At 73.6% G+C, this 57671-nt stretch carries 46 protein-coding genes and 2 pseudogenes (1 of these 48 running past the window's edge); 22 read left to right on the top strand and 26 right to left on the bottom strand.

Annotation, left to right across the window (positions count from 1 at the left end):
- Nucleotides 1–299 precede the first annotated feature (299 nt).
- Nucleotides 300–1385, top strand: a complete 1086-nt coding sequence (locus tag ACZ60B_RS04125) for a sporulation protein (RefSeq protein WP_469383970.1) — start codon at nt 300–302, stop codon at nt 1383–1385.
- Nucleotides 1386–1403: 18 nt separating this feature from the next.
- On the opposite strand, the gene ACZ60B_RS04120 is transcribed toward ACZ60B_RS04125, so the two are convergent.
- Nucleotides 1404–2390: a M48 family metalloprotease gene (locus tag ACZ60B_RS04120; protein WP_469383968.1), complete on the bottom strand. Its 987-nt coding sequence runs from the start codon at nt 2388–2390 to the stop codon at nt 1404–1406.
- 3 nt (nt 2391–2393) lie between these two features.
- Nucleotides 2394–2828, bottom strand: coding sequence for a BlaI/MecI/CopY family transcriptional regulator (locus ACZ60B_RS04115; RefSeq protein WP_469383965.1), 435 nt, complete (start codon nt 2826–2828; stop codon nt 2394–2396).
- Between the two features lie 204 nt (nt 2829–3032).
- On the opposite strand from ACZ60B_RS04115, the gene ACZ60B_RS04110 reads away from it, so the two are divergent.
- A complete protein-coding gene (locus tag ACZ60B_RS04110; RefSeq protein WP_469383963.1) occupies nt 3033–3608 on the top strand; it encodes a TerD family protein in 576 nt (191 codons plus the stop codon).
- A gap of 61 nt (nt 3609–3669) precedes the next feature.
- Here ACZ60B_RS04110 and pstB read toward each other — a convergent pair whose 3' ends face one another.
- The 10 genes from pstB to ACZ60B_RS04060 all read right to left on the bottom strand — a co-directional run bounded on the left by pstB (nt 3670) and on the right by ACZ60B_RS04060 (nt 22780).
- Nucleotides 3670–4476 (bottom strand): phosphate ABC transporter ATP-binding protein PstB, encoded by an 807-nt coding sequence (pstB, locus tag ACZ60B_RS04105; protein ID WP_469384096.1) that lies wholly within the window; start codon nt 4474–4476, stop codon nt 3670–3672.
- A gap of 89 nt (nt 4477–4565) precedes the next feature.
- Nucleotides 4566–5474, bottom strand: coding sequence for a sortase (locus ACZ60B_RS04100; protein ID WP_469383961.1), 909 nt, complete (start codon nt 5472–5474; stop codon nt 4566–4568).
- Nucleotides 5475–5653: 179 nt separating this feature from the next.
- Nucleotides 5654–7645 (bottom strand): Ig-like domain repeat protein, encoded by a 1992-nt coding sequence (locus ACZ60B_RS04095; protein ID WP_469383959.1) that lies wholly within the window; start codon nt 7643–7645, stop codon nt 5654–5656.
- Nucleotides 7646–7767: 122 nt separating this feature from the next.
- Nucleotides 7768–10404 (bottom strand): hypothetical protein, encoded by a 2637-nt coding sequence (locus ACZ60B_RS04090; protein WP_469383957.1) that lies wholly within the window; start codon nt 10402–10404, stop codon nt 7768–7770.
- Nucleotides 10401–12170, bottom strand: coding sequence for a substrate-binding domain-containing protein (locus tag ACZ60B_RS04085; RefSeq protein ID WP_469383955.1), 1770 nt, complete (start codon nt 12168–12170; stop codon nt 10401–10403). The genes ACZ60B_RS04090 and ACZ60B_RS04085 overlap by 4 nt, the downstream gene beginning before the upstream one ends.
- A complete protein-coding gene (pstA, locus tag ACZ60B_RS04080; RefSeq protein WP_469383953.1) occupies nt 12170–13657 on the bottom strand; it encodes a phosphate ABC transporter permease PstA in 1488 nt (495 codons plus the stop codon). Before pstA ends, ACZ60B_RS04085 begins: the two co-directional genes overlap by 1 nt.
- A gap of 10 nt (nt 13658–13667) precedes the next feature.
- The gene (pstC, locus tag ACZ60B_RS04075) at nt 13668–14672 is read right to left on the bottom strand and encodes a phosphate ABC transporter permease subunit PstC (RefSeq protein ID WP_469383951.1); all 1005 of its coding nucleotides are present in this window, start codon (nt 14670–14672) and stop codon (nt 13668–13670) included.
- 303 nt (nt 14673–14975) lie between these two features.
- A complete protein-coding gene (locus ACZ60B_RS04070; RefSeq protein WP_469383950.1) occupies nt 14976–19916 on the bottom strand; it encodes a DNA repair ATPase in 4941 nt (1646 codons plus the stop codon).
- Nucleotides 19917–19998: 82 nt separating this feature from the next.
- Entirely contained in the window at nt 19999–22080 is a 2082-nt protein-coding gene (locus ACZ60B_RS04065; protein ID WP_469383948.1) for a flotillin family protein, read from the bottom strand.
- Nucleotides 22081–22159: 79 nt separating this feature from the next.
- The gene (locus ACZ60B_RS04060) at nt 22160–22780 is read right to left on the bottom strand and encodes a hypothetical protein (protein ID WP_469383946.1); all 621 of its coding nucleotides are present in this window, start codon (nt 22778–22780) and stop codon (nt 22160–22162) included.
- Nucleotides 22781–23016: 236 nt separating this feature from the next.
- On the opposite strand from ACZ60B_RS04060, the gene ACZ60B_RS04055 reads away from it, so the two are divergent.
- A complete protein-coding gene (locus ACZ60B_RS04055) occupies nt 23017–24075 on the top strand; it encodes a PucR family transcriptional regulator (protein WP_469383944.1) in 1059 nt (352 codons plus the stop codon).
- Between the two features lie 15 nt (nt 24076–24090).
- Here the strand turns inward: ACZ60B_RS04055 and ACZ60B_RS04050 are convergent.
- A pseudogene (locus ACZ60B_RS04050) lies at nt 24091–24778 on the bottom strand (flavodoxin family protein).
- A 286-nt stretch (nt 24779–25064) separates the two neighbouring features.
- Here ACZ60B_RS04050 and ACZ60B_RS04045 point away from each other — a divergent pair.
- The gene (locus tag ACZ60B_RS04045) at nt 25065–26072 is read left to right on the top strand and encodes an NAD-dependent epimerase/dehydratase family protein (protein WP_469383942.1); all 1008 of its coding nucleotides are present in this window, start codon (nt 25065–25067) and stop codon (nt 26070–26072) included.
- A 122-nt stretch (nt 26073–26194) separates the two neighbouring features.
- On the opposite strand, the gene ACZ60B_RS04040 is transcribed toward ACZ60B_RS04045, so the two are convergent.
- Both ACZ60B_RS04040 and ACZ60B_RS04035 read right to left on the bottom strand, forming a co-directional pair.
- Nucleotides 26195–27307, bottom strand: coding sequence for a sensor histidine kinase (locus tag ACZ60B_RS04040; protein WP_469383940.1), 1113 nt, complete (start codon nt 27305–27307; stop codon nt 26195–26197).
- Nucleotides 27308–27310: 3 nt separating this feature from the next.
- Nucleotides 27311–28156: a response regulator transcription factor gene (locus ACZ60B_RS04035; protein WP_469383938.1), complete on the bottom strand. Its 846-nt coding sequence runs from the start codon at nt 28154–28156 to the stop codon at nt 27311–27313.
- 103 nt (nt 28157–28259) lie between these two features.
- Between ACZ60B_RS04035 and ACZ60B_RS04030 the strand changes: the two genes are divergently transcribed.
- The 3 genes from ACZ60B_RS04030 to ACZ60B_RS04020 are packed head-to-tail and all read left to right on the top strand — an operon-like array spanning nt 28260 to nt 30465.
- Complete coding sequence (locus tag ACZ60B_RS04030) at nt 28260–29027, top strand: glycosyltransferase family 2 protein (protein ID WP_469383936.1); 768 nt, start codon at nt 28260–28262, stop codon at nt 29025–29027.
- Nucleotides 29024–29641 (top strand): TIGR04282 family arsenosugar biosynthesis glycosyltransferase, encoded by a 618-nt coding sequence (locus ACZ60B_RS04025; protein WP_469383935.1) that lies wholly within the window; start codon nt 29024–29026, stop codon nt 29639–29641. Before ACZ60B_RS04030 ends, ACZ60B_RS04025 begins: the two co-directional genes overlap by 4 nt.
- Entirely contained in the window at nt 29638–30465 is an 828-nt protein-coding gene (locus ACZ60B_RS04020; protein ID WP_469383933.1) for a class I SAM-dependent methyltransferase, read from the top strand. Before ACZ60B_RS04025 ends, ACZ60B_RS04020 begins: the two co-directional genes overlap by 4 nt.
- Before the next feature lie 328 nt (nt 30466–30793).
- Here ACZ60B_RS04020 and ACZ60B_RS04015 read toward each other — a convergent pair whose 3' ends face one another.
- Nucleotides 30794–32065 (bottom strand): molybdopterin-dependent oxidoreductase, encoded by a 1272-nt coding sequence (locus tag ACZ60B_RS04015; RefSeq protein ID WP_469383931.1) that lies wholly within the window; start codon nt 32063–32065, stop codon nt 30794–30796.
- Nucleotides 32066–32139: 74 nt separating this feature from the next.
- Between ACZ60B_RS04015 and ACZ60B_RS04010 the strand changes: the two genes are divergently transcribed.
- The gene (locus ACZ60B_RS04010; protein WP_469384094.1) at nt 32140–33576 is read left to right on the top strand and encodes a hypothetical protein; all 1437 of its coding nucleotides are present in this window, start codon (nt 32140–32142) and stop codon (nt 33574–33576) included.
- 87 nt (nt 33577–33663) lie between these two features.
- On the opposite strand, the gene ACZ60B_RS04005 is transcribed toward ACZ60B_RS04010, so the two are convergent.
- Nucleotides 33664–33867, bottom strand: a complete 204-nt coding sequence (locus tag ACZ60B_RS04005) for a cold-shock protein (RefSeq protein ID WP_030379203.1) — start codon at nt 33865–33867, stop codon at nt 33664–33666.
- Between the two features lie 625 nt (nt 33868–34492).
- Here ACZ60B_RS04005 and ACZ60B_RS04000 point away from each other — a divergent pair.
- From ACZ60B_RS04000 to ACZ60B_RS03990, 3 genes are all read left to right on the top strand, one after another.
- Nucleotides 34493–34696, top strand: coding sequence for a cold-shock protein (locus ACZ60B_RS04000; RefSeq protein ID WP_030379203.1), 204 nt, complete (start codon nt 34493–34495; stop codon nt 34694–34696).
- 152 nt (nt 34697–34848) lie between these two features.
- Nucleotides 34849–36552 carry a DEAD/DEAH box helicase gene (locus ACZ60B_RS03995; protein ID WP_469383928.1) on the top strand — a complete coding sequence of 568 codons (1704 nt, stop codon included), beginning with the start codon at nt 34849–34851 and terminating at the stop codon, nt 36550–36552.
- Between the two features lie 114 nt (nt 36553–36666).
- A complete protein-coding gene (locus ACZ60B_RS03990; RefSeq protein ID WP_469383926.1) occupies nt 36667–37050 on the top strand; it encodes a hypothetical protein in 384 nt (127 codons plus the stop codon).
- Between the two features lie 107 nt (nt 37051–37157).
- Here ACZ60B_RS03990 and ACZ60B_RS03985 read toward each other — a convergent pair whose 3' ends face one another.
- On the bottom strand, nt 37158–37361 hold the full coding sequence (locus ACZ60B_RS03985; protein WP_152891085.1) for a cold-shock protein: 204 nt from the start codon (nt 37359–37361) through the stop codon (nt 37158–37160).
- A gap of 470 nt (nt 37362–37831) precedes the next feature.
- Here ACZ60B_RS03985 and ACZ60B_RS03980 point away from each other — a divergent pair, with 470 nt between their 5' ends.
- On the top strand, nt 37832–38827 hold the full coding sequence (locus ACZ60B_RS03980) for a glycoside hydrolase family 26 protein (protein WP_469384092.1): 996 nt from the start codon (nt 37832–37834) through the stop codon (nt 38825–38827).
- 12 nt (nt 38828–38839) lie between these two features.
- Here ACZ60B_RS03980 and ACZ60B_RS03975 read toward each other — a convergent pair whose 3' ends face one another.
- Together ACZ60B_RS03975 and ACZ60B_RS03970 are read right to left on the bottom strand one after the other, a co-directional pair.
- A complete protein-coding gene (locus tag ACZ60B_RS03975; protein WP_469383924.1) occupies nt 38840–40039 on the bottom strand; it encodes a M23 family metallopeptidase in 1200 nt (399 codons plus the stop codon).
- A 145-nt stretch (nt 40040–40184) separates the two neighbouring features.
- Nucleotides 40185–40640 carry a DUF7144 family membrane protein gene (locus tag ACZ60B_RS03970; RefSeq protein ID WP_469383922.1) on the bottom strand — a complete coding sequence of 152 codons (456 nt, stop codon included), beginning with the start codon at nt 40638–40640 and terminating at the stop codon, nt 40185–40187.
- Between the two features lie 186 nt (nt 40641–40826).
- Between ACZ60B_RS03970 and ACZ60B_RS03965 the strand changes: the two genes are divergently transcribed.
- Entirely contained in the window at nt 40827–41345 is a 519-nt protein-coding gene (locus tag ACZ60B_RS03965) for an FxLYD domain-containing protein (protein WP_469383920.1), read from the top strand.
- Nucleotides 41346–41611: 266 nt separating this feature from the next.
- Nucleotides 41612–42325 carry a DUF4142 domain-containing protein gene (locus ACZ60B_RS03960; RefSeq protein WP_469384091.1) on the top strand — a complete coding sequence of 238 codons (714 nt, stop codon included), beginning with the start codon at nt 41612–41614 and terminating at the stop codon, nt 42323–42325.
- 34 nt (nt 42326–42359) lie between these two features.
- Here ACZ60B_RS03960 and ACZ60B_RS03955 read toward each other — a convergent pair whose 3' ends face one another.
- Nucleotides 42360–44006 (bottom strand): glycoside hydrolase family 13 protein, encoded by a 1647-nt coding sequence (locus ACZ60B_RS03955; RefSeq protein ID WP_469384090.1) that lies wholly within the window; start codon nt 44004–44006, stop codon nt 42360–42362.
- A gap of 301 nt (nt 44007–44307) precedes the next feature.
- Here ACZ60B_RS03955 and ACZ60B_RS03950 point away from each other — a divergent pair, with 301 nt between their 5' ends.
- Nucleotides 44308–45255 (top strand): LAETG motif-containing sortase-dependent surface protein, encoded by a 948-nt coding sequence (locus tag ACZ60B_RS03950; protein ID WP_469383918.1) that lies wholly within the window; start codon nt 44308–44310, stop codon nt 45253–45255.
- A 185-nt stretch (nt 45256–45440) separates the two neighbouring features.
- A complete protein-coding gene (locus ACZ60B_RS03945; protein ID WP_469383916.1) occupies nt 45441–46232 on the top strand; it encodes a hypothetical protein in 792 nt (263 codons plus the stop codon).
- 40 nt (nt 46233–46272) lie between these two features.
- Here ACZ60B_RS03945 and ACZ60B_RS03940 read toward each other — a convergent pair whose 3' ends face one another.
- Nucleotides 46273–47616, bottom strand: a complete 1344-nt coding sequence (locus ACZ60B_RS03940) for a helix-turn-helix domain-containing protein (RefSeq protein WP_469383914.1) — start codon at nt 47614–47616, stop codon at nt 46273–46275.
- A 114-nt stretch (nt 47617–47730) separates the two neighbouring features.
- Between ACZ60B_RS03940 and ACZ60B_RS03935 the strand changes: the two genes are divergently transcribed.
- Together ACZ60B_RS03935 and ACZ60B_RS03930 are read left to right on the top strand one after the other, a co-directional pair.
- Nucleotides 47731–47919, top strand: coding sequence for a hypothetical protein (locus ACZ60B_RS03935; RefSeq protein WP_469383912.1), 189 nt, complete (start codon nt 47731–47733; stop codon nt 47917–47919).
- 129 nt (nt 47920–48048) lie between these two features.
- Complete coding sequence (locus ACZ60B_RS03930) at nt 48049–50322, top strand: Ig-like domain repeat protein (RefSeq protein WP_469383911.1); 2274 nt, start codon at nt 48049–48051, stop codon at nt 50320–50322.
- Between the two features lie 33 nt (nt 50323–50355).
- On the opposite strand, the gene ACZ60B_RS03925 is transcribed toward ACZ60B_RS03930, so the two are convergent.
- The gene (locus tag ACZ60B_RS03925) at nt 50356–51417 is read right to left on the bottom strand and encodes a hypothetical protein (RefSeq protein ID WP_469383910.1); all 1062 of its coding nucleotides are present in this window, start codon (nt 51415–51417) and stop codon (nt 50356–50358) included.
- 63 nt (nt 51418–51480) lie between these two features.
- The gene (locus ACZ60B_RS03920) at nt 51481–52698 is read right to left on the bottom strand and encodes a PP2C family protein-serine/threonine phosphatase (RefSeq protein ID WP_469383909.1); all 1218 of its coding nucleotides are present in this window, start codon (nt 52696–52698) and stop codon (nt 51481–51483) included.
- Between the two features lie 108 nt (nt 52699–52806).
- Here ACZ60B_RS03920 and ACZ60B_RS03915 point away from each other — a divergent pair, with 108 nt between their 5' ends.
- Complete coding sequence (locus ACZ60B_RS03915; RefSeq protein ID WP_469383907.1) at nt 52807–53244, top strand: hypothetical protein; 438 nt, start codon at nt 52807–52809, stop codon at nt 53242–53244.
- A 126-nt stretch (nt 53245–53370) separates the two neighbouring features.
- Here ACZ60B_RS03915 and ACZ60B_RS03910 read toward each other — a convergent pair whose 3' ends face one another.
- Entirely contained in the window at nt 53371–53751 is a 381-nt protein-coding gene (locus ACZ60B_RS03910; RefSeq protein WP_469383906.1) for an SH3 domain-containing protein, read from the bottom strand.
- Between the two features lie 166 nt (nt 53752–53917).
- Here ACZ60B_RS03910 and ACZ60B_RS03905 point away from each other — a divergent pair, with 166 nt between their 5' ends.
- Entirely contained in the window at nt 53918–54832 is a 915-nt protein-coding gene (locus ACZ60B_RS03905; protein ID WP_469383905.1) for a hypothetical protein, read from the top strand.
- Nucleotides 54833–54973: 141 nt separating this feature from the next.
- Here the strand turns inward: ACZ60B_RS03905 and ACZ60B_RS03900 are convergent, their stop codons facing one another.
- On the bottom strand, nt 54974–56317 hold the full coding sequence (locus tag ACZ60B_RS03900) for an aminotransferase-like domain-containing protein (protein WP_469383904.1): 1344 nt from the start codon (nt 56315–56317) through the stop codon (nt 54974–54976).
- Between the two features lie 76 nt (nt 56318–56393).
- On the opposite strand from ACZ60B_RS03900, the pseudogene ACZ60B_RS03895 reads away from it, so the two are divergent.
- Both ACZ60B_RS03895 and ACZ60B_RS03890 read left to right on the top strand, forming a co-directional pair.
- Nucleotides 56394–57221 (top strand): annotated as a pseudogene (locus tag ACZ60B_RS03895) (alpha/beta fold hydrolase); the annotation flags it as partial.
- A 152-nt stretch (nt 57222–57373) separates the two neighbouring features.
- Nucleotides 57374–57671, top strand: partial view of an FUSC family protein gene (locus tag ACZ60B_RS03890; protein ID WP_469383903.1) — the start only. The gene runs 1694 nt beyond the window's last position; the window shows 298 of its 1992 coding nt (coding positions 1–298); the start codon lies at nt 57374–57376; its stop codon lies off the right edge, out of view.

Raw genomic sequence — 57671 nt, 5'->3', positions numbered from 1 at the left:
GCCCGGCCGGCCGGGGGTGATCCGGGACGACGTCCCGCGCCGCCGTTCCCCGCGGGCGGGTGGGGCGGACGGTGACGACCACGGCGATCAGGCTAGGCGGGGTCCGCCGTCCGGCGCTTCTCGAAAACTGCCTGTCCCGGTCGTCCGGCACGTGACGGCGCGCGGACGGTGCGGGCGTCACCCGTACGGACGCCTTGGGAACTTCTTTACCTGGTGCGGCAGTTCTGGTGGCGACGGCCCGTCGCGACCCGCGCCGGGCCGTGGAGCGACGCGGCGATCAGTGAAGGAGCGACACCGGCATGGTGTTCAAACGGCTGCTCGGGGCCATCGGTGTGGACGGCCCCTCGGTGGACACGGTTCTGGACCACGGCGCGGTGGCGCCCGGCGGGGTGCTGTCCGGGCAGGTGCACCTGCGGGGCGGCGGATCGGCCGTCGACGTCGAGCACATCGCCCTGGAGCTCGTCGCCCGGGTCGAGGCCGAGCACGAGGAGGGCGGGAGCGAGGGCTTCGTCGTCTTCGAACGGTTCGTGGTGGGCGGTGCGTTCCGGCTCGGCGAGGAGGCGCGGTACAGCGTTCCGTTCCAGGTGACGCTGCCGTGGGAGACACCGGTCAGCGAGCTGTACGGGCAGCAGCTCGGGATCGTGCTCGGGGTGCGCACCGAGCTCGCGGTGTCCGGGGCGCGGGACAAGGGCGACCTGGACCCGCTCGCCGTGCGGCCGCTGCCCGCCCAGGAGGCGATCCTCGAGGCGCTCGGGCAGCTCGGCTTCGGCTTCAGGTCCGCGGACCTCGAATACGGCCGGATCGGCGGCACGGACCAGCGGCTGCCCTTCTACCAGGAGATCGAGCTGACCCCGGCGCCGCAGTACGCGCATGCCGTCGATGAGATCGAGGTGACCTTCCTGGCCGGCTTCGACCGGCTGGAGGTGATCCTGGAGGCCGACCGGCGCGGCGGCCCCTTCTCCGAAGGACACGACGCGCTGGTCCGCTTCACCGTCGGCCACGACGACGTGCCCGGACGGGACTGGAACACCGAGGTCGACGGCTGGATCCGGCAGCTCGTCGAGCACCGGTCGGCCCACGGCTCCGGCGCGGGGTACGGGCACGCGGCCGCGTACGGGGCTCCGTACGGGCACGGGGATCCGTACGCAGGCGGGTACAAGGACGACTCGTACGGGGGCGGGCACGGCTACGGCGAGCACGGCCGTCACGACCGTCATCACGACGAGCACCACCGTTCCGGTCCCGGCCCGGGCACCGCCGTCGCGGCCGGTGCGGCGGGGCTGGCGGTCGGCGTCGTCGGCGGGCTGGTGGCGGCCGAGGTCGTCGACGAGATCGGTGACTTCTTCGAGGGGGACGAGGACGACGAGGGCGGGGACGAGGACTGAGTCGCGGCGGGCGGCGCGCTACAACGGGGTGGCCGCCTTGAGGATCATGAACATCGTGACCGCCGAGTTCGCCGAGGACATGGCGGACAGGGCGGCTCCGCCGGCCGCGGTCCAGGCGGCCATGCCCGCGCTCGTGAACAGGGGCGGCCAGGCGCGGGCGGCCGGCGGCGGACCGAGCAGCGCGGCCACGCGGCGCGGCACGGGTCCCGGTGCCGCGGCGAGGGCGGCCAGGGTCGGGGCGGGCGCCGGGCGGGAGACGAGGGCCGCCTTGGCGACCGCCCGGGCCGCCACCCGGCGGTCGCCGACCGCCCCGGCCGCCTCCTCGTCCGCCCAGCGCTCGGCGGTGTAGCCGACGGCGGTGCCCAGCGGGCGCAGGAAAGGGTTCGCGCGGGCCGCCAGACCCGCCAGCAGCAGCCAGCGGTGGTGGCGGCCGGCCAGGTGGGCGCGTTCGTGGGCGAACAGCACGCGTCGCTCCCGGGAGGTCAGCGCGGCGAGCATGCCGGTGGAGACCACGACCCGGCCCGGCCGTCCGGGACGGCGTCCGTACGGGTGCGTACGCCCGTGCCCGCGTCCGTACCCGCGTCCGGGCAGTGCGTAGGCGTAGGGGAGGGCGTCCGGGAGGACGGCGACCTCGGTGGGCGGCAGCCCGCGCAGGGCGCGTACGGCACGGCGCCGCACGCGGTGATGTCGCAGCAGCAGACCCACGCAGGCGGTGCACGCCAGGGCGAGCGCGCCCACCGCGGCCTTGCCCACCACCTCGTCGTGCGGCACCGCCGCGCGGACCTCCGGATCGGCCCAGCCGTCCGGCAGCGGGTTGCCGGGGAGCTGGGCGGTGCCGACGATCGCGAGCAGGCCCAGGCACAGGGTGCTGCACAGGCCCAGGACGGCCGCGGCACCGGCGAGCAGCAGCGTGGCCGCACGCGGATGCAGCCGGTGCTCGGCCAGCCGCGCGACGGGCCAGGCCGTCAGGGGCAGAACGAGCGGGAGGAAGACGAACACGCCCACGGTTCAGCCCGCCCGGCCCTCTCCCGGCGTGCCCCGGTCGTCCTCGTCGGTCTCCTGGAGCAGCCTGCGCAGCAGTTCCTCGTCGCCGGGCGGGAGGCTGGAGACGAAGCTGGCCAGCACCGCCTTCCGGTCGCTCTCGCCGTCCAGGACCCGGCGCATACGGTGGGCGGCGAGCCCCGCCGCGTCCGCGGCCGCCGTCCAGGCGAACGACCGGCCCGCCCGCTCCCGGGTGACCGCGCCCTTGGCCTGGAGCCGGGTGAGGATCGTCATGACGGTGGTGTAGGCGAGGGTGCCGCCGAGGCGTTCGCGCACCCAGCCCGCCGGCACCGGCTCCGGCGCCGCCTTCAGGGCCGACAGCACCTGGGCCTCCAACTCGCCCTGGCCGCGCCTGCGTCCGGGGGCGTCCGGCCGCGCGCTGTCCTCGTACCGCTGCGTCACTCTGCCTCCCTGGGCCCTGGGGCTCGTCCGACGCGCCGTACGCCTCCCGCCCGTCGTGCGCCTCGCCGTCGTCGACGACGAGGGCCCATCGTATTGAGCGGTGAGCGGCCTCCCCACATCTTCTACAGTGCTGTAGATTCGCATCGCAGTCCACCCGGCGCCGGTCCGGACCGCCCGGCCACCGGCGGAGCAGAGGAGAGCAGCGTGGGAGTTTCCCTTTCCAAAGGCGGCAACGTCTCGCTCAGCAAGGAGGCGCCGGGGCTGACCGCGGTGCTGGTCGGCCTGGGCTGGGACGTCCGCACGACCACGGGCACGGACTACGACCTCGACGCCTCCGCCCTGCTGCTGGACGCGTCCGGCAAGGTCCTGTCCGACCAGCACTTCGTCTTCTACAACAACCTCCGCAGCCCGGACGGTTCGGTCGAGCACACCGGCGACAACCTCACCGGCGAGGGCGAGGGCGACGACGAGTCCGTCAAGGTGAACCTCGCGGCGGTGCCGGCCGGGGTCGACCGGATCGTCTTCCCGGTGTCCATCCACGACGCCGAGAACCGCGGGCAGAGCTTCGGCCAGGTCCGCAACGCCTTCATCCGCGTGGTCAACCAGACCGGCGGCCAGGAGATCGCCCGCTACGACCTGTCGGAGGACGCGTCGACCGAGACCGCGATGGTCTTCGGCGAGCTGTACCGCAACGGCGCGGAGTGGAAGTTCCGCGCGGTGGGCCAGGGTTACGCCTCCGGGCTGGCCGGCATCGCCTCCGACTTCGGCGTCAACGTCTGACCCGGCGCCCGCGTCCGGCCCCGGCCCCGGCGTCGCGCCCGGGGCCGGGGCACCGGGCGGGTCAGCCGAAGCGGCCCGCCACGTAGTCCGCGGTGCGCGGGTCCTCGGGGGTGCTGAAGATCCGCTCGGTGGGGCCCTGCTCGACGATCCCGCCCGGGGTCCCCTGTTCGGCGAGGAAGAACGCGCACCGGTCGGAGACGCGGGCCGCCTGCTGCATGTTGTGCGTGACGATCACGATGGTCACCTCGCCCGCGAGCTCGTGGACGGTCTCCTCGACCCGTCGGGTGGAGGTCGGGTCCAGCGCCGAACACGGCTCGTCCATCAGCAGCACCCGGGGCCGTACGGCGAGGGCGCGGGCGATGCACAGCCGCTGCTGCTGGCCGCCGGAGAGCGCGCCGCCGGGCTGCCGCAGCCGGTCGCGGACCTCCTTCCACAGGCCGGCCCGGGTCAGGGACTCCTCCACCAGTACGTCCTTCTCCCGGCGGTTCGCACGCGTGCCCGTCAGCTTCAGGCCCGCCACCACGTTGTCGTAGATCGACATGGCCGGGAACGGGTTCGGCTTCTGGAAGACCATGCCGATGCGCCGCCGGGCGTCCGTCAGCCGCCGCGCGGGGCCGTAGATGTCCTCGCCCTCGAAGAGGACCTCGCCCGCGAACTGCGCCGCCGGGATCAGCTCGTGCATCCGGTTCAGGGTGCGCAGGAACGTCGACTTGCCGCAGCCGGACGGGCCGATCAGGGCGGTGACCCGCCCGGCGGGCATGGTGAGGGAGACCCGTTCGAGGACCTTGTGGTTGCCGAACCAGGCCGACACGGCACGCGCCTGGAGGGCCGCGGGGCCGACGGCGGCGGCGCCGGCCGGCGAGGGCAGGACGACGGTGTCGGTGGGGGAGAGGGTCGTGTCGGTCACGTCGGGTACCTCGGTTCGCGGGTTCACTGCGGGGCTCGGGAGGCGGTCGGTCACAGCAGGTTGGGCAGGAGTTCGGTGGTGCGCGTGGCGACCTGGAGGCCCAGGACGGCGACGACCGGCGCGAACACGATCCAGGTCTGGTGCCGGCCCCAGCGGTGCCACGCCCATACGGCGGCGACGGCGGCGGCCAGCAGCGCCTGGAGCCACAGCACCAGCGGCCAGGGCACCCCGGCCGGGCGGGCCAGCGGCTGCTCGGCCTCGGGCAGCGTGCCGGGGCGGACGACGGCCGACGGCGTCGGGAAGGCCGCGGAGACCAGGTCGGCGTCCACCCGCAGCAGTCCGCCCGGCATGAAGCGGGGGCCGGTGGCGGTGACCAGGACGAGACGGCCCTCGCCCGCGGCGACCCGGGCGGGCGCCGGGTCGCCGGCCCGCCGGACGCCGAGGACCTCGTAGGTCGCCTCGCCCTGCCCGGTGATCACCGTGATCCGGTCGCCCTCGGCGAGCTCGGCCAGCCGCCCGAACGGTGCGCCGTACGCCGCGGCGCGCCCCATCAGCACGCTGGTGCCGGCCTGTCCGGGCAGCGGGGTGTCACGGCGGTGGCCGGGTCCGCCGGTCAGGACGGTGGAGTCGGTGCCCTCCAGGACCACCTGCTGGAGGCCGAGCGAGGGAACCTTGATCAGCGCGAGCGGGCTGCCCGGCGTCAGCAGGTCGCCCTGCTGGTCGGTCTGGGCCACCGGGGCGGTGCCGAGGGCGAGTTCATTGCGCAGTTCGTCGAACGCGGTCTGCTGCGCGGAGTGTTCCTGTGCCCCGCTGAGCAGCAGCAGCTGCGCGGTGATGCCGAGCAGCAGGGCGGCGAGGCTCAGCAGACCGCCCCGGGCGAGGTGGCGGACCGCGGTGATGCTCCGCACGCGCGGCAGGACCGCGCTCGGTGCGAGGGGTGTCTGTACGGCGACCGTCACGGGGCCCGCCTCCTTCGCTGGATGGGTGCTGAGGGTGGTGCCGGACGGGGTGACCGGCGCGATGGGCGGCCGTCCCGGCGCCCGGTGCCGGCGCGGGTGGTGGCCGCCCCGGCGCCCGGGCCCGCCGGGGCGGCCGCGGTGGGCGGCCGTCCCGGCGGGGCGGGACAACGGGTGCCGGATCAGACCGACTTGACGACGAAGTTCGCCCCGTTGCGGGTGTTCACGGTCGTCGAGCCCGCGTAGTACGCGTGCAGCGTGTGCCGGCCGGCGCGCAGCTTCGGCAGGGTGACGGTCACCTTGCCGCCGCTCAGCGTGCCGGTGGCGATGATCTTGCTGCCCTCGTAGATGCGCACGGTGCCGGTCGGCGTGGTGCCGGTCGCGGTGACCTTGACGGTGACCTTGCCCCGGGCGGTGTGCTTGACCGAGGTGGGCGCGCTGACGCCGACCGCCGGGGTCGCCTTGACGACCTTCAGCGAGACGGTCGCCGCGGAGGTGCTGAGCCTGGCGGCGCCGCTGTACGAGACGGACAGCGCGTGGGTGGCGACCTTGAGGTGGTTCGACAGGGCGACGGTGGCCTTGCCGGTGCTGCTCAGGGTGGCGGTGCCGAGGACGGTGCCGCCCTCCTTCACCGTGACCTTGCCGGAGGCGACGACGCCGTGCGTGCCGGTGACGGTGACGGCGACCTTGGGCGTCCGGCCGTAGGCGGCGGTCGCGACGGCCGCCTTCGTGGTGCTGGCGTACTTGACCGCGCCGGTCCAGGTGGCTCCGGCGCCCGTGCCGTTGAGGTTGGCGCCGGAGACGGTGGCCGTGTAGGTGCCGACGGCCAGGCCGGTGAAGGAGTACGAGGTGGTGCCGGCCGGGACGTCCTTGGTCGCCACGACGGCGCCGTCCGAGCCGGTCAGCGTGACCCGGTAGTCGGTGAGCGGCAGGCCGGTGGGGGCGGGTGCGGTCCAGGTGAGCTTGACGCTCGCGTCGCCGAGGGTGGCCTTCAGCACCGGCGCGGCGGGCGTCGAGAGGTCGATGCCCGACTCCTCCAGGCCGCCGAGCTTGGCGTGCTTGGCCGGGTTGACCGAGCCGTTGTAGGACTCGTTCACGAAGCCGAAGGCCGCGATGGTCTGCTCGGCGGTGTCGGACGCCAGGGCGGCGGTGTGGCTGCCGCTGGTGACGAAGACGTCGTAGAGGTCCTTGTCGAAGAAGACGCTCGTCGGGTCGATCGCCCGGGTGGGGACGACGTTGTAGACGTCGCGGCCGAAGGTGGCGTTCTCGTAGTAGTAGTCGACCGGCACCAGCTTGCCGTTGGCCGTGGCGACCGGGGTGGTGGCGCCGCCCGTGTCGCCGGGGAGCTGCACGCTCGCCAGGTGACCGCCGGCCGCCGCGGCGTCCTTGCTGTGGTCGGGGGCGACCCCGTTGATCTGGGCGATCCAGCTGCCCACGGAGAACGGCTCCAGCGCGCCGTCCTCGGTGAGGCCGTCGTTGGCCTGGTTCTCCTGGACGGTCGGGATGTTCGGGGAGATCGTGGCGTCGGTGAGACCGATCGCGCTCAGGAAGAACTTGCGGGTGCCGGAGCCGGACTGCGGGATCTTCGGGTGGACGGTCTGGCCGTGCACCACGGTGGTCGTGCCGGCGTAGATGTCGTGCAGGTCGTCGACCGTCAGGCTGTCCAGGGCGGAGCCCTTGACCGCGACACCGACCGCGTCGCGCGCGAACGGGATGTACGTCAGCGCGGTGCCGGAGGTGCTCGGACCGCTGGAGGAGCGCGCGAAGTCGACCTGGCCCTTGATGGCGACGCCGGAGCTGTCCGGGTACTTGTCGCCGGTCAGCGCCTGGCTCAGTGCCAGACGGCCCTTGCCGGAGCCGTTCGGGCGCAGGAAGGAGGGCCCGGCGGCGCGGGTCTGGATGCTGGAGGTGGTGGAGCCGGTGCCGGGCTCGATCGCGTCGTAGGAGGCGATGCCCGCGCCGCTCGCCGCCTTCACGGCGGCGTAGGTGGTGCCGTTCACCAGGTCGCCGGCGAGGGCGTTGAGCACGTCCTGCGTGGTGTCGGAGCCGACGCCCACGAGCGAGCGGTAGGTCCCGGCGGGGGTCGGGTCGGCGTACGCAGGGCTGGCGAGAGCCAGGCCGCCGGCCACCACAGCGGCGGCGACGAGCGCGGCCGTAGAGCGCGAAGAGCGCATGGAGGTTCTCCTGAGGATCGTGCGCGGGTGGATCTGGCAGGGTGGTACCGGCCGTCCGCCCCGACTGCCTTTCGGGGCGGGCGGCCGTCTGTGGGGAGCTCCCCGCAGGGGGCTCCGGGGTGTCACCGCGGCGGCAGCGGCCGGCGCAGCCGCTCCGGCAGCCTGAGCTGCGGCAGGACGGTCACGGTGCGGCCTCCCGGCAGCGGCATGCGCAGCGGCAGCCGCGGCCTGCTGCCGCCCGCGAAGGGCGCGCCCAGGGCGGCGACGGCGCCGAGCGCGGCCCCGACCGGGACGGCGTAGCGCAGCGAGTTCGCCGGGTCGGCGGGGGTGGTGCCGGCGGCCGTGGTCTGCACGGCCTTGCCGCCGTCGTACGACGGTGCCGCGCCGGGCCTGCCGCTCGCACCGGCGGCCGCTGCGGGCGACGTGCCGAGGTTGTTCGGAGTGCCGTCGGAGGCCGCGCCGCCCAGGTCGTCCGAGCCGCCGAGGTCGCCGCCGGAACCGGCCGTACCGCTGCCGCCGTCCGTCCCGCCGGAACCGTTGCCCGGACCGGCCGGGCCGGTGTACTTCACCAGGGCGTCGGCGGCGCTCAGCGCGCGCTCGCGCAGTGACTCGGACAGCGGGGCGTAACCGGCCGGCAGCCGGCCCGGGTCGGCGCCGCTGACCTGGCCGGCCCCGGCCGCGTACCGCAGCAGTGCCGCGTAGTCCTTGCGGGCCGCGGCGTTCAGCGAGCCGGGCCGTACGACCGCGTGGACGAGCTGGGCCAGCGGGTAGGCGCCCGCGGCGGTGGCCTTGGCCGGGTCGATCTCGGGGGCGTCCGTGCCGGTCGCGCTCGTGGCCGCGGCGGTCAGCGAGGCGTCGTCGGGGGCGACGAACTTGCCCGCCGCGTTGCGCAGCCGGGCGGTCTGGAGCCCGTAGCGGGCGGCGGACGCCGCGTCGGTCACCGTGATCACGAACCGGGAGCCGACCGTCTGCGGGCCGGGGCTCTTGAACGCGGGCGGGTTGCCCAGCGGGTCCCAGGTCGACTTCCACAGCGTGTCCGCGCGCCGGGTGTGCAGCGCGCCGGAGTGCAGATCGTCCACGTAGGGGTGGAAGTCGGTCATGCACTGCTTGAGGGTGGCGTCGGTGCCCGGCGGGACCGTGCACCAGGGGTCGCTCTTGGGGTAGTCGTCGGCGCGGGCGGCGTCGAAGCCGGAGCCGGTGGGGTTCACGTCCGGGTTGGTGGAGTAGTACGGGTTGACCACCATGCCCGAGCCGTCCGGCAGCCCGGACAGGAACCTGCGCGCGTCGGAGTCGGACAGGACCCACTGCCACAGGGCGCGGGCGGTGTCGGTGTGCCCGAGCGAGGTGATCAGGTCGGTGTCGGTGGCCGGGGTCTCGGCGACCGACAGATAGGCGAACTCGGGGTTGAGCGCGATGAACTCGGGGTCGCTCGCCAGGCCGGCCGGGTTGTTCTTCGCCCACTCGTAGCCCTTGGCGGCGGTGCCGCCGAGCACCGCGCCCCAGGCGGAGTTGCGGTACGACTCGGTGAGCAGCTTGGCGACCAGCCGGGGGGTGAGGTCGATCGACTCGACCTTGGTGCCGGCCTGTCTGCGGATGTCGTCCGGCGCCCCGGACCTGGGTCTGCGCTCGATCGTGAAGCCGATGACGGTCCCGGAGAGCGCCACCGGCGCGTACGTGGTGGTGTCGGACGGGGCGGTGCTGCCCTCGTCGGCGCCCAGGGCACGGGTGGTGAAGGCCAGCCCGGCGGTTCCGTCCGCGATCAGCCGGGCCCGGGTGTCGGGCTCGCCGAGTTCGGTGTAGCCGTAGACCTTGCCGGTCGGGCACAGGGCCGCCTGCCAGCTGGTCATGGCGTCGGCGACGAGCTCGCTGCCGGTGGTGGGCCGCTCGTCGGAGCCGAGCGCGCAGTTGGTGCCGACCGCGTTGAAGCCGAGCCTGACGGCGACGCGGTTCTTCCAGTTGGTGGAGGAGACCGGGGAGCCCGCGTTGACCGTGCTGGTGTCCGCGTAGGGCTTGCCGTCGAGGTCGAGCCGGCCCTGCGGGACGATCACCAGCCAGCAGGAGCGGGGCTTGGTGCCGGAGCCGGTCCTGACCGGCGTCCCGCAGCCGAGGTGCGGCGCCTCGTTGGCGGTCTGGACCTCGAAGTACTCCTTGCCGCTGCCGTCGGCGCCGGTGCGGGCGAAGTCGACCTCGTTGGTGGTGTTGCGGTTGAAGAAGGCGTTGTTCTGGGTGCCGCTGGTGATCACCGTGCCGTCGACGGACTTGAAGGGCACCTCGCCCAGACCGTTGGCGCCGGCCGCCCCGTACCGGTCGTCCTGCCCGTAGTTGGCCGGGTCGGCGTTGTAGAAGACCTTGCGGGTGTCGTCGTACTCGTTGCCGGGCCAGCTGCCCCGGTCGGTGGTCGGGGAGGCGCCGTACTGGCACTGGGTGCGGGACGGGCCGGGGTTGGACGGGACGGTGCCGTCGTCGTCGCCCCAGCACTGCATGATCTGCACGAAGTCGGTGTTGAAGAAGGTGCCGGCGAACGTGGTCGGCGTGCCGCCCGACCAACTCACCGTGATGGCCTGGCTGGTGAGCCGCTCGGTCTGGCTCACCGTGAACTTCATGTCCTTGAACTCGCCGCGCCCGGAGACGGTGACGGCGGAGCCGGTGGCGGCCGCCGCGGTGGCGCTCGGCGCCGACTGGGCGACGGCGAGACCGGCCAGGGCGCCGACCGCGGCGCCGGCCACCAGCCGGACGAGGGTGTCGCGCAGGCGCTTCATCGCGGACCCCCGTCCGTGCCGGAGGAACCGGAGGAGGCCGGGGAACCGGAGGCCGAGGGGGCGCCGCGGCCGCCGGTGATCAGCCGCGACACCAGGGAGGGCAGCAGCACCAGCCCGAGCACCAGGAGCGCGGCCAGCACCATCAGCGTCTGCGTGCCGGTCCAGCCGTGCTGCGCGGCCACGGTGATCGGCTGGGCGAGGGCGACGGTGTCGTCGCCGGCCCCGCCGCCGGAACCGCCGGAGCCGGTGTTCGCCGCCGCGATGGTCTGCCCGGTGTCGGGGTCGACGGACGGCTGCGCTCCGCCGGACGCGCCGCCCGCCGAGGTGGCCGAGCCCGTCGTACCGCCGCTCGTCGCGGTGCCGCCCGTGCCCGTGCCGGCGGAGCCGCCCGAGGTGCCGCCGGCGGCCGAGCCCCCGGAGCTGCCGCCGGAACCGCCGCCGCTGCCGTTGGTCGTGGCGCCGCCGCTGCCGGTCCCGCAGGGCGCGGCGCCCTTCTTGTCGCAGGCCGCCGGGTAGGGGGCCGTCTCCGCGAGCTTGTTACGGCCGTTCGCGGTGAAGGTCGGGTTGTTGCAGCCCTGGACGTTGATGTTCTTCGCCGTCACCCCGGGGATCCGGCGGATCTGCTCGAAGCCCGCCTTCACCAGGTTGATCGGCAGCGGCGAGTAGCCGAGCTGGGGAGCCGACTGCTGGCCCTGGCACATGAAGTAGTACGAGAACGCGCCCAGCGTCTTGCCCTTGGCCTTGGTGAAGGTGCCCTGCACCTTCAGCGGCAGGATCATGTACGAGTAGCTGGACAGCGGGTAGTTGCGCCGGTCGGAGTCGTTGTAGACGCCGTCGAGCTGCTGGGTGAGGTAGTCCGCGGAGCTCTTGTCGGTGTTGATCTTCGCCTTGAGCAGCGACACCGCGACGTTCTGCGGGGTCGGCTCGGTGTAGTAGCCCGCGTGGTTGAGGACCTTGGCGACCGGGTAGTGCGCGTTGAGCGCGTACGAGTAGTTGACGTACCCGATCGCGCCCTCGCCGTAGTTCTGGGCCACGTAGCCCGCCACGCCGAGGTCGCCGGACTGGGCGATCATGCCGGTGACGGTCGGGTAGTACGAGGTCTGCCCGCAGGCCCCGGACCGTCCGACGCGCCCGCAGTACGCCTGCCACAGCGACTTGTGCTGGTTGGCCATCCACATCGTGAACTGCGCGGTGGAGCCCGAGCCGTCCGAGCGGACCACCGGGACGATGGTGCGGTGCGGGAGCTGCACCCCGGGGTTGTCGGCCTTGATCACCGGGTCGTCCCAGCTCTTGACGACCCCGGTGAAGATCTTGGTGACGACGTCCCCGGAGAGCCGCAGGTTGGTGACCCGCTTGCCGTTGACCGTCAGGTGGTACATGAAAACGGTGCCGCCCGCCACGATCGGCATGTACGCGTACGATCCGGCGCCCGGCCGCTCGGCCGCGGAGCCGTCCGTCGGGTGGGTCTGGAACGGGATGTCCGAGACGGCGAAGTCGACGGTGCCGCTGAGGAACTGACGGCGGCCGTCGGAGGATCCCGTGCCGGCGTAGCTGATCCGCATGCCGTACTGGTTGACGGCCCGGCGCCATTCGTCGACGGCGTTCTCCGCCCAGGTGGAGCCGGCTCCGGCGATCGGCGTGTAGCTCTCGGCGGCGGCGGGCGCGGCCAGCGGTCCGGCCAGCAGCGTCACGAGCACGCCGAACACCGCGCCGAGGGTCGCCGGCGCCCGCAGGCGACTCAGACGAGAGATGAGGTGGCTGAACATCAGTCGGTCTCTCCGGTGTCCTCGACGGGAGCGTTGCACTGGACTTCGGCGGCGGGGATGCTGCGGTGCGCCTCGGGGGCGGGGACGGCGCCGGCGCCGGTCGCGGTGGCGACCGGGGTGGTCGTCCCGGCCGGGGTGGTCGTGAGGTACTCGGTGCGCCCGGCGGGTGCCGTGTCCGTGGGGTCCTCGGCGACCGACGCGTCCGCGGTGTCCTGTACAGCGGCGGCGTACTCGACGTCCCCGGGCCCGTCCGTGTCCTTGAACAGCGACAGCGGGGGACCGTGCAGTTCCTCGAAGCGGGCCGCGTCCTGGCGGGAGGCGCGGGCGGACCGGCGGGCCTGGCGGCGGCTCTGGTGACCGGGGCCGCGCCCGCCGATGACCCGGGCGACCACGAACAGCACCAGTACCAGCGCCATCAGCACCGCCGCCGAGCCGAAACCGCGGGCGATCATGGTCGGTTCCGGCGACTTCACGAAGTTGAAGACGGCGAGGGGCAGCGAGATCATCGGCCCGCTCGTCGGGTCGGCGTTCAGCGCGGCGGTGAAGCCCGCGGTGAGCAGGACCGGCGAGGTCTCGCCGATACCGCGCGCGGTGCCGAGGATGACGGCGGTGGCGAGCCCGGAACGGGCCGTCGGCAGCACCACGTGCCACACGGTCCGCCAGCGTGGCGCGCCCAGCGCCTCCGCGGCCTCGGTCAGCGTGCCCGGCACCAGCCGCAGCACCACGTCCGACGCCCGGATCACGATCGGCAGCATCATCACGCTGATCGCGAAGCCCGCCGCCAGACCGGACTTCTGCATACCGAGGTAGAGGATCCAGGTCGCGTACACGGTCAGACCGGCCACGATCGAGGGCAGCGCGGTCATCGCCTCGACGATGGTCCGCACGAACCGGGAGAAGCGCCCCGGGATCTGGTTGAGGTAGATCGCGCAGGCGATACCGAGCGGCACGGTGATCGTGAGCGCGATGGCGATCATGATCAGGGTGCCGAGCATCGCGTGCGCGATACCGCCGTCGGTGAGCGGGTCGAGCGGTCCCGCCGCCTGCATGTCCTGGGTGAAGAAGTTGCCGTGCAGCAGCGCCTCGCGCCCGCGCCAGGCGGTGAACCCGACGACGAGGACCAGCGCCGAGAGCATCAGCAGCGCCGCCGTCCACAGCACGACGGTCATCACCCGGTCCCGTACGGCCTGGCGGTCCTCCTCCAGGCCGGTGAGCACGGCGTAGATCAGCAGGAAGGACAGGTACGCCGTGACGGTGAAGCCCAACCCTCCGGAGAGCGGGGCGAGTTCGCCGAACAGCAACACGGTCGTGCACAGCCCGGAGGCGGCGGCGCCGGCCAGCGACAGCACACCCGAGCGGGTGACTCCGCCGATGGGCCGGGGCCGGTCGGGGAACTCCAGGGGATCGGGGTCGGCGACCCCGGTCCCGGCCGCGACCGCTTCCGGAGCCGCCGCGGGCAGCGACTCGGTCTCTTCTACGACGGTCATGTCGAGCCTCTCAGTCGCTCTGCGCGCCGGAGCGCGAGCGGGCGGCGATGGAGGAGGCGGTGAAGTTGACCGCCAGCGTCAGCAGGAACAGGGCCAGGCCCGCGGCCATCAGCGCCGACATGCCGAAGGGGGACGCGTCGCCGTAGTGCAGGGCGATCAGCGAGGACACCGAGTTCGAGCCGGTCTGGAGGATGTGCGGCTGGATGGTGAAGACCGGCGAGATGATCAGGTACACGGCGATCGTCTCGCCGAGCGCCCGGCCGAGGCCCAGCATCGTGCCGCCGATGATGCCGCCCTTGCCGTACGGCAGGATCACCGCGCGGATCATTCCCCAGCGGGTGGCGCCCAGCGCGTACGCGCCCTCGCGCTCGCCCGCCGGGGCCTGTGCGAACACCTCGCGCATCACCGAGCACTGGATCGGCGCGACCATCAGCGCGACGACGATCCCGGCGACGAAGGTGGAGGCGGTGTAGACGCTCTCGGTGGCGAGCGGGTCGCCGGGCTGCGTGCCGTCCACCGTGAACAGGGGGATCCAGCCGAACCAGTCGGACAGCCAGCGCGACAGGCCGATCACGTGCTGCTGGAGGAAGAACAGCCCCCAGAGTCCGTAGACCACCGAGGGCACGGCGGCCATCAGGTCGACCAGGGTGACGAGGGTGCGGCGCAGCCGGCGCGGAGCCACGTCGGAGATGAACAGCGCGGTCCCGAGGGCCAGCGGCACGGAGATGGTCACGGCCACGGCGGCGATCAGCAGCGTCCCGGTCAGCACGGCCGCGATGCCGAACCGGTGGACGTCCGGCTGCCATTCGGCGGTGGTGAGGAACGACAGGCCGGTGGCACGCAGCGCCTGACCGGCTCTCATCAGCAGGAACAGGCCCACGGCCGCCATGATGGCCAGGACCGTGACCCCGGTGGCCGTCAGTTGGACCCGGAAGATCCGGTCACCGAGGCCCCGCCCTGCGCGGGGCCGCCGGGGAAACGATTCTTTCCCGTCCGGCCCGACAGCCCCGGGCATGTCTCCCCCGGGTCTGTCGGGTTCTTCCTGCTCGGACTCCACGTATGTACGCCCCTCACCCGGAAACGACTCTCCCCGCGCGGTGCCGGAAGGCAGCCGTGCGGGGAGAGTCAATGGCCGGATCCTGTCGTCCCGACGCGTCGATTGTGGATACCGAGTGAATCGTTCATGTCATTTCAGTGGGCTAGTTGTGCGCGTGGACTTACATCACGCCGGACGTGAACTCCCCCTGACAGAACGAGTCCTGACGGACATCGCCCGACAGATCCCGTGGATCCCGGGCGACCTGCCGGACTGCGCAGGTCACCCGGGTGGGCGCGGCGCGCCGGTCCGGGTGATGGCCGACTCGACGGCGGCGACCCGCTCGGCGAGCAGCCCGAGAGCGGCCACCGCCTCGGTCAGCGCACCGGTCAGCGCCTCGGCCCCCGCCGCCGCCTCGGCCGTCGTCCCGGCCGCCGTCCCGGGGAGCGGGCCGCCGCCGGGCCGCCGGGCGCGCAGGTACGACGCCTTCACCTCGGCCCAGCGCGTGGCCTGCGCGCCGGACAACGTGCCGCGCAGCTCGGCCAGTTTCAGCAGGTTGGCCTCGGCGCCGGTGGTCAGCGTCTGGGTCTCGGCCCGGTAGTGGTCCTGGACGACGGCGTCGAGTTCGGCGTCGTCCATGACCGGCCGGATCGCCTGGACGATCTTGTTCATGTCGCGGTAGGAGCCCTGGAGCCGGAACGGCGGCTCGGTGCGGGCGTCCTCGCTCTGCGCGGCGGAGGCTATGTAGGCGGCGTTGACCGCGAGGACCGTCTCGCGCGCGGTGAGCAGATGGCGCAGGACGCCGCGGATCCGGTCGAGTTCGGCGGGGGCGCAGGGGTGGGCGAGGCCGTCCGGGCGTGCCGTGGGGTCGTCGGCGGCCAGCCGCAGCAGCAGGTCGAGGTCGGCGCGGTCGCGGCCGGCCAGCGGTGCCAGCACCGGGTTCGCGGTGAGGGCGTTCTCCACGAAACTGACGGCGAAAGCGTCCGCCTTGCCGGTCAGCACGTCGCCGAGGTTCCACACGTCGGCCCGGCTGGCGAGCATGTCGGGCACCCGGAAGCGGCCGCCGGACTCGGTGTAGGGGTTGCCCGCCATGCAGACGGCGAAGCGCTTGCCGCGCAGGTCGTAGGTGCGGGGCTCGCCGTCGTGGACGCCCTCCATCCGGCGGGTGGCGTCGCACAGCGGGATGAACCGCTGGAGCAGTTCGGGCGAGGTGTGCTGGATGTCGTCGAGGTAGAGCAGGGTGTTGCCGCCCGCCGCCAGCGCGAAGTTGATCTTCTCGACCTCGCGGCGGGCGGTGGCGTTCGGGGCCTCGGCCGGGTCGAGCGAGGTGACTCCGTGGCCGAGCGCGGGGCCGTCGACCTTGACCAGGACGAGGCCGAGGCGGTCGGCGACGTACTCCACGAGGGTCGTCTTGCCGTAGCCGGGCGGGGAGACGAGCAGCAGCAGACCGCCGGTGTCGGTGCGCCTGGACTCGTCCGAGGTGCCGATCTGCCGGGCGAGGTTGTCGCCGACGAGCGGCAGGTAGACCTCGTCGACGAGACGGTTGCGCACGAACGTGGTCATCACCCGCGGCCGCAGCTCGTCGAGGCGCAGCCGGGAGCGCTCGGCGGCGAGCAGCGCGGTGCGCCGGGCGGTGTAGGCGCGGTGGCCGGGGACGGCGTGGGCGCGGAAGTCGTCGGTACGGGCCAGGAACTCGTCGAGGCGCAGCGCGAGGGTGCGGCGGGTGATGCGCGGGTGGGTGCCGAGCAGTCCGGTCACGGCCGCGGTCAGTGGCGCCTCGCTGTCGTGGCGCACCAGCTCCGGGCAGAGTTCGGCGGCGACCGCCTCGGCGAGGTCCCCGGGGCCGGTGTCCGAACCGGTGGCGGCGGTGTACGCGGACAGCCACCCCTCGACGAGCTGCCGGCGGTCGTCGAGCGCGTCGAGGGCGGCGAGGTCCTGCTCGTAGGCCGACGTGCCGACCGCGCGGCGGAACTTGTCGAGGAGGGTGCGGGCGGCCGCGCCGATGACGAAGCCCTCGGGACCGGTCGTCAGCTCCTCGAAGAGGTACGCGGCCGCCGCCGCGCCGATCTCGGCCGCCAGCTCCGCCCGGAGGTCCGCGATCGCGGGCACGGTCCCGAACGTCTCCCGGGCCCGGGCCAGCGACACCGCCCGCCTGGTCAGGCTCTGGCGCCGGGCGGCGCTCGTGCCGTGCGCCCAGAACAGCTGGGCGGCGGCGCGGGCGGCGCTCTCGTGGCGCAGCACGCCCGCGCCCGCGTGCAGCCGCAGCAGCGCGGTGAGGATCGCGGTGGCGTCGTGGTCGTGCACCCCGCGCTCGTAGCCCTCGTCGTACGCGGTCCGCGCCGCGCGGCCGACCAGCGCGGGCAGGTCGGCGTCGGCCAGGGCGGCGGGGCCGTGCTCGGCCAGCAGCCGGGCCGCGAGGTGCTCGCCGCGGTAGACGGTCGCGGACTCGGAGGGCAGCGGCCGGTCCCAGTAGGGGCGGGTGGCGGCGAAGTCCGGGTCGGTGACCGGGGCGCGGTAGTCGGTGCCGGTGAGCGCGAGGGCGAGACCGTCGCCGTGGGGGACCAGCGCGAGGTCGAGGGGCTGGGTGTTGACGGCGAAGGTGTGCCGTCCGAGGCGCAGGGTGCGCCCGCCGTCGGTGTACAGGTCGGTGCGGTCGCGCAGCGTGCGCACCGCCTCCTGGCGGGCCGCCTTCAGGCGTCCCACCAGCTCTTCCGCCCTGCTCGGGTCGCCGAGTGCGCGCAGTTCGCCGGCGGTGCGCCGGACCTTCTCGACCAGCGGGTCGGAGGTGAAGAACGTGCTGATCGCGTCGGCGTCGTCCAGTGCGGCGGCACGGCGGGCGAGCGTCGCGAGGACGCGTGCGGCGGCGGCCGCCAGCTGTTCGGTGCGGCGGGCCCGGGCGTCGGCGAGGGTCTGCTTGCGGGCGGAGAACGCCTCGTACACCTCGGTGCGCCGGTCCGCGAGTTCGCCGAGGAAGTCGTCGAACTCGGTGAAGCGGGCTTCGAGGTTCTCCAGCTGCACGAGCAGGCCGGCGAGCCCGGTGTCGCACGCCTCCTCGGTGTCGGCCGCCGCGAGGGCGCCGACGACCGACTGCCCCAGCAGCGCGAACTCGGCGGCGAACTCGGCGCGTCCCTCGTGCTCGCGCAGTTCGCGGCGGCGGGCGTCGAGCGTGGCGCGGACGCGGTTGACGCCGCCCAGCACCTCGGCGACGCGCTCCAGGATCGAGGTGCGCACGGTGGCGTCGCCGATGTCGAGTCCGGCGACCACCTCGGTGACCGTGCGCAGGCCGTCGTCGAGCTCGTCGAGCCGGCCGGTCAGGGGGGCGGCCTCGGCGGCCGTCGGGATCGCCTCGGCGGCCGCGAGCAGGCGCTCGATCTCCTGGTGGTGGCCGGCCAGGGCGTCCTCGCGGGCCAGGAAGGACACCGCGCGCTGCCCGAAGGAGGCGAGGTCCGTGCCGACCCCGGCGGCGAGCTCGTCGATACGGGCCGTGTCGGCGTACCGCAGCTCCTTCAGGTTCAGCAACCTGCCCTGGGCGCGCCGCAGTTCGGTGAGTCCCGCGACCCAGGAGGCGGCGTCGCGGGGCGCCTCGCCGCGCAGCCTGCGCACGAGCGTGGTGATCCGCTCGGCGGACTCGCCGAGGGCGTCGGCGGCCCGGCGGGTCAGCGCCCGGACCGTCTCGAACTCGGTGACGACCTGCTCGGCCGTGTCCCTGACGGCGTCCAACGGGGTGCGCAGATCGCCGAGTTCGGGGTCGGCCAGCCAGTGGTGGGTGTCGGCGGTCCGGACGCAGGCGGCGCGCAGGGCCTCGTACACCTCGGTCGTGGGGGGCGTCCCGGCGACGGACGCCGCGAGGGTCAGGCAGTCGGAGATGCCCCGCACGAGGTCGGCGTTGCCGATCCGGGACAGCGGCCCGGTGCCGGCCGGGCGGGCGGCGGCGCGGGTGTCGGACTCGTACGGCGACGTCCACAGCTGGAGCGGGTGCACCCGGGCCGGTTCGGCGCCGGCCGGGTCGGTGCGCAGCACCGTCAGCGACCCGTCGTCGAAGAGCGCCCAGCCCCGGCAGGTCAGCGGGGTGGAGATCTCCTTGCGGATCAGGTTGTACGGCAGCAGGAGGCTGCGGCCCGCGCCGGGCGCGTGGTACGCGTACAGCACGTCCTCGCCGTTGGGCGAGCGCACCTCGCGCTCGAACTCCAGGCCCTCGGTGTCGAGGTCGAAGGTCCGGTGCGCGCCCGTCGCCGCGAGGAAGCAGCCGCCGGGGAAGACGATGCCCTGGTCCTCGGGCAGCCGGCGGCACGACTGCCCGACGGCGTCGATCCGGACCACGGTCCTGGTCAGGGTGTGGAAGACGAAGTGGCGCCAGGCGGTCTCCTTGTAGGGGCGCACCCGCAGCAGGATCAGGGCGCCCACCCGCGCGTATCCGATGTCCGCGTCGGCGAGCGACTGGAGGGGTTCGTCGACCGGCTCGGTGTGGATCGCCCGGTCCGTCTCCGTGTCGTCCTCGGTCCTGACGGTGAGGCTGCCGCCGACGGCCGCGACGAAGACCTCGCCCTCGACGGACACGTGCGGCCTGCGGCCCAGGACGTGGTCCTCGCGGGTGGTCGCGGTCCAGGTGAAGTCGTGGGACGGCGGGAAGACGTGGTCGCGCTCGCCGCGCGCGTCGAGGAACGACACCCGGCCGTCGTCGGCGAGCGCCCAGCGCAGCACCCGGATGTCGTCCGGCTTCTCCCCGGTGCGGAAGACGGCGAGCAGCCGGCCGTCGACGTGGCGCAGCCGCAGCAGGCGGGTGTCGCGGTAGTAGCGGTGCAGGGCGGCGAACTCGCGGACGAAGCCGGGGTCGTCCAGCAGCCCGGGCACCGCGTCCTCGGGCAGCCGGTTCAGGTCGCGGTCGCGCAGGGTGAGGACGTCGCCGACGGACGCCTCGGCCCGCAGGCCGAGGACGGTGTGGGCGCCGAACAGCAGCCGGTCCCCGACGGCCACGACGTCGGCGGGCAGGCAGGCCCGTTCCGTGCGCAGTCGTCCGGTCCCGGCGAGCGCGAGCCGGATCGCGCCGAACTCCTCCACCCGGCGGGAGTCGAGCGCCCGCGCGCGGCGGGCCAGGTCCTCGGCCTGTGCGGCGAGCCGGTCGCGCAGCACCTCGTACGTGCCGGCGTCCAGGCCGGGCTGCGCCACGGAGTCCGTGCCGGTGGCCGGAGCGGTCCTCGGGCCGGTGTCCGGGCCGGTTGCCATGGGTCGGGTTCCCTTCGAGACGTTCGGGAAGTACGACCCGCAGCCGCCGTCCCCTGCGCGGCGGCTGCGGGCCCGCGGGCGGTCAGACCCGGACGCTGCCGTTCAGCGCGGCCAGCGGCAGGTCGGACAGACCCAGCTCTCCGGCCCGGTCCATGAGCTGCTGGAGCCGGGCGTCCTGGGGAGCGCCGCCCGACTTCATGAGCCGCATCAGCAGCGCGGACACCGTCAGGTTCTGCACGTCGGAGGTGGACACCTGGCCGAGGACGCGGCCGAGGTCCTCGGGGAAGCTCGACGACCCGTCCAGCCAGGGCTTCGCCAGCGCCCGGGCCGTCGCGGAGTTCTCCACGAACCCGTCGACGCTCTTGCCCAGCGCGATCGAGTTCACCAGCCGGTCGAAGAAGACGGACTCCCCGCCGACGATGTCGATGTCGGCGTGCTCCAGACCGGTGGCCAGCACCGTGGCCTGCGCCTCGGCGACCTGCCGCTGCGCGTCGAGACCGGCCAGCCGGATCTCCTTCTCCGCCTGGAGCCGCAGCCGGTACTCCTCGTGACCGCGCGAGGCGTCGTCGAGGGCCGCCATCGCGGCCGCCTTCTCGGTCAGACCCGCCGCCTCGGCCTTGAGCTTCTCGCCGATCGCGGTGGCCTCCGCGAGCGCCTTGGCCCGCGCGCCCTCGGCCTCGGCCCGCAGCAGCGCCTCGGTGCCCTCCGCCTCCGCCTGCATCCGCGCCCCGGTGGCCACGGCCTGGGCCCGCCCGGCCTTCTCGACGACCTCGGCCTCCTTGTCGCGGACCTGCACCTCGGCGAGACCGGCCGCGGCCGTCTCCGCCTGGACGCCCTCCGCGAGCCGCAGCTTGGCGCGGGCGTCGAGATCGGCGGACTTCAGCCGGGCGTCCGCGAGCGTGAGCTGCTCGGCGGCCCGGTGCCGGGCCGCGGCCTCCGCCGCCTCGGCCGCCTTGATGTCCTTGACCAGCTTCTCCTGGGCCTCCGCCTCGGCCGCGATGATCACCGACTGGCGGGTCCGCTCGGCCTCCTCGACCACCCGCAGCTTCTTGATCGCCTCCTCCTGCTCGGCGACCGTACGGTCCACGGCGATCCGCTCCCGCACCACGTCCGCGACCTCGCGGCGCTCCGCCTCGACCTCCTTGTCCTTGGCGATGGCCGACAGCGCGGTCTCCCGCTCCCGGGCGATGACCTCCAGCAGACGGTCCTTCTCGATCCGCTCGTTCTCCACGGCGATGACCCGCTCTCGGTTCTTCATCGCGACGGCGATCTCCCGGGCCTGGTTCTCCCGCTGGACGCCGAGCTGCTCCTCGGTCCGCAGGAACGCGCCCTGCGCGCCGAGGCGTTCCTCCTCCTGCACCTTCGCGGTGGCGGCCTCCTCGCGCGCCCGCAGCGTCTCGACCTCGCGCCGCTGCTTGATCTCCGCCTCGGCCTGCCGGCGCTCCAGCTCCAGGATGGTCTCCCGGGCGTCGACGTTCTGCCGGGTGATCTCCTTCTCCTCGGTGCGCTGGAACTCGTTGGTCCGCACGTGCTCGACCGTCGTCAGCTCGGTGATCTTGCGGATGCCCTGGGCGTCCAGGATGTTCGCCGCGTCGAGCTGCGACATCGGCGTCTGCTCCAGGAAGTCGATCGCCGCGTCGTCGAGGTGGTAGCCGTTCAGGTCGGTGCCGATGACCTGGATGATCCGGTCCCGGAACTCCTCGCGCTTGGTGTAGAGGTCGACGAAGTCGAGCTGCTTGCCGACCGTCTTGAGCGCCTCGGAGAACTTGGCCGCGAAGAAGTTCTGGATGGCCGCCGGGTCGCTGGCGGTCTGGGTGCCGATCGCCTGCGCGACCTTGATGACGTCCTCGACGGTCTTGTTGACGCGGACGAAGAAGCTGATGTGGATGTCGGCCCGGATGTTGTCCTGGCAGATCAGACCCTCGCGGCCGGTGCGGCGGATCTCGATCGTCTTCACCGAGATGTCCATGTACTCGGCCTTGTGCAGCACGGGCAGCACCACGGCGCCGGTGAAGGTGACGTCCACCTTCTTCGTCTTGGAGATGATCAGCGCCCGGCCCTGCTCCACCTTGCGGAACAGCGTGCTGAGCATCAGCAGCGACGCGACCGCGACGAGGAGGACAACGGCGACGAGCACGGCGAGGCCCACAGTGATGGCATCCATGACATACGTCCTTGAGGCGTAAGAGAAAGAGGTGAAGCGTGAGGCGTGAGGTGGTCGGCGGGTCCGGGGCGCGCAGGCCTCAGGTCCGGTCGCGCCGCGGGTCGAGCGCCGCGTCGTACGGCGCGACCCAGAAGAACTCGCCGGCGTCGTCGTAGGCGTACAGCAGGCCGGTGCTGCCGCTGCCCAGCGGGTCGGCGCCGGTCTGGCGGACCTGGACCAGCGCGGTCGAGCCGTCGGCGGCCGCGACCTCCGCCTGACCGAAGCCCGCGTCCACCCGCCCGGTACGGATGGTGCAGGTCGACCCCACGAAGTCCAGCCGGGACGGCCCGCGTTCGTCGGGCATGAGCCGGTGCAGCGGCCGCACCAGCAGGCGGGTGAGCCACCGGGCGAGCAGCACGGCGCCGACGAGCACCGCCACCCCGACCGGCGCGCGCGGCACGCCCGGCGGCACGAGCGGCTCCAGCAGCACGGTCGCGCACAGGCTGAGGAACCAGGCGAACGCCGTCAGCAGCGAGAAGGCCACCGTCACCGGCACCCCGCCCAGCCCCCAGCCGTCGAAGTGCGCGTGCGCGTGCGGCTCAAAGCCGTGTGTCTCGGCCGCGCCGAACGCGACCAGGAGCCAGAAGACGACCACCACGACCAGGGCGGACGTGAACAGCAGCGTCGGAAAGCCGGTGACGGCCGTCAGAAACGCCTGCATGTCCCCTCCCTCGTTCCGCCGCCGCGGCGACCCCCCGCCACGGCTCCCCACGGGGCACGGACGCCGGACACCTTGCCGGTGTCCGGCACCGAGACCGTCCGTGGTGCTCCCCTGCGCCCATGGTGCAGCTCCATGAACGCTCCGCGCATTGCCGGTATCCGGCAATGTTCACTAGGGTCTTGCTGCCGGTCGGTGTCAGGAACGCGTCACCGAGGCGTCGGGAAGGCGGGGGCAGGGTGTCGGAACGGGAGATCGCCGAGCAGTATCTGGTCGGGTACGCCCAACTGCTGGCGGACGTCGCGGCTTCCGGCCGCCGGCTGACCCGCGACGAGATCGAGGCACGGCGCGCCCTCGGCGAACGGGCCGCCGAATCCGGCCACGGGCTGCGCGCCCTGGTCGGCGCCCATCTGGCCGCCACCCGCGCCGCCTGGCCCGGCTCCCCCCGCACGGCCGACAGCACCCTCGCCGCCATGCACCAGGCCGTCGACGCCTTCGCCGAGGGCTACGAACGCGCCCAGCGCCTGGCCGTGCGCCAGGAGGAGGCCGCCCGCCGGGAGTTCATCGACGACCTGCTGCACGGGCGCAGCAACCCGGGCCGGCTAGCCGAACGCGCCGAACGCTTCGGCCTGCTCCTGTCCCACACGCACGCCGTCGCGGTCGCCCGGGGAGCGGCCGCCTACGACGAGGGCGACCCGGCCGCGCGCCAGGTGGAGCAGGCGCTCATCGGCCGCTTCGGCGACCGCAGCGTCCTGCTCACCACGAAGGACGGCCGGCTGCTGTGCGTCGCGCCGGGCGACCAGGACGAGGTGCTCACCTACTTCGCCCGGCAGGCGCACGCGGCGACGGACGGCGGGCGGATCGCGATCGGCCGCGCCCAGCCCGGCCCCGGCGGCATCAGGCAGTCCTACGAGGAGGCGCTCAACAGCCTCGAACTGGCCGAGCGCCTCCAGCTCGACGGGCCCGTCCTGCGCGCCGCAGACCTGCTGGTCTACCCGGTCCTCACCCGCGACCGGCAGGCCATGGCCGACCTCGTCCTGAACGCGCTCGGGCCGCTCACCGCCGCCCGCGGCGGCGCGCAGCCCCTGCTCGACACCCTCACCGTCTACTTCGACTGCGGCTGCGTCGCCGCGGAGGCCGCCCGGCGGCTGTCGTTGAGCGTGCGCGCCCTGACGTACCGTCTGGAACGCATCCACCAGCTCACCGGCGCCGACCCCGCCTCCCCGACGCACCGTTACATGCTCCAGACCGCGGTCATCGGCGCCCGGCTGCTGGACTGGCCGGCCACCGACCTGTGAGCCTGGCCGGCCCGGTCAGCGGTAGTCGGGGTTGGCGTGGTCGAGGCGGCAGCCCGCGTCCCATTCGGATCGCTGGTTGCCGTGCGCCGGAATGCCCCGGGCCCGCTTGAGCAACGCCGCCAGATGCATCAGGTTCCAGGTCATGAAGGCCGTGTTGCGGTTGGTGAAGTCGTTCTCCGGACCGCCCGAACCCGGGTCGAGGTACGACGGCCCCGGTCCCGCCGCGCCGATCCAGCCCGCGTCTGCCTGCGGCGGGACGGTGTAGCCGAGGTGCTGGAGGCTGTAGAGGATGTTCATCGCGCAGTGCTTCACACCGTCCTCGTCGCCGGTGACGAGACAGCCGCCGACCCGCCCGTAATAGGCGTACTGACCACGGTCGTCGAGCAGGCTGGAGCAGGCGTAGAGGCGTTCGATCACCCGCTTGGTCACCGAGCTGTTGTCGCCGAGCCAGATCGGTCCGGCCAGCACCAGGATGTCCGCGGCCATCACCCGTTCGTACAGCGCCGGCCAGGCGTCGACGGCCGCGCCGTGCTCGGTCATGTCGGGGTACACGCCGGTCGCGATGTCGTGGTCGACGGCCCGGATCACGTCCGTGGCGACCCCCGCGCGCGTCCATGATCGCGCGACTTCTGTCGATCAGCCCCTGGGTGTGGCTCTGCTGCGGCGACGGCTTGAGGGTGCAGTTGACGAACAGGGCGTTCAGGTCGTCGAAGCGGTATGCGTCATCGGCGGGGCGGTCGGGGACGGCGACGCTGCCATGGCGGGCTCCTCGGGGGGGGGGACGGACGGCGGTGGCCCGGCGGCCGGGCCGGGCTCGGCAGCAGCGCCTCGCGCGAAGGCTCCGTGTGCCGACTCGACGCACCGGCACACGGAGCCTGTTCCCGGCGCGCCACCCGCCGGGCCCCACTCTTGTCCGGAACTCTTACGGGCCGGTGACGTGCCCGGCGTGGCGCTGGAGCGGCGTGGGCCCGGGACCTAGCGTGCGAGCCATGCGTGTACTGGTCACCGGCGGTGCCGGGTTCATCGGATCCCATGTCGTCGAGGCGCTGGCGGAACACGGGCACGAGGCCGTGGTGCTCGACGTGCGCGCGGAGCCGGGCGCCGACGTCCGCGACGCGGCGGCGGTACGGCGCGCCCTGTCCGGCGTGGACGCCGTGTGCCACCAGGCGGCGATGGTCGGACTGGGCGACGGCTTCGCCGACGCGGCGGAGTACGTCTCCCGCAACGACCTCGGCACGGCGGTGCTGCTCACGGCGATGGCCGAGGCGGGAGTGGGCCGGCTGGTGCTGGCCGGGTCGATGGTGGTGTACGGCGAGGGGCGCTACCGGTGCGAGCGGCACGGGGTGGTGCGGCCGGGGCCGCGGGCCGTCGCCGACCTGGCGGCCGGTCGGTTCGAGCCCCGGTGCCCGCACTGCGGCGAGGAGCTGACGCCGGGGCTGGTCGGCGAGGACGCCCCGGCGGACCCGCGGAACGTGTACGCGGCCACCAAGCTCGCCCAGGAGCATCTGGCCGCCGCGTGGGCCCGCGCGACAGGTGGTTCGGCCGTGTCGCTGCGCTACCACAACGTGTACGGGCCCCGGATGCCCCGCGACACCCCGTACGCGGGCGTCGCCTCCTTCTTCCGCTCCGCGCTCGCCCGCGGCGAGGCCCCCCGCGTCTTCGAGGACGGCGCGCAGCGCCGGGACTTCGTGCACGTACGGGATGTGGCGGCGGCCAACCTGGCCGCCCTCACGGCCGCCCCCCGGGAGGGGACGCTGACCGCGTACAACACCGGAAGCGGCGAGCCGCACACCGTCGGGGAGATGGCGCGGGCGCTCGCGGCCGCCGCCGGCGGGCCGGAGCCCGTCGTCACCGGGGAGTACCGGCTCGGCGACGTCCGCCACATCACCGCGGACTCCGCCCGCCTGCGGGCCGAGCTGGGCTGGACGGCCGGGACCGGATTCCAGGAGGGGATGCGCGAGTTCGCCCGGTCCCGCCTGCGCGGGGACGCCGGGTAGGTCCCGACCGACCGCTCCGGGGACGCCGGGCGGAAGTCCCGGCCCGACCGCCCTGTCGCGCGGGCACTCCCCCGCGGGCCCGGACCCGGCCCGGCCGCCGGGGCCGACCCTTGCGGGCCCGCTCAGGCCCGGGCCGTCGGCAGGATCACCTCGAAGCGACAGCCGCCGGGGATGTTGCGTACGGCGGCCCGTCCCTGGTGTGCCTCCACGATGCCGCGGACGATGGCGAGACCGAGACCCGCGCCGGCCGGAGGAGTACGCGCGTGCGTCCCGCGCCAGCCGGTGTCGAAGACCCGCGGCAGATCCGCCTCGGGAATACCGCCGCAGCCGTCCGTCACCGAGAGGACCACGCCCTCGGGCGACCGTTCGGCCGCCACCGCGACCGTGCCGTCCGCCGGTGTCCGGCGGATCGCGTTGACCAGCAGGTTCCCCAGAACCCGGCTCATCTCCCTGCCGTCCACCTCCACCGGCACCGGTTCGACGCGGCCGCCGACGAGCCGTACGCCGTGCTCACGGGCGAGGGGGTCGGCTCCCGCCAGGGCGTCGCCGACCAGGTCGTACAGCGACATCCGGGAGGTGGACAGGGCGAGTGCCCCGGCGTGGATGCGGGACAGTTCGAACAGGTCGCCCACCATGTCGTTGAGCCGCTCGACCTCGGTGCGGATCTGGCGCAGATAGCGGGCCGGGTCCGCGGCGACCCCGTCCTCCAGCGCCTCGGACATCGCGCGCAGACCGGCGAGCGGGGTGCGCAGGTCGTGCGAGATCCAGGCGACGAGCTCTCGGCGGGAGGACTCCAGGGCCCGTTCACGGTCGCGGGACTCGGCGAGCTTCGCGCTGGTCGCGGCGAGTGCGCCGCTCAGCGCCTCCAGCTCGGCGGTCGCCGGGCCGTCGGGTGCGGCGAAATCGCCGCCGTCACCGAAGGACCGGGCGGCGAGCGTGAGCGCCCGGCTGCGGGCGACCACCCAGCGGCCCAGCAGCGACGCGGTCGTCAGGGACACGACGGCCGCCATCGCGACGACCGTCGTCACGACACTCAGATCGTGTGCGGACAGGAACATCGCCCAGGCCACGGCCAGCGTCCCCGCGAGCATCGCGGTCACCGCCACGGCGACGACCACGGCGAGCGACGCGGTCAGCGACCGCCGCCGGATCAGCCACAGCAGAGCCACGCCCGGCACCCCGGCGGCGACGGCCCCCAGGAGGGCGAACAGGGCGATGAGGAGTATGTCCCGCACAGATCACACCTCCCTTGCCGTGGTGCCGGAACCGGACGCGGTCGCGGAACCGGAGGCGGGTGCGAACGCGGAACCGGGAGCGGACCCGGAAGCGGTCACCGACCCTGATCCGGACCCGGACCCGGCCGCCTCGAAGCGGTACCCCACCCCCCACACCGTCTGGATCAGCCGGGGCCCGGCCGGGTCGTCCTCGATCTTGCCGCGCAGTCGGCGGACATGGACCGTGACGGTCGACAGGTCGCCGAACTCCCAGCCCCAGACCTCGCGCATGAGGTCCTCGCGGCCGAACACCCGGCCCGGATGGCGCAGGAAGAAGGCGAGAAGGTCGAACTCGCGCAGGGTGAGGGCGAGTTCGGTGCCGTTCTTGGTGACACGGCGGGCGTCCGGGTCCACGGTCAGACCGGCCGCGCTCAGCGGGCGCTCGCCGGTGCCCGGCCCTCCGGTTCCGGCGGGCCGGGTGCGGCGCAGGACCGACTCCACCCTCAGTACCAGTTCCCGGGGGCTGAACGGCTTGGTGACGTAGTCGTCCGCGCCCACCTCCAGCCCCAGGATCCGGTCGTCCTCGTCCCCGCGCGCGGTCAGCATGATGACCGGTACCGGGCCGTGCTCCCGGATCCGCCGGCAGACCTCGAGGCCGTCGATACCGGGCAGCATCAGGTCGAGCACCACCAGATCCGGCCGGTGCGCGGCGGCGCGGGCCAACGCGGCCGGCCCGTCCCCGGCGCGGTCCACGTCGTACCCGGCACGCTCGAGGTAGCCGGAGACGACCTCGGCCACGGTGGGATCGTCGTCGACGACCAGGACCCGGGCGGCCCCGGCCCGCCTCGACCCGTACGGCTGTTGCTCCATGCGGCCAGCCTCGCACCGCACGGCCGCCGGTTCCGTCCGCCACCACCGACGTCCGTGTTTCGTAAGGAGCCGACATCCGATATGCGGCTTTTGCGTCCGTAGGGTGAGAAGCGTGACGACCTCTCCCACACCCCCGGACGTCGACGTGGTGCTCCCCTGTCTGAACGAGGCCGGGGCCCTGCCCTGGGTGCTGGAACGCATCCCGCCCGGCTGGCGCGCCCTCGTCGTGGACAACGGCTCCACGGACGGCTCGGCCGAGCTCGCCCGCGGCCTCGGCGCGACCGTCGTGCACGAGCCGCGCCGTGGCTTCGGCGCCGCCTGTCACACGGGGCTGACCGCGGCCACCGCGGACATCGTGTGCTTCTGCGACTGCGACGCCTCGCTCGACCCGTCGCTGCTCGTCCCCTTCGTCCGCGAGGTACGGTCCGGCGAGGCCGACCTCGTGCTCGGTCGGCGCCGCCCGCAGGGCCGGGGGAGCTGGCCCGCGCACGCACGGGCCGGCAACCTCGCGCTCGCCCGGATGCTGCGCCGCCGCACGGGCCTGCGCCTGCACGACCTCGGCCCGCTGCGGGCCGCGCGCCGCACCTCTTTGCTCGCGCTCATGCTCACCGACCGCCGTAGTGGGTACCCGCTCCAGATGGTGGTCCGGGCCGCCGACGCCGGCTGGCGGGTCACCGAGCACGACGTGCCCTACCTTCCGCGCACCGGCGTCTCGAAGGTGACCGGCACCTGGCGCGGGACCTGGCAGGCGGTACGCGACATGCGCCGGGTGCTGGCCGAGCCGCCGTTGCCGCGCCGGGACGGCCCCCCGGGCCGGGGCCGCGGCACCTCCGGCCCGCTCTCCTCTCAGCAAGGGGGAAACTCCCGGTGACCACCCTTCTCGTCATCGCCAAGGAACCACTGCCGGGACGGGTGAAGACACGGCTCACCCCGCCGTTCACTCCCCGGGACGCCGCCCGGCTCGCCGAGGCGGCCCTCGTGGACACACTGCGCACCGTGGCGGCGACCCCCGCGGGGCGCCGCGTGCTGGTCCTGGAGGGACGGCCCGGTCCCTGGCTGCCGCCCGGCTTCGACGTCGTACCGCAGTGCGCGGGCGGCCTCGACGAACGGCTGGCCGCCGCCTTCGCCGGTTGCGCCGGCCCGGCCCTGCTGATCGGCATGGACACCCCGCAGGTGACGCCCGGGCTGCTCACCGTGGACTTCACCGGCCACGACGCCTGGTTCGGACCCGCCGAGGACGGCGGGTTCTGGGCTCTGGGCCTCGCCCACCCCGACCCCGCGCTGCTGCGCGGGGTGCCGATGTCGAGTCCGACGACGGGTGCCGTCCAGCGCGCACGGCTGGTGGCCGCCGGGTTGCGGGTACATGATCTGCCGCGGCTGCGGGACGTGGACACCGCCCGGGACGCCGAGGCGGTCGCCGGGTCGGCGCCCCGCACCCGCTTCGCCGCGGAACTGGGCCGGCTCCGGGCGGTCGCCGGCCGATGAGCACCTCCCGTGAGTTCGCGCCGCGGACGACCACCGGAAAAGCCCGTACGGACAGCCGGCCGCGCCGCCTCCTCGACGGCGTACCGCCCTCCTGGTCCGCCACCGCCTACGCCGACGCCCTGGACGCCGGGCAGGGCCCGCTCTTCCTGCGCCGCACCGACGGGTGGCTGCTGCCCCTGGAGGTGGAGCGTTGGTGCGCGGCGGCGGACGCCGCGGACGTGTCCGTCCTGGAGCGCTGCGAGGGGACCGTGCTGGACATCGGCTGCGGACCCGGCCGGCTGGTCGCCGCCCTCGGCGCCCGCGGACTGCCCGCCCTCGGCATCGACGTCAGCGAGGCCGCCGTCGCCCACACGATCCGCCTCGGCGGGCGGGCGCTGTGCCGGTCGGTGTTCGATCCGGTCCCCGGCGAGGGCCGCTGGTCCACCGCCCTGCTCCTGGACGGCAACGTCGGTATCGGCGGCGATCCCGTGGCCCTCCTCGACCGCGTCACCCGCCTGGTCGTCCCCGGCGGTCTGCTGATCGCGGAGACGGTGCCGGTGGACGTCGACGAACGCGCCCACGTCCGTATCGTCCACCTGGCCGGCGCCCAGGGCGGCGCGGGCGCCCCGTTCCCCTGGGCCCGCCTGGGCACCCCGGCCCTGGCCCGGCACTCGGCACGGGCGGGCTGGCACCTCGAGGCTCAGTGGACCACCGGCGGCCGTTGCTTCGTCGCCCTGCGCAGCCGCCGCACGAGCAGCAGTGCCGAGCCGGCGAACAGCACGGCGGTGACGAGCAGCCAGCGCGCCAGGAAGCCGTCCACGGACCGCCCGGTGGCCAACAGATAGCGCTCCGCCACCCGGCCGCTGATCAGCGGGAACCACACGAGCAGCAGCAGCCCGGACAGGACGGCGGGCACCCGGACGTACATCACGTGTGCCCGGTGCCCGCCCGCCGCCCCGGTCAGCGCGCGGTCCGCCGCCGAGTACAGGGGCAGCAGCACCAGGTCGTGCAGCAGCGCCACCCCGACGAACCACAGCACCACCTGCCACCAGGTGTCTCCGCCGGCGAGCAGCCGCACACCGGCGTAACCGGCGAGGGCGAACGAGCAGCCGAGCAGCAGCAGTTGCAGGGGACTGCCCAGGGCGAACCGAGGTGGCAGCAGCGCGCGGGGGCTCATCGGAGGTCTCCGAACGTCATCCGGCCCACCCACTTGGTGTTCAGGACACCGGGAGCCGCGGGCACGATGACCCGCGCCGGATAGCCGTGGTCGGGGGTCAGGTCCTCACCGTTGGCGAACAGGGCGAGCAGGGAGAGCGGGTCGCCCACCTGGTTGGCGCGCAGGGCGGCCCGGCGGAAGGCGCCGTGCCGCTGCACCGACTCCACCAGGACGTCCACCGGATCGTCGTGGCCGACCAGTCGGGCGAGGTCCCGCAGCCGTACGCCACGCCACCACTGATCGGACGTCGACCACCCCTCGACGCACGCGATGGGCAGCGCCGAACTGTGCAGCCCGAGCCCCAGCAGGTCCGCGCGGCTCAGCCGGACCCGGCCGGTCCGGCCCGTGAGGACCAGCCGCCACACCTCGCCGCCGGTCTCGCGCGGGTCGATGCCCGCGTACGCGGCCGTCTTGTTGATCTGGAAGCCGCCGGGGCCGCTGCCCGGATCCCCGCCACCGTGCGGGGCGAGCAGAGCGGTCTCCCGCAGCGGGCCGTCGAGGCTCTGCCCGGCCGTCGTGACGAACAGCAGCGCCGACCCGGCGCCGACCAGGCCGAGGGCCCCGCGCCGGGACACGGTGGGCTCGGCGGGGTTCGGCGGGACCAGCTCGTCGCCTTCCTCGACGCCCGTGCCGCCTTCCGCCGCCGCCTCGGGTTCGCCGGCTCGTATCCGGCGCAGGTTGCGCACGGCCGCGGGCGTCTTCAGGGCGGCGTGCGCGACGAACGCGGCGAAGAACACCCAGGCCCCGTAGAAGTGCAGCGGATAGAAGGAGCCGGGGAAGACGTAGTCGAGCTGGATGTTGAGCACGCCCGTCGTGAACTCGAAGAGCGCGCCTCCCACCAGCAGGAGCAGCGAGACGCGCTCCAGCGCGTGCGCGACGGACCGCGCGGGCGGCAGGGCGAACAGCCTGGGCACGACCGACCAGAGCTTCGCCAGCAGCACGGGGACGAGCGTGATGCCCAGCGTGACGTGCACGCCCTGGGTGAGCCGGTACAGCCAGACCGGGCCGCTCGGCCAGGAGAAGAGGTAGAAGCCGAGGAGCCCCTTGTCCGGGGTCGTGTCGTTCACCGGCGACAGGTCCGGGTTGTACGCGGCGTACGACACCAGTCCCGTCACGAACATCACCGTGATCCCGCCGAGCAGGACGACGCCGAGGACGGACGTGAACCAGGGGCCGCGCACGGGGCTGCGCCAGAAGCCGGGCGAGGAGGGAAGCCGTTGGTCGGACATGTCCCGACCGTAGGCCGGTCGGTGGCCCGGAAGGGGGCGTGACTCATGACGAAACGCTGACGTCCCGGCTCGGTGTGACCGGTCGCGCCGCCTTTCGGCCTAGCGTTCCCGGCGTGATCCCCGCTCGCCTCCGTGACCTCGGCGCCGCACTGGCCGCCGCCCTCCTCGTCCTGGCGGCCGTGCTGGTCGGCCGCCACATCCAGAGCGCCCACCACACGCTGTTCGTGCACTGGCCGCCGCTGTTCGCCGAATGGGACCCTCATGTCGGGCCGGGCACCCCGGCCGCCGTCGCGGTGGCGGCCGCGGTGGTGGCGTACGGGCCGGTCGCGACCGCCCGGCTGCGCTGGCGGCCGCTGCTCGCCGCGGCCCTCGGCACGGCGCTGGCCTGGACCTGGTCGCTGGCCCTGGTCGACGGCTGGCAGCGGGGCGTCGCGGGCCGGCTCACGACCCGCAACGAGTACCTGCGGGTCGTCGACCGCTTCCACGACATCCCGGCCGCCCTGCGCGGTTTCGACGACCACATCCTGAGCGGCTCGCCCGCCCCCTGGCCCGCGCACATCGCCGGACATCCGCCGGGCGCGACCCTGACCTTCGTCCTGCTCGACCGGATCGGTCTGGCCGGCGGCGGCTGGGCGGGGGCGTGGTGCATCACCGTGGGCGCCACGGCGTGCGTGGCGGTACTGATCGCGCTGCGGGTGCTGGCCGACGAGGACCTCGCCCGGCGGGCGGCACCGTTCCTGGTGCTGGCCCCGGCCGCGGTGTGGGTGGGCGCCTCGGCCGACGGTTACTTCGCGGCGGTCGCCGCCTGGGCGGTGGCCCTGCTCGCGCTCGCGGCGACCGGACACCGGCCCCGGGCCGCGGTCTTCGGCTCCGGCCTGCTGTTCGGCCTGACCTGCTATCTCTCGTACGGGCTGGCACTGTTCGCGCTGATCGGGGCGGGTGCGCTGGTGGCGGCGGGCGACCTGCTCCGGCCCGGGAGCCCCGGCCGGTCCGGGGGCGGGACCCGGTATCGCCCCTGGCTCCGGGCGCTCCCGTTCCTGCTCGCCGGTCTCTCCGTCGTCCCGCTCGTGTTCACGCTCGCGGGCTTCGACTGGTGGGAGGCCTACCACCTGTTGGTCAAGCGCTACTACGACGGCGTCGGCGGCACCCGACCCTACGGCTATTGGGTGTGGGCGAACCTCGCGTGCACCGTCTTCGTCGTCGGCCTCGCCGGTGCGGCGGGACTGAACCGGACCGGCACCGCACTCGTCCGGCACCACCGGACCCGGCCCGGACCTGACCGCGCGTCCGCCGCCGAGGCCCGTCTCGCCGTGCTCGTCCTGTCCACCGTGCTCGCCGTCCTTCTCGCCGACCTGTCCGGGATGAGCAAGGCGGAGACGGAACGCATCTGGCTCCCGTTCGCGCTGTGGATCCTGCCGGGCTGCGCCCTGCTGCCGCACCCCCGCGCCTGGCTCATCGCGCAGGCCGCCCTCGCCCTGCTCCTCAACCACCTGCTGCTGACGGGCTGGTGACGGAATTCGGCCCGGCCGAGAAAAAACGGCTCGGGTCCGCACCCGACGAGGTGCGGACCCGAGCCGAACAGTGTGCGTACGCGTACGTCAGGCGGGAACGATGTTCTCGGCCTGGGGGCCCTTCTGGCCCTGCGTGACGTCGAAGGTGACCTTCTGGCCTTCCTGAAGCTCACGGAAGCCGGAGGTGGCGATGTTCGAGTAGTGGGCGAAGACGTCGGCGCCGCCACCGTCCTGCTCGATGAAGCCGAATCCCTTTTCCGAGTTGAACCACTTCACGGTGCCGGATGCCATGTCGATATCTCCTCACGGGGCAGTACCCGGAAGCCCGCACGGTGCGCGCCTCGCGCCGCTGTGATGATTGCCCCGCCCGGAAGGAACCGGCACTTTCTGGGAACCACAGCCGCAATTGAGCTGAACCGTAGCACGGCAGATTCCGAAAACCCGCAGACATTGCCGCGACATACCCCGTCGACCCCGAAAGCAGCTCCGGAAATCATCCGAATATATTTTTCCGGCGACACGGGCATGCGGCACGTGCATAGAGGTGCGCACGGGACCGCTCGACCCCGAAGTCGGTGCCGGGCCACGGTGATGATCATGGAAGCGCCGCCGGCGAGGACCTCCGGCCGGAGCCGGCGCATCCCCGCGCGACGGGGAGTCGCACCCGCTCAGCGCCCGCCCCACGCCCCCACCGGGGCCCCTCGGGCACCCCCGAGGGGCGGCCCGAGTGAAAGGAAAAACACATGAGCAGTCTGTCCCGACCTGTGCTAACGTGATAGCAGTTGCAGTTTTGGTTACCAGAGACTTCGAGTGCTCTCCCGACCTCCCGTCGACGAGCACTCTTTTTCTTTGCCATCGCTGCGACTCCGGATCTGCGCAGTGCAGATTCCGGGCAATACCCCAAGGGAGATTCAATATGGCATCTGGCACCGTGAAGTGGTTCAACTCGGAAAAGGGATTCGGCTTCATCGAGCAGGACGGTGGCGGCGCCGACGTCTTCGCCCACTACTCGAACATCGCCACCTCCGGCTTCCGTGAGCTTCAGGAAGGCCAGAAGGTCACCTTCGACGTCACGCAGGGCCAGAAGGGCCCCCAGGCCGAGAACATCGTTCCCGCCTGACGTACGCGTACCACATGGCTGGGACCCGCACTTTTTTGTGCGGGTCCCAGCTCATTTGCATTTTCTCCGGCTCAATTCTTGCGAATCCTCGTACGGCCCGACGCCGACGACCGGAATTCCTCGATTCGTGCCGCATCGAGGAAGGGTTCTGAATGGACCGCACAGCTCGCAAGAAGTACAGCACCGACACCGGCTCCGCCCGCTCCCGCAGCGGTTCGTCCCGGTCGGCCAGGAACACCGGCCGCGGGGGACCCAAGGGCCGTACCGGCGCTTCCCCGGCGCGTCCCACGGAGTTCGCGCTCCCGGTCACCCGCACCGAGGGGCTGCCGCCGGTCGAGGAGTTCGCCGAGCTCGACATGCCCGCCCGGCTGCTGACCGCGCTCGGCGCCGAGGGCGTCACGGCGCCGTTCCCGATCCAGTCGGCGACGCTGCCCAACTCGCTGGCGGGCCGGGACGTCCTCGGCCGCGGCCGCACGGGCTCGGGCAAGACGCTCGCCTTCGGTCTCGCCCTGCTGGCCCGGATGGACGGGCAGCGGGCCGAGGGCCGCCGGCCGCTGGCCCTGGTCCTGGTGCCCACCCGGGAACTGGCCCAGCAGGTCACCGACGCGCTCACCCCGTACGCCCGCGCGCTGCGGCTGCGCCTGGCCACGGTGGTCGGCGGCATGTCGATCGGCCGGCAGGCCACCGCGCTGCGCGGCGGGGCCGAGGTCGTCGTCGCGACGCCCGGACGCCTGAAGGACCTCATCGACCGGGGCGACTGCGACCTGAGCCAGGTCGCGATCACCGTCCTCGACGAGGCCGACCAGATGGCCGACATGGGCTTCATGCCGCAGGTCACCGCGCTGCTCGACCAGGTCCGTCCCGACGGACAGCGGATGCTGTTCTCGGCCACCCTGGACCGCAACGTCGACCTGCTGGTGCGCCGTTACCTGGACGACCCGGTGGTCCACTCGGTCGACCCGTCCGCGGGCGCCGTCACCACGATGGAGCACCACCTGCTGCACGTGGAGGAGACCGACAAGCACGCCACCACCACGGAGATCGCCGCCCGCGACGGACGAGTGATCATGTTCCTGGACACCAAGCACGCGGCGGACCGGCTGGCCAAGAAGCTGCTGGCGGTCGGTGTCCGCGCGGCGGCCCTGCACGGCGGCAAGTCCCAGCCCCAGCGCAACCGCACCCTGGCGCAGTTCAAGGACGGCCAGGTGACGGTGCTCGTGGCCACCAACGTCGCGGCGCGCGGCATCCACGTCGACAACCTCGACCTCGTCGTCAACGTCGACCCGCCCACCGACCACAAGGACTACCTGCACCGCGGCGGCCGCACCGCCCGCGCGGGCGAGTCGGGCACCGTCGTCACGCTGGTCCTGCCCAGCCAGCGCCGGGCCATGACGCGGCTGATGGCGGACGCCGGGATCACCCCGCAGACCACCAAGGTGCGCTCGGGCGAGGCCGAACTGAGCCGGATCACCGGCGCCCAGACCCCCTCGGGCGTGCCCGTCGTCCTCGCGCCCCCGGTCGTCGAACGCCCCCAGGGCGGCGCCCCGGCGCGCCGGGGCGGAACCGGGAACGGAACCGGAAACGGAACCGGGAGCCGGAGCAGTCGCGGCCGTGGGCGCGGCCGACCGGGCCAGGCAGCCCGCCGCAGCGCCTCCACTCCCGCCTCCGGCCAGGGTGGCGGCCGCTCCTCGGCCCAGGGCGGCGCTCGCTCCTCGGCCCAGGGCGGCGCTCGCCCGTCCGGGCAGGGTGACGGTCGCTCGTCCAGGCAGGGCGGCGGTCGTTCTTCCGCCCAGGGCGGCGGTCGCGCCTCCGGCCAGGGCGGCGGTCGTTCCTCCGCCCAGGGCGGCGGTCGCTGACCGGGACGGCTGAGCCATCCGGTCCCACGGGTCGGCCGCTCCGGTGCTCCCGGACCGGCCGGCCCGTCGTTTTGTCCCCGTCGATCCCGGTGCGTTGGACTAGGCTCCTCAGCCATGTCACACCCTGATGATCTGCTTGTCGGCATCGCCGCGATGGTGGAGTCGGAACACAGCAGCCGCATGTCGCTCACGGTGGTGGTCCCCGGCGCCGTCATCACGGGCCGGCTGGCCCCCGAGGCACTGTGGAAGGAACGGGTGGCCGAGGTGCTGCGGGACTCCGCGCAACTCGCGCACTTCGCCGCCGCGTTCGCGCCGTCCGCCAAGGCCGGCGACGACGAGCCGCCGCGGGGCGCGGTCCGGCCCACCCACCTCCACTTCCATGTCGCGCGCATCCTCCAGGGCAGCTTCGGCATCCCCGACACGGGCGGCATGTACCGGGTGGCGCTGGAGGACGTGAGCGCCTGGACGATCGGGGACATGGGCTACTCCGACCAGTAGCCGGAAAGGCCCCGTGAAGGTCCCGGAAACAGCGCCGGAAAAGACCCCGGCCCGGAAAGCGTCCCCGCTTTCCGGGCCGGTGTCCTCGGTCTGCCTCGTGCTCAGCGTCAAGCGGGACGGATGTTCTCCGCCTGCGGGCCCTTCTGGCCCTGCGTGACGTCGAAGGTCACTTTCTGACCTTCCTGGAGCTCACGGAAACCCTGGCTGGCGATATTCGAATAGTGGGCGAAGACGTCCGGACCGCCGCCGTCCTGTTCGATGAAGCCGAAACCTTTTTCCGAGTTGAACCACTTGACGGTTCCGGTAGCCATACACATTCTCCTTCAGGGCCTGCCGGAGGAATCACACCGCGTGATTCCTCCACGTCGCCGAGATGATTGCCCTGCCCGGAGATACCGGAGAATTCAGAGACGCACCGCCGAACCGGACCGGCCGTGCGGCTCGAAATGCCTGGGAACCAAGACCGCAACTCACTTCGACCGTAGCACGGAACCCGATTTCCAGCCCGTCGTGCAGATTTCTGTACGACTTTTGACGTTTGACGTCTGACACCTGCCCATTCGGCGTCCGATCGCTTGATCATTCGATGTCCGGGCGCCGATTGTCCGATCGCCAGATGCTCGGCATTCAACATTTGACGGCTGAAATTTCACCGGTTCGGGTGCCCTGCCTCCGGAAGCCGCCCGGGGGCAGCCATGAGTGGGCCATCATGACCCCGCTCGGTCCCACCCCGCTCGTCGGGGACCGTCGGCAGGAAGGCACCCCCGTGGCCATGGACGGGATGTACCGCAGGTCCCTGCTCGGCCTGGTCGCCGTCACGGTACTGGCCACGCTGAGCGTGCTGGCCCGGCCCGCGGTCGAACCCGGCCCCGAGCCCTCCCGCCCCCCGGGCGGACCGCAGTCCGCCTTCGGCGCCTACCTCGGGTACGACTCCGACGGCGTCCGCCGGGTCGCACAGCTCGGGACCTGGCTCGGCCGGACGTCGGCACCACGGGTCGGGCACGTGTATCTGCCGGGCGACCGCTGGAGCAACATCGAGGGCGCCCCCGGCTATCTGGAGCTGTGGGCGCGCTGGCGCAGGGCCCGCCCGGACCGTCTGTTCGTGCTCAACGTGCCGATGCTGGAGCGCACGGAGGCGCACCTGCCCGACCGCACGGTCCGCGCCGAACTGCGCCTCGGCGCGGCGGGACGCTACGACGGACACTTCCGCACGCTGGCCGAACGGCTGGTCCGGCTCGGGGTCCCGGACACGGTCGTCGTGCTCGGCTGGGAGATGAACGGCGACACCTACACCCACCGCTGCGGCCCCGACCCGCAGGCCTGGCAGCAGTACTGGAGAAACATCGTCACCGCGATGCGGTCGGTGCCCGGTCAGCGTTTCCGGTTCGACTTCACGCCCAGCCGGGGCCGGGACGCCGTCCCCTGGACCGACTGCTACCCGGGGGACGACGTCGTCGACATCGTCGGCATGGACGCCTACGACCAGCCCGAGGGGCTCTCCTTCGCCCTGCAGGTGACGGAGCCGTACGGTCTGCGCGACCAGGTGCGGTTCGCGCGGGCGCACGGCAAGCCCGTCTCGTACCCCGAGTGGGGGCTGTACCGCAACGGCGACAACCCGGCCTACATGCGGGGCATGCTCGACTGGTTCGCCCGGCAGCGGCCGGTCTACCAGACGATCAGCGACTACTGCCCGCACGGGGTGTGGCGCTGTCCCGGCAATCCCGAGGCGTCCGCCGTCTACCGCTCGCTGCTGGGGGACGACCGCGGACCGCGGTGAGCGGGCCGGACCTCACAGGCGTACGCCGTGCCGTCGCAGCCAGGGCAGCGGGGGCACCGCCGACCCCAGGTAGGGAGTGACCCGCACCTCGAAGTGCAGGTGCGGGCCGGTGGCGTTGCCGGTGGCGCCGGAGGCTCCGAGGTACTGGCCGGCGGCGACCCGCTGTCCGGGGCGTACACCGATCCGGGACAGGTGCGCGTACTGGGTGAAGTAGCCGTCGCGGTGCCGGACCACGACCTGGTTGCCGAAGCCGTCCCCGCAGGAGACGAGGACGACGGTGCCGGGTCCGACGGCGTGCACCGGGGTGCCCGTGGGGACGGCGAAGTCCTGACCGGTGTGGCGGTGCCGCCAGCGGCCTCCCGGGGCGGCGTACCCGGCCGACAGCCGGTAGTCGCTGGTCGGCGTCACCCAGCCGGTCGGGGCGTGGTGCGGTCGGTGGCTGCGGCGGCCCGGCGCGCAGTCGGCCGCGGGACGCCCCAGGCCGGGCTGGGCCGCCGCCAGTTCCCGCCACAGCCTGCTGCGGATGCCGGCCCGGCGGCGCTCGGCCGCGTGCAGCCGGGTGACCGCGTGGCCCAGGGCGGCGCGCAGCTCCCGGGCGTCGGCCGCCACGCCCGACACGGCGGTCGGCGTGGTGGTGGGGGCGGCGGAGGGGACTGCGGTGGAGTCTGCGGTGCGGTCCGCGGTGGGGTCCGCGGTCGGCACGGCGGTGGACGGGTCGGCGGGGAACGCGGTGGGGACGTCGGTGGGGACCGCGGTCGGGAAGCCGACGAGGTCGCCGTCCGGCAGATCGCCCGTACCGGCGCCGACGTCCGGGTCCCGACCCGTACGGGCGCCGCTGCCCGGGTCCTGACTCCTACGGGTGCCGCTGCCCGGGTCCCGGCCCGAACGGGAGACGGGGCCCGCCTCTCGGGCGAGCGTACGGACCCGTGCTTCCGCCTCCTTCGTCTCGGTGCGCAGGCGGGTCACCTGGACCCGCAGCCGGTCGGTACGCGCGCGGGCCTTCTCGTAGGCCGCGGTCTGCCGGGCGGCGGAGTCGAGCAGCCGGTCGAACCCGTCGCGGGGGCGGCTCTCACCGGGCGCCTCGGGACGGCTGTCGTCGTGGGCTGGCACGCGGCTGACGGCGTGCGCGGTGCTCGGGAGGAACGCGAACAGGAGCGCGGCCAGGGCGACGCCGGCGCGGGACAGGAGTCGTCGGGAGTGGTCTCGTCGCATTGTCCGATCGTCGGATGCCGGACGCCCCCGCTCCACGAGGTGGCCGCGCACCCGCGCCAGGTTCCGTCGAACAGCCCATTCCCAGGGCCGCTCGGGACCCCCGGGGGAGGTCCCCCGGGGGTCCCGATCCGGCGTCGCTCGCGGGTCAGACGGTCCGGCCGTGGCCCCCGGAGTGGTACACGGCCAGGGCCCAGATCACGAAGATGTCCATCGCGACCACGATGATCGACCAGACCGGCTGGTAGGGCAGGAAGAGGAAATGGAGGATGATGCTCAGGCAGGCCAGCACGATGCCCGCGACCCGGGACCACGCGGCGCCCTTGAGGATGAACGCACCGACGACGACCCCGATGATGCCCAGGATCAGCAGGATCCAGCCCCATCCGGTGAGATTGATCTTGTAGATGTACGCGCCGAACCGGACGTAGATGTCGTCCTTCGCGATGGCGGAGATGCCCTCGAGGACGGCCAGGATTCCGTTCAGCAACAGCAGGACACCCGCGAAGGTGACCCCGCCCGTGACCCAGCCGGAGTTCACCGGCGGCTGGGTGGCGGCGGTGCGGTGCGCGCTGTCCCACTTCGGCTGAGGCTGCTCGGTCATTGCCGTACCCCGTCTCGTCGTTTCCGTCGTTTCCCGTCCCCCTCGACCGTCCACCCGGATCGAGCAAGTCACCACAGGGGTTGGGCCGTACGGGTGGCCCCGCATGCGGCCCGGCCGGTACGGCCCTTCACTGGTGCCGGAACGACCGAACGCACACGACCGAACGCATCGAGCGATGGAGGCGACATGGCCGGTTACCGGGGACGCTGGGCTAAGGGCACGGCGGGAGCGGCGGTCCTGGCGGCGGCGCTGACCGGCTGCTCCGACGGCGGCAGCACGGCGACGAGCCCGGCCAGCAAGGCGGCCTCCGCCGTGGCGTCGGCGGGCGCCCGCGCGACGGCGGCGATCTCCTCGCTCGCCGCGCAGGCCACGGAGGCCATCTCGTCGGCGACGGCGGAGGCCGGCCGCAGGCTCGGCGAGGTCAAGAACGGCATCGAGGCCAAGGACGACGTACAGCTGGGCACCCCGGCGACCGCCCCCGACGGTCGCACCACGGTCGGCATCACCGTGAAGAACACCGCGGACGCCACCAAGTCGTTCGCCGTCCAGGTCGTCTTCAAGGACTCCGGCGGCAAGTTGGTCGACACGGTCGTCGTCACCGTCTCCGACGTACCGGCAGGCAGGACGGGCACGGCGACCGCCCGCAGTACGCACAACCTGTCCGGCGAGGTGAAGGCAGAGGTCGGGTCGGCACTGAGGTACTGAGGTACTGAGGTACTGAGGTACTGAGGTACTGAGGTACTGAGGTACTGAGGTACCGAAGTACCTCAGTACCCAGGTGGCGACACCAGCGGCGGCCGCCCGCCGAAGCGAGGTGCCGCTTTGCCGGCGACCTTGCTATTTCTTTACCAAACCTAGAGGCTTTGACCGGCGCCGCATCCGTACTGCTCTGCGTCAGACCCGTCCCCCGCCCTGCGGACGGACGCATCCCCGACCGGGCAGGAGGCACGGTGCGCTTTTCGCGGAACGCGATGGGAACCCTCTTCGTAGGTGGTGCCCTGAGCCTGACACTCGCCGCACTGGCCTACCCCTCGATGCTGGGGCTCACCACCGTCTCGACGGCCCCCTCACGGGTCATCGCCCAGACCCAGTGGGGGCCGCTGACCGAGGCGGACCGGGACTTCGTGGTCAAGGTGCGCGCGGCCGGTCTGTGGGAGTACCCGGTCGGTCAGATCGGCCTGCAGAAGGGCCAGTCGAAGGGCGTCATCACGGCGAGCCAGCACCTGATCGACGGGCACGCGGCGCTGGACACCACCTGCCGCAAGATCGCCCCGATGCTGAACATCACGCTCCCCAACCTGGCGAGCCCGCAGCAGCAGGGGTTCGTCACCACGCTGAACGCGGACACCGGCAAGCAGTTCGACGTCGACTTCGCCAACATCCTGCGCATGACCCACGGCTCGATCTTCAACACGGTCGCGAAGATCCGCTCCACCACCGAGAACACCCTGGTGCGGGCGCTGGCCGACCAGGCCAACGACACCGTCCTGGACCACATCACGGTGATGGAGAAGACCGGCCTGGTCGACTTCGACCAGGTGCTCTTCCAGCAGACCACCCCGCCGAAGCTGCCCGACACGGACCTGACCCCGCCGCCGCCGGCCGTGGGCCAGCCGGCCGTGGTGCTCACCCCGCCGCCGACCGCCACGGCCACCCCGGTCGACCTGCCGCCGCCCTCGAAGTGAGCCGAGGCCACCGCGATCGGGCAGGACGAGGCTTCTAGGCGAGCCAGACGGTCGTGTCCGGTTCGAGCTGTCCGTCGCCGTCCAGGGGGACGCTGCTCAGCAGCACCTCCCCGGGCGGCAGCGGGACCGGCGCGTCCGACAGGTTGGTCACGCACCGCCAGCTCCCGGAGCGCGCGAACGCCACCACCCCGGGCGGGGTCCCCTCCACCCAGGTCAGCTCCTCGCCCTCCAGCAGCTTGCGGCGCAGCCGCAGGGCCGTGCGGTAGAGCTCCAGGGTCGAGCCGTCCGCACCGTCCTGGGCGGCGACGGCGTACGACGCGAAGGACGCCGGCTGCGGCAGCCACGCGCCGGCCGCCCCGAAGCCGTACGACGGACCCGTCGTCGTCCACGGCAGCGGCACCCGGCACCCGTCGCGGCCCTTGCGGACATGGCCCGTCTGTTCCCAGACGGGGTCCTGGAGGACCTCGAAGGGCAGGTCGGCGACCTCGGGCAGGCCGAGTTCCTCCCCCTGGTAGAGGTAGGCCGCTCCGGGCAGCGCCAGCATCAGCAGCGTCGCCGCCCGGCCCCGGCGCACCCCCGCGTCCGCGGCGACGGCGGGCGCGCGGCCGCCGGAGAGCAGCCAGGCGTTGTCGTCGGTGCCCGGCGGCAGCGACAGCCGGGAGGCGTGCCGCACGACGTCGTGGTTGGACAGCACCCAGGTCGCGGAGGCGCCGGCCGTGCGGGCCGTGGCGAGCGAGTCGGTGACCACCGCGCGCAGCTCGTCCGCGTCCCAACCCGCCTGAAGGTACTCGAAGTTGAAGGCCTGGCCGAGTTCGTCCGGGCGGGCGTACAGGGCGCGGCGGGCGCCCGGCACCCAGGCCTCCGCGACCGCCGTGCGCGGCGGCGTGTAGGCGTCGAGGACCCGGCGCCAGTCGCGGTAGATCTCGTGCACCGCGTCGCGGTCGTAGTAGGGGTGACTGCCGGGCGGCACCCGGTCGAGGGCCTCCTCGCCGGTCGCGCCCACGCCGCCGACGTCCCGCAGCGGCTCGGCGAGGTCCTTGGCGAGCGCGTGCGCGACGTCGACGCGGAAGCCGTCGACCCCGCGGTCGGACCAGAAGCGCAGGGTGGTGCGGAAGTCGGCGCGGACCTCGTCGTGGTCCCAGTTCAGGTCGGGCTGCTCGGCGGCGAAGAGGTGCAGGTACCACTGGCCGTCCGCGACCCGGCGCCAGGCGCTGCCGCCGAAGACGGACTGCCAGTCGGTGGGCGGGAGTTCGCCGTGCGCGCCGCGTCCGTCCCGGAAGACGTACCGGTCGCGGGCGGCGGATCCGGGGCCGTCGCGCAACGCCTCCTGGAACCAGGGGTGCCGGCGGGAGGTGTGGTTGGGCACGATGTCGACGATCACCTTCAGGCCCAGCCGGTGCGCCTCGGCGACCATGGCGTCGAAGTCGTCCAGGGTGCCCAGGCGCGGGTCGACGTCGCGGTGGTCGGCCACGTCGTAGCCGCCGTCGGCGAGTTCGGAAGGGTAGAAGGGGCTGAGCCACAGGGCGTCGACCCCGAGGGCCGCGAGGTGGTCCATCCGCTCGGTGACGCCGCGGATGTCACCGAGCCCGTCACCGTCGGCGTCGGCGAAACTGCGGGGGTAGACCTGGTAGACGACGGCCTGGCGCCACCAGTCGGGGTTCCTGGAGGAGAGGTCGGGCAGTTCGGGCACGCGATGTCCCTTTCGGTGCGTTCGGACAGGTCCGGGCAACACCCACAAGCCTGTCCACATTGCCGGGAAGGCGAACGTTCGGGCGCTCCGGAAGGGACCATTCCCTGTGTGGCGGAATGGTGATGAAGCGTGAACCGCCCCTCCATAGAGGCAGGTTGACAGCTCTCGGCGACGACATCCACGATGGGCTGACGCTGTGGCACATGTGACCATTGAGCCCAGTGTCGCTTCAGGTGCCGACGCTCTCGGCGACCGAGCCATACCCCCCATGCACACCAGGAATGGGATACACATGTCCATAGCGAGTCACACCACCGCGCGCCGCCTGCTGGGGACGGGTGCCGCGGCACTCGCCCTCTGCGCCGCCTCGGTCGCCGCCGCCTCCGGCGCCTGGGCCCACGAGACCCCCGGCGGCGACGGCTGGAAGTCCGGCGGTACGTACAAGCCGGGCACCGGCGCCGGCACCGAGACCGGCACCGACCGCTGCGAGTTCTCCCTCGACGGCACGCAGTTCTTCTCCTCCGTCAAGGTCGACGACCAGAACCTCAAGCCGACCGCGGACGGCAAGGCGCACATCACCGTGCGCGCCGCCGGTGACGCGTCGACCTGCACCGCGTCGCTCGCCTCCTACCTCGCCCACGGCGCCACCTTCGCCAGCTCCGGCAAGCAGGTCTTCGTCGGCTTCGACACGGTGACCGTCAAGCCGGGCGCGACCGACACCCTCGACATCGTCGTCCCCGACGCCGGCTGCTTCGCACAGGTCGACCTCTACCGCGGCGCGGTCAGGTTCGACGGCAAGCTGGACGCCGAGGACGGCTTCGAGCACGGCAACCTGCCCGAGGGCCCGAACGGCGCGGTCATCAAGGACAAGCTGATCGCGGCCTGGAACGGCGGCACGAAGGACTGCACCGCCGCGGAGTCCGAGCAGCCGGCCCCCTCCACCCCCGCCGAGACCACCCCGGCGACCAGCGAGACGACCCCGGCGTCGTCCACGGAGACGACCCCGGCCGCGGACGGGTCCACCCCCGCCGCGGACGAGTCCACCCCGGCCGCGGACGCCTCCGAGTCGGCCACGGACACCGCCGCGGCCGCCGCCACCCCGGACGGCGGCAGCAAGGACCTCGCCGAGACCGGCGGCGGCGGCAACACCGGCGTCATCGCCGGCGGCGCCGCGGCCCTCCTGGTCGGCGGCGCGGCCATCGTCATGGCGACCAAGCGCCGCCGCACGGCCCGCTCCTGACCCACCCGGGCTTCGGCCCCGACGCCCCGGTCCCCTCGCGTCGAGGGGCCGGGGCGTCGTGCTGCAGGGCGCGCTCCCCGCCGCTGCGGGCACGCTCACCCGTACGGCCCACCGCGCTGGCCGGCTCGTACCCCCGGTGATCCGGTGGAGGGACGGACTCCCGAACCATCCGCCGGAGGCACCCGATGATCCGAGCCCGCACCCTCCTCGCCTCCGCCCTGTCCGCCGCCACCCTGCTGATCGCGTCCGGCTGTCTCAGCGCGGACGAGGGAGCACCGCACGCCCCGATCGGCCCCGTCTCGTCCGCGGCGGCCACCGCCCCTTCCGCCCGCGCCTCCTCGTCCGCCACCGCCGCGCTCACCGACGACCAGGCCCGTGCCGCCCTCATCACGGACACCGACCTGGGCGGCCCCTGGATCCCGACCCAAGGCGCCGCGACCTGGCGGGACGGACTGCTGAAGGCGAAGACCCCCGCGGGCGAGTGCCAGCGGCTGCTGGACGCCCTCTACGCCGACGAGCTCCTCGGCGCCCCCGCCCGCGCGGTCACCGGCCTCGACGACTCCGACACCGGCGCTCAGCTGCGCTACCAGGTCTCCGCCCAGCCGGCGAAGGCCGTCGACGGCGTGCTGGCCTGGTTGAAGACGCTGCCGCAGGCGTGCGCGCGGTTCACGGCCACGACCACCACGGGCGCCGTCCAGGACGTCTACGTCACCGACGCGCCGCTGCCCGAGGCCGGTGACGCCCGGCAGGGACTGCGGGTGACGCTCACCGCGGTGACCGGGCCGAAGGGCGAGCCGCTCGACAACGATCCCGCCACCCTCTCCCTGGACGTGGCCGTGGTGCGGGTCGGCGGGGACGCGTTCGCCTTCACCAACGGCGGCATGGGCGACGTGCCGAACGACGCCACCCAGGCGGCCGTGCAGCTCGGCGTACAGCGCTTGGCGGACGTCCGCAGACAGGGCCGCGCCCAGGTCTGACGGCCGCGCGGCCGCACGGCCGCGGGCACGCCGTCGCTCCTCAGAGCGGCGGCTGCGCGGGCGCCGGCCCCAGGGTCGTCGTACCGGGCGCCGTGCGGTGCCCCAGGCCCGTCCGGTAGGCGTCCAGCGCCGCCTCCACCCGCCCGGTGCGGCGCAGCAGGTCGCCGAGCATCCGGCACAGGTCGGCGAGGTCGCCCGCGGCTCCCGCCCGCTCCAGCAGGCTCAGCGCGCGCACATAGTGTTCCTCGGCGGCCTCGGTGTCGCGGGCGTCCTCGGCGATGATGCCGAGCAGCCGGTGGGCGCCAGCCGCGTGCACGGCGCCGCGCTCGGACGAGAGGTCGCCGAGGACGCCGTTCAGCAGGTCGGCCGCCTCCCCGGACCTGCCCCGCCGGTGCAGCACGTCGGCGAGTTCGACGGCGACCTGGCTGCTGTAGAGGGCGGCGCGCTTGGCGGAGAGCATGGCCAGGGCCTCGCGCAGTTCGCCCTCCGCCCGCTCCAGATCGCCGTTCTGCGCGCAGACGTAGCCGCGCATCCAGTGGCAGTTGGCGAGCTCGGTCCGGAGCTGGAGCTGCCGGTAGAGCTCGGCGGCCTTCACCAGCGAGGCGTCGGCCTCGGCGACCCGGCCCTCGGCGAGCAGGGTGCGCGCGACCGAGCGGTGCATACGGGCGAGCAGCGCCGGATCCGCGACCTGGGGCGCGAGGGCGAGGGCGAACTCGGCGGCCTGGGCGGCACGGGCGTGGGCGCCCATGTCCATGTAGGGGCCGATGGCGGAGGCGTACAGCAGGAGCAGCGCGTCGGGGTCGTGCAGTCCGCCGCGGTTGAGCTCGTCGAGCGTGGACTCCAGCAGGTAGACGGCGTACCGGAGTTCACCGGCGAGGTAGTGGGAGACGGCCCGTCCGCGCAGCGCCGGTGCCCGGACGGGCAGCGGATGCCCGGTCAGACACGCCTCGGCCCGCTCGAAGTACTCCCGGGCCGACACCAGGTCGCCGGTCTCGATCCCGCACTCGCCGAGCCCGAGCAGCGCGGCGGCCCGCACCTCGGTCAGCCCCTGCGGCTCGGCCTCCGCGAGCAGGGCGGAGTACCGCCGCGCCGCCTCCTCGGCCTCGCCGGTAGCCAGGGTGCGCTGGGCCTCGGTCAGCCGCAGCCGCAGATCGGTGACGAGCCGGGCGGAGCGTCCGGTGGCCAGCTCCGAGAAGTCGACGCCGAGCCGTTCGGCGAGGTGCCTGAGCGCCTCGTCGGAGGGCCGCACCCGGCCGGCCTCCAGAGTGGAGATGTAGGCGGGGGTGTAGGTCGGCTCCGCCAACTGCCGCTGGGTCAGGCCGCGTTCGCTGCGCAGTCGCTGCACTCTGCGTCCTATGACCTCGGGTTCGTCTCGATCCCCCATGCCTGGACTCCCCCAACTACCCCTGTGCCTCTTGCCGTTAGGCCATGACACGCCCTAGGTTAAACCGCGAATTAAGCATGCTTAACACTTCACTGTCGTCGTTGCGAGGTCACCGTGCAGGGACGCACTTCCACGCGTTACGCCAGAGGCCTGGCCGCGGCCGTGCTCGCCGCGGCGACCCTCGTCATCGCGGCGAACGCGGGACCGGCACGGGCCGTGGACCGGGAGGCCGGGGTCACCCGGCCCGTGGACGGCCCGCAGGGCTCCGTCCACCGGGTCGGCGCCCCCGCCGAGGACCGCTGAGTCTCACGTCACTCACACGTCCCTCAGGCATCTCACGCCTCTCTTACCCCCCGGTTCACTTGGATGTCAGTGCCATGACCTAGCCTGCGCAGTCTGATTCCACTTTCGTTCCGGGGGGTTCGAAACATCGTGCGCAGACGCACTCTTCCGGTAGCAACGGCACTCGCCGTCGTCTTCAGCTCCGTCGCGCTCGTCGCGACCGGCGCGGGGTCGGCAGCGGCCGACTCCAGCACCTCCCTGTCCCTTCGGTCGACCGGCGACATGGTCGTCGACGGGGTGCACCACCGGATCTTCATCAGCGACCCGACCAGCGGTCAGATCGTGGTGACCGACTACGCGGGCCAGGTCGTCAGGACGATCGGCTCGCTGCCCGGAGTCCTCGGACTGGAACTGTCCGCCGACTCCGCCACCCTCTACGCGGCCGTGGGCGACGCCGACGCGATCGCCGCCGTCGACACGGCGACCGCGACCGAGACCCACCGCTACTCCACCGGCACCGCCGACCCGCAGTACCTCGCCCGGGCGGGCGGCAAGCTGTGGTTCGGTTACGGCGGCGCCGCCCACGGCGACATCGGCTCGCTGGACCTCACCGGCGCCGAGCCGGTCGTCACGCTCGCCCAGAACACCGGCCGTTCCTGGTACTCCGCCCCGATCCTGGACGCCTCCCCCGGCGCCCCGGACACGCTCGTCGCGGGCGCCGTCGGCCAGAGCCCGATCGAGCTCGCGGTGTACGACGTCTCCTCGGGCACCCCGGCGCAGACCGCGTACGCCTTCGACCCGGGCAGCACCGGCGGCGGCAACCTCGCCGACCTGGCGGTCACCCCGGACGGCAAGGACGTCGTCACGGCCAGCGGCTACCCGTACTACCAGCCGGTCTACAAGCTCACGGACCTGTCCAAGGACGGCAAGTACGTGACGAACCCGTACCCGAACGCGGTGGACATCGCGCCGAACGGCGATGTCGCGGCGGGTACCTCCTCCTCGTACGAGCCGGACGTCCACGTCTTCAAGCCCGGCACCTCGCTGCCGCGCCAGCAGTTCGAGCTCGGCGGAAGCCTCGCCCCGCGCGGCGTGGCCTGGGCGCCGGACAGCAGCAAGCTGTTCGCGATATCCACCACCGGCAGCGGCTACGCGCTGCGCGTGTACGACGACCCGACCAAGGTCGCCGGCACGCTGACGGCCAACGCTCCGGCCACCGCCGCCCCCGGCAAGGCGCTCGCCGTCACGGGCACGCTGACCTCCACGGTCGCGTTCCCCGCGGACGCCACGGTCACCGTCACCCGCACCGACGAGGAGTCCCCCGCGGGCAAGGTGCTCGGCACGGCCACGGTCGCCGCCGACGGCACCTACACCTTCACCGACACCCCGCAGACCGAGGGCACGGCGACGTACTCCGTCGCCTACGCGGGCGACGCCGACCACCTCGGCGCCGACGCCTCGGCAGCCGTGGCCGTCTCCAGGACCGCCACCACGCTGACGGCCACCGCGCCGGCCACCGCCACCCGCGGCAAGGCGCTCACCGTCACGGGCGCGCTGACCTCCGCGGCCGCGTTCCCCGCGGGCACCACGGTCACCGTCACCCGCACCGACGAGGAGTCCCCCGCGGGCAAGGTGCTCGGCACGGCCCCGGTCACGGCCACCGGCGCCTACACCTTCACCGACACCCCGCCGTCCGGCGGCAAGGTCACGTACTCCGTCGCCTACGCGGGCGACGCCGACCACACCGGCGCCGGCGCCTCGGCCGCGGTGACGGTCTCCAAGAGCGCCACCACGCTGACGGTGAACAACACCGGCAAGGTGTACGCCTACGGCGCCGACGTGACGTTCACCGCGCACCTCGGCAGCACCTACAAGAACCGCACGGTGGAGATCTGGGCCGACCCGTACGGCTCCGACAAGCCCAACGTCCTGGTCAAGCGGGGCACGGTGAACTCCAGCGGCAACTTCACCGCCGCGGTCCACCTCACCCGCGACACCAAGGTCACCGCGAAGTTCCTGGGCGACTCCCGGACCGCCGCGACGCTGTCGGCGGCCTCCACGGTCTACACCCAGGTGAAGGTCTCGACGGCGCTCAGCGGCGCCTACAGGACCGCGCGGGCGTGGAACCAGACGTACGCCTACTTCCACAGGACCAAGGACCCGGTCGTCACCACGACGATGACCACGTACCCGGGCCGCAAGTACCAGATGCAGATCCAGCAGTACTCCGGCGGCGCCTGGCACACCACGTACTCCGGGTACTGGACGCTGGGCTCCACCGGCAAGGACGCGCTCACCCTGGGCGGCTCCCCGGCCGTCAACAGCCGCTTCCGGGTCCGCTCCAACTACGTCGACACCGCGTCCAAGGACAACGTCAACGCGACGACGTACGGCGCCTGGAAGTACTTCGTCTACACCAAGTGATCCCGTAGGCGCGGGGGTTACGGCCCAGGACCGTCACCCCCGCGTCTGCAGTTCTTCCAGCCGCCGCTGGACATGCCCGAGCGCGCCCTCGCGCCTGCCGGGCACCCGGCCGCGCAACTGCGCGAGCGCGGCGCCCAGTTCACGGGAGCGGGCCGGGTCGCGGAGCTGCCCCCACTGATGGTGGGCCCGGTCCACGGCCGCCTCCACCGCCGGGGCGTCCGGGGCCTGACCGGCCGCCAGCCGGGCCCCGGCCACCGCGAGCCAGGTACGGCAGCTGCGCTCCGCGTCCCCCGCGAACATCGCCAGATCGGCCCGGACCTCCGCCCAGTGCAAGGCGTCGTCCGAGGCCGGCCCGTGGGCCAGTACGGCCGCCCGCTCCCAGCGCGCGGCGAGCGCGTCGGCCTCGGCGTGCCGGCCGGACTGCACGGCGGCCGTCAGGGAGGCGTGCGGATCGCCGGCCACCGGCGCGTGCACGGCCAGCGCGACACCCGCCCCCTGCCCCTCGCCGGCCAGTCTGTCCCAGGCCTGCTGGTGCAGCCGCTCCAGCGCCGGCCGGTGCCCGCTGCGCAGAATCGTCGCGACCGCCTTCATGTACGCGGGCACGGCCACCGCCCGGCGGGCCGGCGGCGGCGCGATCCGCCCGTAGACGGCGGTGGTGCGCCCGCAGTCCAGCGGCGCGGTCCGCAGGTGCTCCCAGGTCTCGGCGTCCGCGTGCAGGTCGAGCACGAGCGTCGTGGTGCCGGGCGCCCGCAGCCGCAGCTCCTCCCGGAACCAGTGCCAGGGGAACGCCGTGTAGCGCACGCTCGCCGGGGTGGTGCGGGCGAGCGCCAGATGGGGCAGGTGCTGACGGCGGTCGAGCTGGAGCTGGCCGGTCACGAACACGGTCAGCGGGCCGGGGGCCGCCGCGGCCGCGCGCAGCCGGGTGAGCACCGCCTGCGGCTCCAGCGGGTCGGCCAGCTCGACGACGTTCGCGGTGTCCGCGCCGGCCAGTACCGCGGGCGGCACCGCCGCGAGCACGGGGAGCACGGACGCCGCGTCCACCAGACACCCCTTGCCCACGGGTGAGGCCGCGAGCAGCAGCACGGTTCCGGGCATGGTCCCTCCCCCTGTCGATCACCTACGGCAGCACCGTAACGGCTGCGGCTGCAAAGGGTCGGGTCAGGACGGCGAATGTCCGTCCCAGGGGGTCTCGCCGTCGCCGACCCGCGGTCGTACGGCGAAGATCGTCGTGTCGTCGCCCAGGCGCCCCGCGCAGTGCTGGAGCGTGCCGTCCCGGACGAAGCCGACCAGGCGGGCGGGAACGGTGACCCGCGGGTCCAGGGCGAGCGCGCGGGACACCTCGTCGGCGAGCGGGTAGAACACCCCGGCCCGGTCCCGGGCCTCGGTCACCCCGTCCGTGACCAGCAGCAGGGTCTCGCCGGGCGCCAGCGACACCCGGCGCACCGTGGGCGGTCCCCCGGCGCCCACCAGGTCGCCCAGGCCCAGCGGCAGCCCGTCGCCCTCCGGCAGGGCCCGCACCCCGTCGGGCCCCACGGCCAGCGGCGGCTCGTGGCCGAAGACGGCCAGTTCCACCGTCGGGGGACCGGACAGCGGGAAGCCGATGAGCACGGCGGTGGCGAAGCGGTCGCCGTCGTCGCGGCCGAGCGACCTGGCGTGTTCGCGGTGGCGCAGCATCCGCGTCTCCAGGCGCGCGGCCACCGTCGCCAGTTCCGCCTCGTGGTAGCCCGCCTCGCGGAAGGTGCCCAGCAGCGCGGCCGCCGCCTCCACCGCGAACAGCCCCTTGCCCTGGACGTCGCCGAGCAGGACCCGGGTGCCGTGCGGCCCGGGCTGGATGTCGTAGAAGTCGCCGCCGACCCTGGCCTCGCTGTCGGCCGCGAGGTAGACGGCCGCGTGCTCCAGGCCGCCCCAGACCGGCGGCAGCGGGCGCAGCACGGTACGGCGGGTGGTCTCGGCGATGTGCGTCATGTGCACCATCCGCCCCTCGCCGCGCGCCCGGATCGCGCAGGCCATGACGGCGAGGGCGCCACCGACGGCGATGAGGATGAAGTCGGGCCAGCCGGTCTTGAACTGGTGCGGCCAGACGCTGTCCACGGCGAGGTAGGTGAGGAGCCCGAGTGCCGCGAACACGGCCGTGCTCCACACCCCGCAGAGGGCGGCGGCGATGGCCGGCACGAGCACGATCCAGGAGACGGTACGGAACTCGCCGCCGGTGCCGAAGTCGGTCAGCGCGATGCCGACGAGCAGCAGCAGCGGCGCCAGCCAGCCGACGCTGACCCCGCCCACCCGCAGCAGGTCGAACCGGAGCGGGGCGTCGAGGCGCCCGGCCCGGGCGTACCGGACGAGCCTGTCTAGCCGCCTCCGGGCACCGTCACTCACGGTGCCCAGCGAAACATGAGGGTCGGGGTGTTGCATCTCCGCCGACTTGCCAGCACCCCTGCCCAGGTGTGCGCTGGTAGCGGGGGGTCGAGGGAGAGGAGTGCTCTCATGGCTCATGCGGCACCCGCGCGCAGAACACGTGGATCCGGCGGATCCATGGACGTCTTCGGTGAACGGACCCACAGGACGGCGGAGTGGGCGATACCCGTCGTGCTCGGGCTCGTCTACGGCTACTGGGCCGCGGCCAACCGCCGCGACGGCGGTCCCATCACGGGCGGGAACCTGCTGTTCGGCTTCGTGACGACGATCGCCTTCGTCGCGCTGTGGATGGCGATACGCAGGATCACCCCGTTCATGCGGCGTGAACTGCACGCCCTGGTGTGGGCCGCGTTCGCGGGCAGCGCGTTCGGCTTCCTGTTCAGCCAGACGGGCGCGACGGTCTGGCGGTCCGTGGGCTGGTCGCTGGCGATCGCGGCGGTCTGCTTCGTGGTGATGTTCTACCGCTACTACACGCACGAGGACGCGGCGGGCCGTCGGATCTCCTGACTCCGGCTCGAGCGGGACGGCGAATGGACCCCGGCTGTGGCCGGGGCCCATTCGTTTCCCTCATCCCTCCACTCACCGGGCGACGGGAGTTGCCGTCCGCGCCGCCCGACGAGGCCTCGGACGTGTTCAGCAGTACGGCACGCGTGCGCCGTACGTGAACACGAAGCCGGCCGGGGCCCAGGCCCGGACGCCGGAGAGCCAGTACCAGTACGGGTTGCCGTTGAAGCCCGGCCCCAGCGCCACGCACCGCACGCTGTCCTGGAAACCGGGCGGCAGGCGGTTCACCACGGGCGAGAAGGACGTGGGCAACTGCCGCACGTCCAGGAGGCCGGGGGCCACGACGACGCCCAGCGTCCAGGGACCGACGAACGCTCCCCCGCCGCCACCGTGTCCTCGGGCGAGGGTCGGCGGGGCTGCCGTCGCGGTGGTGCCCGCCGCCGTCACGGCGAGGATGCCACTGGTGAGCAGGGCCGCGGCCAGGGTCCGCAGGGCCGTAGTGGTGCGCATGATCGACCTCCTTCTCCCCTGAACCAGGAAACACCCCTCCGGGTGAACCCTCCACCGGAGAGCGGATCGCCCAGTTCCGCCAAGGGGACCCCGTTCGGCGGGACCTGTGCACCCGTCCGCAGTCACCCCGCTCGCGCTCCGCGGGCGCGGGCCCTTCCCTGGAAGCGTGTCCCGCCCCCTGCGTTCCGCCCTGTCGGCCGTGCTGATCGCGCTGGCGTGCCTGCTGGCACCGCTCGGCGCGCTGTCGGCGTGGGCCGCGTACGGGCTGACGGACACCGACCGGTACGTCACCGCGATGGCGCCGCTGGCCGACGACCCGGACGTCCGCGAGGCCGTCGCGGACACCGTCGGCGACGGCATCATGCGCGAGGTGGACCGGCGCAGGACGGTGGTGCGCCCGCTGCGCGGCACGGTGGCGCCGTTCGTGCACGAGGCGGTGCGCTCGCTCACCCGGACGGAGGCCTTCCGCACCGCCTGGAACGAGGGCAACCGGGCCACCCACGACGCCGTCCTGCGCGCCCTGCGCGGCGAGCGGGACCGTACGGTCACCGTCGACCTCGCCCCGGTCACCGTCGAGGTCAAACGTCATCTCGTCGACGCCCACGTGGCGTTGGCGGACCACATCCCGGTCCGGCACGCGCGCGTCCCCGTGCTCGCGGCCGAGGACCTGGGCCGCCTCCGGAAGGGGTACGGCGTGCTCGAGGTCGCCGGCTTCTGGCTCCCCGTCGCCGCGTGCGTCTTCGCCGTCGCCGGCATCGGCCTCGCCGTCCGCCGCCGCCGGGCGGTCACCGCGACCGGCCTGGGCACCGCGGCCGGCGGCGCGCTGCTGGCCCTCGCGGTCGCCCTCGGCCGCCGGCTGACCCTGGACGACCTGCCCGCGGAGGTCTCGCACCGGGCGGCGGGCGCGGTCTACGACGCCCTCACGTCCACCCTGCGTACGGCCGCGTGGCTGTTGCTGGCCCTGGGGCTGACGGTGGCGGTCGGCGCCCGGCTCGCCCGCCGCCACCTCGCCCGCCGCCGTGCCTCGGCGGCGGCGTCCGCCGCGGCCCAGCCGCAGGAACCGACCCGCGCCCGCATCTGACACCCCCGAAGACCGCCCGCCCCCCAACCCCGCGCCACGGCACCGGCCTTCACGCCCCGCCTTCGCCCCGCGCCTTCACGCCGCGCCTTCGCTCTCCGCCTTCACGCCCCGACTTCGTCCCGCGCCTTCGTCCCCGCCCGCTCACCTTCCGCCCGCTCGCCCTCCGCCCGTGCGTGCCGTCTCGGCCAGGGTCCGCAGCGCTCGCGTCAGCTCGGCCTCGGAGACGGAGGCGAGACCGAGCCGCACCGCGTCCGGGGTCCGTCCCGGGTCCACGGCGAAGGCGGGTCCCGGCGTGACGGCGATCCCGTGCGCGGCCGCGGCGGCCGTGAAGGTGTCGGCGCGCCAGGGCGCGGGCAGGTCCCACCAGGCGAAGCAGGAGTGCGGGTCGGTCCGCACGGTGAAGCCGGCCAGCTCCCGCGCGACGATGTCCTGCCGCCTCGCCGCGTCCGCGCGCTTGGCCGCCACCAGCCGCCGCACCGTGCCGTCCCCGGCCCACCGCACGGCCGCCTCCAGCGCGAACCGCCCCGCGCTCCAGCCCCCGGAACGGACCGCCGCGGCCACGGCCTCCACCCGCCCGGGCGGTACGACGAGGAAACCGGCGGTGAGTCCGGGCGCGACCCGCTTGGACAGACCGTCGACGACATGGGTCAGCCCCGGGGCACCGGCGGCGAACGGGGTGTCCCCGGGGCGCAGGAAGGACCAGACGCGGTCCTCCACGACGGGCAGCGCGAGGTCGGTGACGGCCCGCGCGATCCGCCGCCGTCGCTCGGGCGGGGTGGTGACCGACGTCGGGTTGTGCAGCGTCGGCTGGAGGTAGAGCGCGGACAGGGGAGCGGAGCGGTGGGCGGCGGCGAGGGCCTCCGGGCGCAGCCCGTCCGCGTCGGTGGACAACGGGACCAGGACGATGCCCAGCCGGGCGGCGATCTCCTTGACCAGCGGATACGTCAGCTCCTCGACCCCGACCCGGCCACCGGGGCGGGCCAGGGAGGCGAGGGCTGCGGCGACGGCCTGGCGCGCGTTGCCGGTGAAGAGGAACTGCGCGGGGTCGGGGCGCCAGCCCGGGGCGGCCAGCAGGGCGGCCGCGGCGGCGCGGGCCTCGGGGGTGCCGGCGGCGGCCGCCGGACGCAGCGACTCGGCCAGCACGTCGGGCCGCAGCAGTGGCGCGAGTGCTGGCGCGAGCAGCTCGGACTGGCCGGGCGCGGAAGGGTAGTTGAGCTCCAGGTTGACCGGCGCGCGGGCCGTCTCCTCGGTCAGCGCGCGCCCGGCGGGCCCCGCCGCAGCGGCCCGGACGAAGGTGCCGCGACCGACCTCGCCCACCACCAGTCCGCGCCGCACGAGTTCGCCGTACACCCGGCCCGCCGTCGACCCCGCGATCCCGTGCCGTCGCGCGAACAGCCGCTGCGGAGCCAGCCGTTGGCCGGGCCTGAGCCGCCCGGCGGTGATGTCGTCGGCTATGCGGTCCGCTATGCGCCGGTAGTCGTCCATCCGAGCCCCCACTGGATTGCACCGAGGGCAAAGATCTTATTGCACCGAGCAGTTGACGCGTCCTAAGGTCGAACACATGCCGCCCTTCCTCGCGTACGAGGACAAAGGACCGGATATCCACCCGGCTCCCGAAGTCCCCGGCACCTCCCACGCCCCTCGTGGCCCCCGTCCTCCCCGCGTCCCCCTCGTACTCGTCCACGGCCACCCCTTCGACCGCTCGATGTGGACCCCGCAGATCGAGGCGTTCTCGGCCGGGCGCCGTGTCGTCGCCCCCGATCTGCGCGGCTACGGCGCCTCACCGGTGGTCCCCGGCCGCACCCCGCTGTCCGACTTCGCCCGGGACGTCGAGGCGCTCCTGGACGACCTGGAGGTGGACACCTTCGTCCTGGCCGGCCTGTCGATGGGCGGCCAGATCGCGATGGAGTGCCAGGACCGCTTCGGCGACCGCGTCCAGGGCCTGGTCCTCGCGGACACGTTCCCGGGGGCGGAGACCCCCGAGGGCAGAGTCGTCCGCAACGCCATGGCGGACCGGCTGCTGCGCGAGGGCATGCGCGGCTACGCCGACGAGGTCCTGGAGAAGATGGTCGCCCCCGGCGCGCCCCAGGCCGTCAAGTCCCACGTCCACCGCATGATGACGGCCACGCACCCCGAGGGCGCCGCCGCCGCGCTCCGGGGCCGCGCCGACCGCCCCGACTACCAGGACGTGCTGACCCGCGTGACGGTCCCCGCCCTGGTCGTCGTCGGCGCGGACGACACGTACACCCCGGTCGCGGACGCCGAGTCGATGCACGCGCTCCTGCCCGACTGCACGCTCCGGGTGATCGAGGGCGCGGCCCATCTGCCGAACCTGGAACGGCCGGCCGAGTTCAACGCGGCACTGGAGGCGTTCCTGACCCGGGTGGACGCACTGCCGTGGAGCACGGACGCCGGACGGGGGCGCCGGACGGGGTGCCGGACACGGACGCCGGACAAAGGGGTGCCGGACACGGCGCGGGGCGCGGCCGCAGCACGCTCCACCGGCGCGAACGAACCGAACAAGACACCCATAATGGGCCCATGTCGCGAGAGTTCCGCACCGGCCTGACCCCTCCCGACTGGCTGGTCCGGAACCTCCGGCCCCGGCAGGCCCCGGTCAACCGCGCCGCCGCCGTCCGCGCCTCGATCGCCATGGCGCTCCCGCTGGCCGTCGGACTCGCCGCCGGCCGGCCCGACTACGGCGCCCTCGCGTCCATGGGCGCCATGTCCGGCGTCATCAGCGACACCGCCGACGCCTACCGGCTGCGGATCCTGCACATCGCGGTCCCCCAGCTGTTCGGCGCCGTCGGCGTCACCCTCGGCAGCCTCGTCCTCGGCC

The sequence above is a fragment of the Streptomyces sp. NPDC104096 genome, from assembly GCF_055584385.1.
This window is presented reverse-complemented; position numbering and strand designations above follow the sequence as displayed.

Coding starts and splice junctions, on each gene's coding strand:
- ACZ60B_RS03950 (WP_469383918.1), top strand. CDS start 44,308: ATGTCCATAGCGAGTCACACCACCGCGCGCCGCCTGCTGGGGACGGGT.
- ACZ60B_RS04000 (WP_030379203.1), top strand. CDS start 34,493: ATGGCATCTGGCACCGTGAAGTGGTTCAACTCGGAAAAGGGATTCGGC.
- ACZ60B_RS03985 (WP_152891085.1), bottom strand. CDS start 37,361: ATGGCTACCGGAACCGTCAAGTGGTTCAACTCGGAAAAAGGTTTCGGC.
- ACZ60B_RS03915 (WP_469383907.1), top strand. CDS start 52,807: ATGGCTCATGCGGCACCCGCGCGCAGAACACGTGGATCCGGCGGATCC.
- ACZ60B_RS04070 (WP_469383950.1), bottom strand. CDS start 19,916: ATGGCAACCGGCCCGGACACCGGCCCGAGGACCGCTCCGGCCACCGGC.
- ACZ60B_RS03995 (WP_469383928.1), top strand. CDS start 34,849: ATGGACCGCACAGCTCGCAAGAAGTACAGCACCGACACCGGCTCCGCC.
- ACZ60B_RS03960 (WP_469384091.1), top strand. CDS start 41,612: ATGGGAACCCTCTTCGTAGGTGGTGCCCTGAGCCTGACACTCGCCGCA.
- ACZ60B_RS04085 (WP_469383955.1), bottom strand. CDS start 12,170: ATGTTCAGCCACCTCATCTCTCGTCTGAGTCGCCTGCGGGCGCCGGCG.
- ACZ60B_RS03990 (WP_469383926.1), top strand. CDS start 36,667: ATGTCACACCCTGATGATCTGCTTGTCGGCATCGCCGCGATGGTGGAG.
- ACZ60B_RS04065 (WP_469383948.1), bottom strand. CDS start 22,080: ATGGATGCCATCACTGTGGGCCTCGCCGTGCTCGTCGCCGTTGTCCTC.
- ACZ60B_RS03980 (WP_469384092.1), top strand. CDS start 37,832: ATGTACCGCAGGTCCCTGCTCGGCCTGGTCGCCGTCACGGTACTGGCC.
- ACZ60B_RS03925 (WP_469383910.1), bottom strand. CDS start 51,417: ATGCCCGGAACCGTGCTGCTGCTCGCGGCCTCACCCGTGGGCAAGGGG.
- ACZ60B_RS03910 (WP_469383906.1), bottom strand. CDS start 53,751: ATGCGCACCACTACGGCCCTGCGGACCCTGGCCGCGGCCCTGCTCACC.
- ACZ60B_RS03940 (WP_469383914.1), bottom strand. CDS start 47,616: ATGGGGGATCGAGACGAACCCGAGGTCATAGGACGCAGAGTGCAGCGA.
- ACZ60B_RS04125 (WP_469383970.1), top strand. CDS start 300: ATGGTGTTCAAACGGCTGCTCGGGGCCATCGGTGTGGACGGCCCCTCG.
- ACZ60B_RS03945 (WP_469383916.1), top strand. CDS start 45,441: ATGATCCGAGCCCGCACCCTCCTCGCCTCCGCCCTGTCCGCCGCCACC.
- ACZ60B_RS04090 (WP_469383957.1), bottom strand. CDS start 10,404: ATGAAGCGCCTGCGCGACACCCTCGTCCGGCTGGTGGCCGGCGCCGCG.
- ACZ60B_RS04045 (WP_469383942.1), top strand. CDS start 25,065: ATGCGTGTACTGGTCACCGGCGGTGCCGGGTTCATCGGATCCCATGTC.
- ACZ60B_RS04035 (WP_469383938.1), bottom strand. CDS start 28,156: ATGGAGCAACAGCCGTACGGGTCGAGGCGGGCCGGGGCCGCCCGGGTC.
- ACZ60B_RS04060 (WP_469383946.1), bottom strand. CDS start 22,780: ATGCAGGCGTTTCTGACGGCCGTCACCGGCTTTCCGACGCTGCTGTTC.
- ACZ60B_RS03975 (WP_469383924.1), bottom strand. CDS start 40,039: ATGCGACGAGACCACTCCCGACGACTCCTGTCCCGCGCCGGCGTCGCC.
- ACZ60B_RS04015 (WP_469383931.1), bottom strand. CDS start 32,065: ATGTCCGACCAACGGCTTCCCTCCTCGCCCGGCTTCTGGCGCAGCCCC.
- ACZ60B_RS03900 (WP_469383904.1), bottom strand. CDS start 56,317: ATGGACGACTACCGGCGCATAGCGGACCGCATAGCCGACGACATCACC.
- ACZ60B_RS04020 (WP_469383933.1), top strand. CDS start 29,638: ATGAGCACCTCCCGTGAGTTCGCGCCGCGGACGACCACCGGAAAAGCC.
- pstA (WP_469383953.1), bottom strand. CDS start 13,657: ATGACCGTCGTAGAAGAGACCGAGTCGCTGCCCGCGGCGGCTCCGGAA.
- ACZ60B_RS03970 (WP_469383922.1), bottom strand. CDS start 40,640: ATGACCGAGCAGCCTCAGCCGAAGTGGGACAGCGCGCACCGCACCGCC.
- ACZ60B_RS04095 (WP_469383959.1), bottom strand. CDS start 7,645: ATGCGCTCTTCGCGCTCTACGGCCGCGCTCGTCGCCGCCGCTGTGGTG.
- ACZ60B_RS03965 (WP_469383920.1), top strand. CDS start 40,827: ATGGCCGGTTACCGGGGACGCTGGGCTAAGGGCACGGCGGGAGCGGCG.
- ACZ60B_RS04005 (WP_030379203.1), bottom strand. CDS start 33,867: ATGGCATCCGGCACCGTGAAGTGGTTCAACTCGGAAAAGGGATTCGGC.
- pstC (WP_469383951.1), bottom strand. CDS start 14,672: ATGCCCGGGGCTGTCGGGCCGGACGGGAAAGAATCGTTTCCCCGGCGG.